The organism is Leptolyngbya sp. GB1-A1, assembly GCF_039962475.1.
Lineage (GTDB): Bacteria > Cyanobacteriota > Cyanobacteriia > Elainellales > Elainellaceae > Leptolyngbya_A.
The window spans coordinates 57,672-115,342 of the sequence record NZ_JAMPLI010000001.1 but is presented as its reverse complement, the minus strand read 5'-3'; the positions used below and the strand labels follow the sequence as shown (position 1 = coordinate 115,342).

Genomic DNA, 57,671 nt, shown 5'->3' with positions numbered 1-57,671 from the left:
CCCTATAAGTTGATGGGGCAGGTCGTGCAGGGACAGCAGCTTGGACGGACGATCGGCTTTCCGACTGCAAACTTGCAGGTTCCAGATGACAAATTTATTCCCTGTCGGGGCGTTTACAGCGTCTGGGTTTCTGGAGTGACTGTTCAGCCAATTCGCGGCGTGATGAATATTGGTCATCGTCCTACCGTGTCGGGGCAGCAGCAGACGATCGAGGTGCATTTACTCAGCTGGTCAGGGGATTTATACGGCAAGACGTTGACCGTTGCCCTCGATCGATTCCTCCGTCCTGAGCAAAAATTCGCCTCGCTTGAAGACTTGAAGGCGCAAATTCAGCAGGACTGTTTGGCGGCGCAGGTTGCAGTGGCCTAGTGAGCCGATGAGTGGTGAAAGTTTGATTGAATTCCTATTGAAGCGGGAAGAAGTTGCCTAGAACGCCGACCGTTTTAACCGTTCGTCCCGGAAACTTTGTGGTGTAGGTGCTAAATAGAAGGAAATTTTGGTGTTCGGTAATGCCGTTAATAAAGTTCTGGAGCGGTTCCTTGCCGAAATTAGTCCCCGTTTCTACTGTCCCTCGACAAACTTCTTGCATGGAGCTTGTGATTGATCGTGCCCAGCCAGGAAGTTGAGGCGATCGACAGATGGCTTCGGTGGCTGTCTCAGCAAATCGGACAGAGGCATAGTCTACATAGGTGGGCTTCTCAGGATTGGTGACGAAGAATCCCCCTGCAATCACAAGCAGCGCAATTAAACCGTTTTTCACACGATAACCTCCGTCGATTCGATCCAGGTCCATCATGAACGATCGAGAATTTGCCGGACAAGAGGGTTGAACCGGGCGGAGAACTTACTTCACATCAGGCAATCGCTCAATTCATCTCACCTTAACAAAGCAGCAACGCCTGAAGCGAAGTTATCCAGGTTTGGAAACTCGATCGCTTCAAGACGCCCCTACTTTCCTACTCCCCTAAGTCGTGTACTCCGCATTAATCTTCACATAGTCATAGCTCAAGTCACAGCCCCAAGCAACGCCCGACCCCTGACCCTCTCCGACACTGACCGAGACTAACACGGTATCGCCTTTCAAATATTCTCCCTGAGCCGCCTGCTTCATATAAGCACTGGCAGCAGGACGATCGAACGGCAAAGGCTGACCCTGATCCATCAGCAAAAAGTTGCCTAACTGCACCCGCAAATCACCCTGCTCAAAAGGAACACCTGCCCGTCCTGCTGCCGCCGCAATTCTCCCCCAGTTCGGATCGCGCCCAAAGACTGCTGACTTGAACAGGGAAGACCCGGCGATCGTTCGTGCAATCAGGCGAGCAGACTCATCATCAGTCGCTCCGGAGACGCGCACTTCAAGCAGGCAGGTCGCGCCCTCACCATCGCGAGCGATCGACTTTGCCAGGCGAATGCAAACTTCAGTCAAAGCAGCTTCTAGTTTGTCTGCATCGGCTCCCGGCTCGGTAATGGCAGGTGTGCGGGATGCACCATTTGCCAGGGCAATGAGGCAATCATTCGTACTGGTGTCGCCGTCTACCGTGATCTGGTTAAAGCTTTTGTCACCAGCACGGCTGACCATCTGCTGCCAGAGATGGGGGGAGATTGCTGCATCGCAGGTGACAAACGCCAGCAGTGTTGCCATATTGGGGTGAATCATGCCCGACCCTTTGCAGATGCCGCCAATTCTGACCGGACGGTGATCCAAAGTGGTTTCCAAGGCGATCGATTTTGTCACCAGATCCGTTGTGACGATCGCCCGTGCTGCGGCATCAGACCCCGTTTCGCTAGCCGCCTCGACTAGTTTGGGAATGCCTGCCCGCAGTGCATCCATCTTAATTCGCTGACCGATCACGCCCGTTGAAGCCACCAGCACCAGATCGGACGCAATATTCAGCGACTGAGCTAGCAGCATTGCACTTTCCTGAGCATCAAGCCAGCCCTGAGTTCCCGTTGCCGCGTTTGCCTGACCGGCATTACACAGAATCGCCCGCGCCACAGGTTTCGTCTGAAGCTGTTGACGGCAGAAATCAACCGGAGCAGCACGGACTTGACTGGTGGTGAACACACCCGCGGCGATCGCGTCCACCTCAGACAAAATCAATGCCAAATCCGGCGCGCCCGAAGGCTTTAGCCCAGCGACAATTCCTGCTGCCCGGAAGCCCTTTGGTGCAGTCACGCCACCCTCGATCTCATGCCAATCTGCCATGCTCAACTTCCCTTTGCTCTGCCTTTGCTCGACCTTGCCTCAGGAAAAAAGCGCAATCCGACGCGTAGCCCTAAAACGCACTTCGATTTCGCTCTGTTCCCAAAGCTACCTGTCCCTGATGGTTGACCTGCTAGCCAGGATGCATCAATCCCATAGATGCAGTGGGGCGATCGTCTTCTATCGGCCTTGATTGATCGAGGCTTGTTTTCCTGATAGAAGGCGATCGTCCCCGTTTAGTCCCAGCTTTATTCAACGCTTCGATCGTTACGGCTCGATCTTGACCGAACGAATCTTGTCGCCCTGCCGAATGGCATTGACCACATCCATATTCTCCGTTTTGCCAAAAACCGTATGCACTCCGTCCAGGTGCGGCTGCGGCGAATGGCAGATAAAGAACTGGCTGCCCCCGGTGTCACGTCCGGCATGAGCCATCGATAGGCTGCCTGCAAGATGCTTATTGGGGTTGATTTCACACTTGATTTGATAGCCAGGACCACCACGACCATCCCCTTTCGGACAGCCCCCCTGAATCATAAAGTCGGAGATGACTCGGTGAAAGGTCAGCCCGTCATAAAAGCCCTTTTCAGATAAATCGACAAAATTCTTGACGGTATTGGGAGCATCCTGGTCAAACAGTTCCAGATTGATAGTTCCCTTGTCCGTTTCCATGATGGCGCGAGTCATGATTATTCCTCGGTAATGGGGCGAAGGCTACATCGCGACACTTGCGGTACGCTCCTGATTTCCTTCGTCCACGATAGTCATTCACGATAAAGCCGTGAGGTTCCTAGTTTACGCCAATCTTTAGCACGTCGAGCAGAGAAGAAATGTAAAGAAAAGGACGTTCTCTGCTAGAAAACGCCCTCAGGTCAGTTGTGATATTCGAGTGTGAAATTTCAGTACCAATCGACTTGCAATGTTCAATCGGACAAAAACCCGTAGAACGGAAAAAAGCTAAATTATTCGTTTCTCAGCGAACCGAGGGGCTTTCCCTGGATGTGGCTATGATTTTGGATTGCTTCAGCATCCATCCCAATTTCTTCGGCAGAGCGGCTCAGCATCGATTGCTGTCGATTCTTCACTTGATGATGATGGCGCATCATTAGGGCACGAGCTTGATCACGAGTAGACATTGCAGGGCACTCCGTTTCTACTAGGTTTACGCTTAGGTTCTTTAGGAATTATTTTTTCAGGATTCATTTCCTGGAGACAGAGCAGTGATGCCCTGCCTCTTAACTTAATATAGCAGACATTCTGTATTTAAAGTTACAGAATTGCATTCAGATACAAAACTTAATAATCTCCAAATCCTCTGACTTGTTACCAGGATCGCCTCCACAAACCCAAAGCCCCCCAAAGCCTCAAAGTACTACCACTGCATCTCCTTGCCCATCCACTCCTCACTTGTCCTCAGCCCCATTCCGCGATACGCTCAGGCAACAATAAGACACACTTAAAAACCGCTTTAACCATATGGTCATGGCAAAGAACGCTCAGGAAAATCAGATCGAAGTCGGCAAGCTGAAATGGTTTTATCGATCGTCTGACCCTCTCAATCCCAGAGACAAACCGCCTGTCGTTTTACTGCATGGCATTCCCGCTCAAAGCTATAGCTGGCGCAATGTTATGCCTGCCCTGGCAGAACAAGGGTTTCGCTCGATTGCCCCCGATTGGATTGGCTCTGGTTTTTCCGCTCAGCCCGATCGCCGCGACTTTGCCTACACGCCGGATGCCTATGTCACTGCCCTGGGAGATTTTTTGGATGCACTAGCGATCGACCGCTGTTCGCTGGTGGTGCAAGGTTTTGTGGGGTCGGTGGGGTTACAGTACGCGCTGCGTCATCCCAATCGGATCGAACGGCTAGCAATTTTGAATACGCCAATCGGTACGGCGGCAAAACTTCCCTGGAAAATACGCCAGCTTGGAATTCCCCTGGTGGGCGAAATGATGACCCAAGACCCGCTTCTGGTCGATCGCACTTTGGAGGGCGGTGGCGGTTATCGGGTTGAGGATAAAGATCTGGATGTGTATCGTCGTCCGTTTCTAAAAAGTTCAGCGGCGGGTCGATCGCTATTTGTCACGGTGCAAAATCTACACTTGGCGGAGGCCATGGCAGAAATCGAAAAGGGCTTTGCAGACTGGAAACAGCCCACCCTAATCGCCTGGGGAATGCGCGACCCGTGGTTGCCGTTTAGTTTGGCTGAAACGCTGAGGCAGCAAGTAGCGGATGCTGAGCTTGTCAAGCTGGAAGAAGTCGGGCATTACCCGCAGGAGGACTGGCACGAGAGAGTAAACGAGGTGCTGCTGCCGTTTTTGCGCCGCCAAATTCTGTAGGTTGCTTCGATCGCTCCGGTCCGATCGTTCCCTGAAGCGTTGAGCCGCCGTGAAACCTATGCCTGAGTCCCAAAATTGCCCGTGATGATTCCGAAGCTGTTCGATATAATCGCCTTGAGGAAAGCTAGACGATCCTGGCGGTAAACGCCTTGATTTCTTTGGATTCTCCCTCATTGGTTCTTGCTTCGTATCTTTCGCTGCTGTCCTTTACTTTGCACGTGTGGCTTGTGATCGCAATTTATCCCGGCAGTTTTGATCCGATTACACGCGGTCATCTGAATATCATCGAGCGGGGCTGTCGGCTCTTTGAACAGGTGATTGTGGTCGTGTTTCGCAACCCGAATAAAGCCCCTTTATTTCCGGTAGAGCAGCGCACTGACCAAATTCGGCGATCGACCCAGCACTTACCCAACCTGGAGATTGATCACTTCGAGGGTTTAGCCGTCACCTATGCCAGAATGCGCCAGGCACAAGTCCTCCTGCGAGGGCTGCGGGCCGTGTCCGACTTTGAGATGGAACTGCAAATGGCACACACCAACAAAACCCTCTCCGCCGAGATTGAAACCGTTTTCCTCACCACTGACCCGGAATATAGCTTTCTCAGCAGCAGTGTTGTCAAAGAAATCGCCCGCTTCGGCGGACCCATAGACCATCTTGTTCCCCCTCCTGTCGCCCTGGATCTGTACCAATGCTTCGCCAAAACTCCGATCGCCCCAGCCCCGACCGCAGAGCCTCGAACGGTAGCCACTCTGGGAACCAGCAGCCCAGCCACCGGGAAGGGGTACGACTCAATGGAGTAGACATTCAGCGCGAGCTAAACAGGCTAGAAGAAATCATTCTCGACAGTCCCCGAATTCCGCTCAGCCGGCGGACGCTGGTGGACGAAGAGCAGTTGCTCGATCAGCTTGATCTGGTGCGGCTCAGTTTGCCCGGAGCTTTTCAGGAAGCCACCGAGCTATTGCTGCACAAAGAGGAAGTGCTGCTGGATGCAGAGCAGTATGCCGAGGAAATTATTGAAGCCGCTCAGCAGCGAGCCGCCCAGATTCTGGATGAAATGGGCATTATCCGGCAGGCAGAGCTTGAGGCACAGCGAATCCGACAGCAGGTGCAGCAGGAATGTGACTCCATGCAGCAGCAGACGATCGCCGATATAGAACAGATCCGACGACGTGCCCAGCAAGAGCTAGAAGACCTTCAGCGCATGGCTCTGGCAGAGTGCGAAGAAATTCAGCGCGGGGCAGACGACTATGCCGACCGCGTCTTGCGCGATATGGAACAGCAGCTCAACGAAATGATGCGGGTGGTGCGGAACGGACGGCAGCAGATTTCGGGCGGAACCTCAAATCCAGCGAGTGACAGCTATTCTGCCAACCGCTTTCCCCCAGCTTCACGTTACTAGGTCACTCTTTCTGCTTTAATCCATCAAAACTTCATTCGCGATTGCGGGTTTTCCTCAATTCTGCTGGATTAATGCAGAGGCTAGACTGTAAATACAGAGTTCCCTGAGATTGTCAAGCTTAGAACCCAAATATGACATCAGAAGAGTTTGTTACTCAAGCAAGGGCAGTGCTAGAACAGGCACTGACAAACCTGCAAACCACAACGCTGCTGAATTCACAGCTTGAGCAGCAAATTTTAGAAACTGGGCGTTCCCTGCAAACCCTGAGCTATTTGCTAGATGCCTTGTCCTCATCCGAGCGTTCTGCTGAGAGTGGGCAAGATAATCCACCCAACCACGGTCAGCCTAATTAGTTCAAATTCGTTCAAAACCGATTTTCCTCATCGAATGCAGGTCGGTGAGAAAGCGTTGCTCCTGGGTTTGTGCCTACTAAGAATGCGGCATCGTACAGACGAAGGTTCTGAAAGCTGCAAGATGTGGGCTGCTTTAAGACCGATTCGATCGCCAGACATAGCTCTCTTAAACAGGTCGGCTTCACAAAATAGCGATCGGCTCCGAGACTCATTGCTCGCTCTCTATCTTCTGGACGCGCACAGGCTGTAACCACAAAAACTGGAATCTGAAGCGATCGATTTGCCATTTCTTGCAGCACCGCGAACCCATCGATATCGGGCAGCTTCAGGTCAAGCAAAATGAGGTCAGGGTGATACACAGAGAGGGTTGCTAGTGCCTGTCTCCCTTCTGTAACGGCTGCAACTCCCACTCCAAAGCAAGTTTGCAGATAGTCCTGCATCAATTCGCGATTGTAAAGATTATCCTCAACTAACAAAATACGATCGCGCTTTTCCTGACTAGCTTGGGGTACAGTCATTGATGGAAGCAAGAGGAGAGCAAGAGGGGCAGCATTTTTTAGCAATTTAGACTTGCAACAAACAAGGGGTGACTTTGCGATTCATGAATTACGAGTGGATCAGCCCTGAAAGATAAGAATAGTTTTAATTAGTTCGTTTTTTAATTTAATTTTAGTTATTGTACAGTCGATTCGCATCTTTGCAGAGACTACTATTTTTCACTTGCATTGTAGCCTTTAAAGTAAATTGGCTCAGTGATCGCAAGCAGATAGCTACAGCGATAGGGAACATCATCTGTGGTAGGGTGATGAGACGATTAAATTCGTTGGTTCTGGCGGAGAGCAGCCGTCAGAGGTAGATAGACCCTGCAATGGATAAGGAGTCTAGAAAACCGGGGAAAGTTTGGTGTAAGTCCAACGCTGTCCCGCAACTGTAATGAGCAGGCTCGATCGTTCGGCGAAAAAGCTCGATCGTTCGCAGTTCCATCTCTAAGTCAGGATGCCCACCAACGCTCAAAAGTTCACTCAATCTGCGAGGTACAGATGACAACTGCAATGCAAAGCTCCCGGCAGCGCACGATTCAATTTGCGCTTTCGATTCCCGTCCAGTCTGCTCTGTTTTTGTCACTCACTTCAATCACGCTCTGGACGATCTACTTCAGCCCCCATTTGCCCGCACACAATACCCTGCACGAAACCCGCCACTCGATGCTGGGGGTAGGCTGTCATTAGGCAATTCGTAGGATGTTTGAAACGTCAGGATGAGTTTCCAAACCGCTTCCTAGCCTCCTTATTCCAGGGGGAACCTCGCCCACTTCAGGGTTCAACGCCCTAGAGTTGGGGACAGAAAGGGGAATCGTGGGGGCAAGGTGGAGGATTGGATACTGCTTAAACATCTTTAGTGAAGCAGGGGTAGCTTCCTGCAAAATCTAAGGCAACAAAAGAGGCAGCACATGACAACTTCATCGCGCCGTTGGCTCCTGGGCTGGCTTTGCCTAGTGAGCGTTTTGGTGCTAAGTCTTTCAGCTCAGGCACATCCGGAACAGGTTCATCAAGGCATAGCGATCGATGCTCCGGCGGAAGCAGTGCAGTCTAAAACTCCTGTTCTTGCTGGCAAAGTTCAAATTCAGCTTGTCGCGCAGCCGCCCCTGAGCGAAATTGTTCCGGCACACCAGCCCGTCCGGCTCAGGCTTGAGGCAGCGAACCGCCAACACCAACCCGTGCAGAATGCTCAGTGGCAGATCACGCTCAATACGCCTGCAAAAACTCCCTGGCTTTCTAGCGATTTTCCAATGGTTGAAGGAACCACATTGCTTAATGCAAATCTGACTTCCGCAACAAGTCTGCTGGAGCTAGAAACCATCCTGCCGATTCGGGGAAGCTATACGCTGCAAGCCACGATCGCGGCTCCCGGAATCAACGCGCCCGTTGCCCAAACCTTTGTGCTGAATGTGCCAGAAAACCCGGTGAAATATCGCAATGCAGCAACGCTGGCGGTGATTTTGCTGCTGGTGGGGTTGCTTGGCGGTTGGCTCATCGCAAAACAGCCTCGCGGAGCCTCTGAGGAACTGTCTCAATCAGTACGACTGCTGTTGTCGGGGGCGGCAATGGCAGCCATTGTAGCTTTGCTGGTTGTGAACATCAGCGCGGAAAATGCTGAACATTCCCAGCTAGAACCGTTATCTTTAAGCCGGACGACGGCTGAGGTCGGGTCGCTCAAGCTGGAATACCTGGGCGATACGATCGCCACTGTGGGCAAACTGGCAGATCTATCGGCTCGATTGATTGATACCCGCACAAATCAGCCTGTTCAGGATACGACTTTTCGGCTGCAAGCAAAGGATCTAGAGCATGGCATGACGGTGCTGTCGGTCGCGGGCAAGCCCGATGCAAATGGCGTGTTCACTTGGCAGCAGCAGTTTTTTGACGGTGCGCCTCACCAGATTCAAATTGAGGCAGTTTCTCCAGCGAATTCTGCTCCGCTGACGCTGGCTCAGGCGATCGACATCGAAAGCATTGCGCCTCCGTTATCAGTGCGGCTGATGACGCTGGGCTATATGACCGCGATTGTGGGAATTGGGATGGTGATCGGGTTTGGAGCAGGGAGAATGCGATCGGGTTCACGTTATCGTAAAAGTTCTGTCAAGCCAGACACAGGCAGGATTTAAGAGGATGTTTAATTGGGTGTCTAGGCTTTTACACTGCCCCCTAAATTCCCCTCTTGTGGGAACTTTGAAACCTTTCTTAGCGGTTCAGTTCTCTCTAGGTTTAGAGGGTCAGGGGAGCGGTTCGCAGCACAGGTAGCCCGTTTCAAGCATCCTCTAAGAATTTGATCTTCAGGATTTTAAGCCAATATCAAAACTTCAGGAGATTTCACGATGCACAAAATTCCTGTCACGATCGTTACCGGATTTCTGGGCGCAGGCAAAACAACGCTCATTCGGCATTTGCTGCAAAACAACGAAGGGCGACGCATTGCAGTTTTGGTGAACGAATTCGGCGAAGTGGGCATTGACGGTGATTTGCTGCGTTCCTGTCAGGTTTGCCCGGAAGATTCCTCCGAAGCCGCGCTGGACGCTTCTCAGGTTGCAAACACGAATCTTGCAGACAATATTGTGGAATTGACGAACGGCTGTCTCTGCTGCACGGTGCAGGAGGAATTTTTGCCGACGATGCAGGAATTGCTGAAACGGCGCGATCAGCTCGACTGCATTTTGATCGAGACTTCAGGTTTAGCTCTGCCCAAACCGCTTGTGCAGGCGTTTCGCTGGCCTGAGATCCGCACTGGGGCAACGGTAGACGGGGTTATTACAGTGGTGGACTGTGAAGCTCTAGCTCAGGGGCAAATAGTCGGCGATCGGGACGCACTCACGGCACAGCGAGAAGCAGACCCCACGCTAGAACACGAAACGCCGATCGAAGAACTGTTTGAAGATCAGCTTGCCTGTGCCGATCTGGTGCTGTTGACCAAAGCCGATCGCGTAGACCCAGCAAATCAGGCGAAAGTGCAGCAGTGGCTTCAACAAGAGCTTTCTTCGGGAGTGAAGATTGTGCCCTGCCATCAGGGACAGATCAGTCCGAATGTTTTGTTGGGGTTTAATGCGGCAGTCGAATCTGATTTGGAGAATCGCCCCAGCCATCACGATCACGAGGAAGACCACGACCACGACGACGATATTAATTCTGTCCAGGTGATACTCGATCGCGCCTTTGACCCCGCTCAACTGATCGATCGCCTTAGAACCCTGGTGCAGCAGCAGGAAATCTACCGGATTAAAGGATTTGTTGCCGTGCCAAATAAATCGATGCGGCTCGTGCTTCAAGGGGTGGGCGATCGGTTTAACTCTTTCTACGATCGTCCCTGGCAGGGCGAGGAACTGCGCCAAACTCGGCTAGTATTCATTGGGCGGGCGATCGATCGACAGCAGATCGAACAGGCAATGATTCCGGTGACAGCGTAGCCTTGAGACCGGATTACAGTCGGGGCAAAATTTCGGGCAGTAGTGAGGCGGGAATTTTAGAAAGTGCCTGGTTTTGTCCTTCCAGTCCAAGCTGGCTGTAGCAGGCGCGCAGGGTTTGCAGGATGCAGGTGACAGCCGTTTGGCGCAGATCGGACTGCTGCTTCCAGCGTTGCAATGCTTGCAGGTGATGGTGCAGGGCTTGCTCCAGGTGGGAAAGCTGGTCTGCGGTGGCTAAACCAAGCTGAAGATCGGTAGCAAGCTGATAGTGGGCAAGTCCCTGGTTATTGTGGGTGGCAGCTACGTCAAACGAAATGACTCCCGGCTGCTGACCGAATTTCTGCGAGAGCTGCTCGATCGCTTCCAGAGCAGTCTGGTATGCCCCAATTGCTGCCTGCAAATATTCCATCCGATCGGCAGGCGGATCAGTATGGTTTGCCAGATGCCAGAATGCCGTGCCCAGATTGTTTTGCGTCGCAGCAAATGCAGCCGGAGCCGTGGAGGGAGTGCGATACTTTAGGGCAATTCGATACGCCGAAACTGCCAGCAAGAGCCAGTCACGCGGATGCTCATACTGTGCTAGATTCCAGAACGCCGTACCCAAATTATTTTGAATCATGGCAAAGTTGAGCGGGTCTTGCGCTGGATCGTAGTAGTGCAGGGCTTCGGTGTAGGCGGCGATCGATCGCTTCAGGTTGTCGAGCGGCTGCTGATGCTGTGCCAGATTCCAGTAGGTGGTTCCCAGATTGTTTTGTGTTGAGGCATAGCGCAGCGGGTCAGATTCCGCCGGACGGTAGCGCAGGGCTTCTTCGTAGGCTTTGATCGACTGTTGCAGCAGGGAAGCCGTGTTGCCATAGCGGGCAAGATCGCCATAAGCCGTGCCCAAATTGCTCTGCACCATTGCATAATTCGCTTCCTGCTCAGGCAGCCGAACCCGATCGAGGGCAAGGTGATAGGTTTGCACGCTCTGTTCTAGATACTGCTGCACCGTTGCCGGCCCTTGCCGCTGCATCAGGCGTCCCAGCATCCAGTACAAATTGCCCAGATCATTCAGCACGTCTACCCAGAGCAGCGACGCTTCTGGCAACCAGATCAAACACTGTTGATAGGCATCGATCGCCTGCTGATACAGTTCGACTGATTCTAAGCCCTGATCAATCTGATCGCAGTACAAATTACCCAAAAGCCGATAGGCAGTTGCCATCACCGCAGGCGAAACAGACTGACGCTGATAGGTTTCGATCTGCTGAAGCAGTTCCTCTGACTGCCAGGGGCGCTCGAGCAGATTAGCGATCAGGGTTTGCTCAACAGAGGCAGGGGCAGTAGTGTCTGAGACGGTGATAACGGGGGCGGCTGTCTCTTCGGAAAACTGCGAAGCGATCGAATTAGAGGGCGTTGACTCAGAAGCGATCGAATCGGCAGTTACGTCCTCGGTGGGTAAGACAACGGCAGGCAAGACAGCAGTTTTTGCTCCTGGCTCCCCAGATGACAAAGCAGGGGTTTCTTCAGCTTCATAAAGCTGGCTTAAATCTTGCGCTAGGCTCAACCAGGGATTAATGAACTCTGCAAGTTCGGGAACTGCCGTTTTGCTGTCCTGCTCCTTGCTGTTTCCGGTTTGATTTTTGGAAGACTCACGCTCTGCTTCAGATCGGGCTTCGTCCTGTAGGGGTTTGGTTAAAGGCAGCCCGGAGGATTGGGCGATCGAAATTCGCTCCGGTAAAATTGCGGCGAGCGGAGTGGGATCACCCGTAAACTCAAACACCCCTGTCCGACATTCCCAGAACTCTGGCATAGACTCTGGCAGCGTTTGAAACCATGGCTGCGTTAGCCACAAAATTACCCCTGACTCAACCCAGCGCAGATTTCGCTCTACGCCCTGAAGATGGGTCAGAAAAATCCGCTGGACGCTAGCAGGCTGTCGCGTGAGTTTCTCCGTTCCCAAAATCTGGAAGACGGGCAATGGGGCACGCCAACTTCCCTGCCGGGGCGGGGGAAACTGCTGAAGCCACTGGGCAATTTGACCGATCGGACTAGGATCGTTGAGATCCAGATGCAGGCTGACAATGCGTGGATAAGTGCGCTCTGGACTGGCAGGTTGAGCGAGATTTTGAGCGGCACTAATCGTTTTGCTGCTTGTTTTACTTAAGTCTGCCTGAAGCTGAGCCGCTAATCGATCGCGCAGCGGTAAATCATCGCACACAGCGATAAACACCTGACGACGTAGTTTGAGGCTCAAGGCGACTTTCAGGCGTTGGTAAGTTTGCTGATTCAGTCCAAGAATCGTTCGGTAGGGAATTTCTGTCATGGTAGGGAATTCCAATTGCACCCGCCGTCGGCGTATATTCCCTATACCTGGTTTTGCAGTGCCGCTCAGGATAGGCGTAAAAAATTACTGTAACTCGATCGACTTCAGTTCAACAGCAAAAAACCAGGCATTCCCCCAAAGAGCACCTGGCTTTTATTTAGAAAAGATTCTTTTGCTTTTAACTAATGTTCTTGATAAACGCCTTTAACAAAACACTTTGAAAAAAACGCTTTACAGAAACTTCCCAGACGCAAGGGCAGTGTTCTTGCAACAGGTCAGCCCCTTAGGAAACCGCAACCGCAATCGCCAGCAGCCCGCCAAGCAGCGCAACCGCGACGACAGCCAAGACGACGTATTGAACCTTTTGCTTCTGCGTCGGAGCCTCTGCCTGATAAACCTTCGGCTCAACCGCAAAGTTATTCAGACGACCGCCTTCTTCGGTGGTGTATGGCATATTTATTGTTCCTTCGGAAATTTAACTAATTGTAACAAACAATGACAATCTTGTCGTCATTTTGCCAGTCAACGGTTACCCTTCCCTCTGCCGAAAGAAGTACTGCTGCCAGTGGAGAGGGGCGGTTTGCGATCGAGACGAAAAGGCTGCATTACAGTAGAAAATAGCCCACATCAGGGCTAGCTGTGATTGTGATAAATCAAAAATCAAGCAAATATTCTATGAGTCCTGATTCTTCTATTTCTGCATCCGCCCCGAAAACTGACGTTGCTCAACTTCATGAGCCGCAAGAGTGGGATCTGCGGGATTTGTATCAAGGTTTTGACGATCCCAAGCTTACGCAGGACTTAGAATCGCTGCGCCAAACCGCTCAGACCTTTCGATCGCGCTATCGGGAACAGGTGGCTCAGCTTTCCCCCGCTGAAGTTGCCGATGCCCTCAAACAGCTCGAATCGATCGCTGCCCAATCGGGCTATCTGTACTCCTTTCCGTCGCTAGTTTTCTCTGCCGACACGCGCAACACAGAGGCAAAACAGTTTCTCGATAAGGCGATGGAAGCTCTGACGGAGATTGAGAATCAGCTTTTGTTCTTCGATCTAGAGCTTCAAGGCATTGACGAGGCAAAGTTTAGCGAGCTTCGCGCTGCCCCCGAACTGCAAAACTACCAGCACTATCTCGATCGCATCGCCCAATTCCGACCGCATACCCTTCCAGAAGCCGTCGAACAAACCCGCAACCAGGACAGCCTCACCGGACGGCAGGCATTTATTCAGCTTCGATCGGTTCACTTGGGCGAACAGGAATACGAGCCTGTCACTACCCCAGACGGTAAAACCGCCAGCACCGAAGCTGAACTGGGATCGCTGCTGTTTCATCCCGATTGCAATGTGCGCGATGAGGCATATCGATCGGTGCGAAAGGTGATGCAGCAGCACAACTCGCTATACGGCTATATCCTCAATACCGTGGCGCAGGATCACCGGATGGAAAGCCAGATGCGCGGCTACTCCTCCACATTGCACAAACAGCTTTTAGCCGATGAAGTGTCTGAACCTGTCTTCCGCGCCATTATGGAGGGAACGCACGATCGCTTTGAGCTGTTCCAGCGATATTACAAACTAAAAGCACAGTCTCTCGGACAGCCGATTCGCATCTGCGATATTTACGCTCCCTGGACAAGTGATCCGGGTTCAGTTGCCCCGATTCCCTACCAGAACGGCGTTGAAACTCTGCTTGCAGCACTAGAGCAGTTTGATGTGAACTATGCCCGTCGCGCCGAAGAGTTCTTTGTGAAAAACTGGGTCGATGCCAAAGTGCGTCCTGGTAAGCGGGGCGGAGCTTTTTGCGCCTACAGCTACGGCAAACACAGCTATCTGCTGCTGTCCTACACCGAAGACTATAGCTCGCTGTTTACCCTGGCGCACGAAATGGGTCACGGGCTGCACTTCGCCTGGATTGACGATCGCCAATCCTATTTCAACAGCAATCCACCGATGGTGCTGGCAGAAATCGCCTCCACGTTTAATGAGCTATTGCTGCTGGACTATTTGCTGAAGCAAGCGGCAGACGACAAAACGCTAACCAAAACCCTGATTACTCGTCAGCTCGAAGATCAGCTCAATCTGCTGTTCCGCCAAAGCACGATCAGTCGATTGGAACTAGCGATTCACGATCGTGCCGCGCAGGGCAGTTTTGATCACAAGTTTGTGAACGAGCAGTGGATGAATCTGTATCAAGAGCTTTGCGGCGATGCGGTAGAACTCCTGCCGGAGCATCAGTATGACTGGGCACGAATCGGGCATATCTACTTCAAGCCGTTCTACTGCTACCAGTACACCGCCTCCAACATCGTCAGCCTTGCCTGCTACCAGAAATACCGCGAAGTTGGCAAAGACTTCATCCCCGGCTATCTGGAACTCCTGGCATCGGGCAGCAGCCTCGATCAGGTAACGGCTCTGCGTCAGTATGTGGATGTGGATATTGAAGACCCAACCACGATTAAGAACGCGCTGAACTACGTGGAAGGTTTGCTCGATCAGCTTCAGGCTGCGCTGTAGTTATTGATTTGTAATTGTTGATTTGATTATTGAGGGGGTGGGTTTAGGGCGATCGTCTTTCAAGGCTTTCGGAGAACCTGCCCCTTCGTTGAATCCAGCTTTCCTGTAATGTGGGATATTCGACAAGCCCTTCTGGAGTATTGAGCAGAAGGCAAACTTTCTCTATTGAACGCTCTGATGGTCTTTATCCACACCTGAATCTACAACTGATAGAAATTAGCTGATAGAAATTGAGTTTAGAGTCAAACAGTCTTTGTTTGACCTAATCCTGGCTGACAACTTAGCTTGTCTAATGAGGGCCTTCATGACCAACACTATGCGAGGAATAGTTTATACGCCGGATTCTGATTTTCATCCCAGTAGCGATAGCCGAGCGTTTCTAGAAAAGCTTGCCACTCGTTCATTTCCTGAGGGGGAACCTGCATGCCGACGACGATTCTGCCGCAGTCGGAGCCGTGGTTGCGGTAGTGGAACAGGCTGATATTCCAGTTTGGACTCATTGAGGTGACAAATTTCATCAGTGCCCCCGGACGTTCGGGAAACTCGAAGCGGTAGAGCAGTTCGTTTTCTGCCAGCGGCGATCGTCCGCCGACCATGTGCCGCAGGTGCAATTTTGCTAGTTCGTTATCTGTGAGGTCGAGGGTTTTGAAGCCGCATCCTTCAAAGGTTTGCACCATTCGAGCGGCATCGGCACGGTTCTCGATCTGCACCCCCACAAAGATATGCGCTTCGCGATCGTCTGCAATTCGGTAGTTGAACTCGGTTAAGTTGCGTCTGCCGATACATTCGCAGAACTTTCGCAAGCTGCCCCGCTCCTCTGGAATCGTGACGGCAAAGATGGCTTCGCGCCGTTCGCCCAGTTCTGCCCGTTCTGCCACAAACCGTAGGCGATCGAAGTTCATGTTGGCTCCGCAGGCAACCGCAATCAGCGTTTGGGACTCGATGCCTTCACGCTCCACATACGTTTTAGCGGCTGCGATCGCTAGTGCCCCGGCAGGCTCGAGGATCGATCGCGTGTCTTCAAACACATCTTTGATTGCGGCGCAGGTATCGTCGGTATCAACCAGGATAATTTCGTCTACATACTGCTGACAGAGCCGAAAGGTTTCTTCGCCCACCTGCCGCACTGCAACTCCATCGGCAAATAAACCCACCTGCGGCAGTTTGATGCGCTCCCCTGCCTTAAGCGACTGATACATTGCATCGGCATCAACAGGTTCAACGCCAATAATTTTGATTTCAGGATGAAGTCGTTTGACATAGGCAGCAATACCCGAAATGAGTCCACCGCCACCGATCGCCACAAAGATCGCATGAATCGGCTGCTGACACTGGCGCAAAATTTCCATGCCGATCGTCCCTTGTCCGGCAATGACATCCGGGTCGTCAAAGGGATGGATAAACGTCATTCCCTTCTCGGCTTCAAGCTGACGGGCGTGGGCATAGGCATCATCATAAGTATCGCCGTGCAGCACCACTTCTCCGCCCCGCGACTTCACCGCCTCAATCTTTACCTGGGGCGTGGTGATTGGCATGACGATAATCGCACGAGTTCCGAGCTGCTTCGCCCCCAGTGCCACACCCTGAGCATGGTTGCCTGCCGACGCCGCAATTACCCCCTGTGCCAGCAGATCGAGCGGCAACTTTACCATTTTGTTGTATGCGCCGCGCAGCTTAAATGAAAAAACCGACTGCATATCTTCTCGCTTCAGCAGCAGACGATTATTCAGACGGCGAGATAGGTTTGGCGCATAATCCAGGGGCGTTTCCTGGGCAACATCGTAGACGCGAGCCGTTAAAATCCGTTCCAGGTAGTCAGAGCGCATGAAGGTTAAAGAATTGCAGATCCCGCTGGATGACAATTTTACGCTACTTGCGCTGCCACCTGTGATCTGCCGTCTTGTTTCTTTATTCCTTCATCGCATTAAGATGCCATTACCTGGCTTTAGCGATCGGCACCACGTTCGCCGTTTCTCCATTCCCATTTCTTTGGCCAATGCTGCTTAATTCAGACGAATGCTGCAAGTGCTGCTGCAACCTGACGATCGCCCGATAGTTTCCTTCCACCAGTTTAGGGATCAGGCGAAACTGAGCTAGAAGTTTTTCTAAGTGATCGATCCGGCTCTCCAGGGTTTCGGTGTCTTGTTGGGCTTGAGCAAGACTATTGATAATCGCCTTGCCGTGTTCCGCAAAATTTTCGATTGGAACCAGACGATTTTCTAGCACAGCCAAGGCTGGCTTGAGTGCTTGCACCTCTTGACTGAGAACCTGATTCGCCTGCTGCAACTGATGATTCATCTGTTGATTGATCTGAAGCGACGCGTCGATCGCCTGTGGATCGATTGGATTAATTCGCGCTTCAAGCTGGTTAATTCGGTTCTCCAGGCGGGAAAATGCTTGAACTAACGCTTGAATAGGCGGTTGGGATTGATTCTGAAGCTGGTTTTGCTTTAAGGAAGCCTCGATCGCATTCAAGCGTTCCTCCAAAGAGTCTGCTAGGGCAGCAGTTGCCTGATTGCGATCGTAAGCTTGCTCCAGTAAGGTTCCAAGTCTGGCAACCAGAATTTCAACGGTATCAGGAGGAGATTCAACAGGAACCTGATCTGCTTTTTCGCCAGAGGGCGATTCTGGCGGCGCGACGGGTGCAGTAGCTTTGGCTTCCAGACTGCGGTTGACAAAATGAACCAGCCAGTTTGCGGCTGTCATAATTGTTTGTTCAACCACAAGCTGCGTCATCGTCGTGGGCGTTGGGCTCGGGCTGAAATCTGCCGACGGTTGAACCTGCTGAGCGGTATTCTTGCTGAAGAATTTTGGTAGCCAACCCATAATGAACACTTACTGGATAACGGTTGATATGGTTAATAGACGAGACAGGCAATTAGCGATCGGATGAACCGGAATCGACCGGAACAAGCCGATACAGCGTTTCAGACTTGGGTGAACTGACATCGCTTCCAGCAGACGAACTCGTTTCCGCATCCGTGTCGCTGGTCACCTGGCTCACTGTGTCGATCGTGTTTTCCACAGCATTCTTCACCGTGTCTCCGACATTTTCACCCACGGTCTGATTCATGGTTGCAGCGGTGTCCTTAACCACGTTCACCGTGTTTTGGACTGTGCCGTTTACATCAGAAGCAGTGGTCTTCACCGCATTAACGGTTTCTTGCACTGTCCCGCTGACTCCATCCGCTGCATTCTTGATGCTGTCTCCGACGTCCTTAACCGTGCCATTGACTCCGGTTGCCACGCTAGAAATAGCATCTCCGACCCCGCGGAGGGTTTCATCAACGCTTGTTGCCGCCTTCTTGACGGCATTTCCGGCTCCTTGCACGGTCTGATTAATGCGATCGACCACGTTCCGGTTTGATAACGCTCCGGCAATTCCGCCCAGCGTTGCCCCAACCAAAACACCGAGTGCAACTTTGCCCAATCCAGACCTTGCTGCTTCAGAAGCCTGATTCAGTTCAGTCTGATTGATGCTTTGGCTTGTTTCCTGATCTATCGCCTGATCCATTGCCTGATCAATCATCTGATCAATGGCCGGATCGATCGCCGGACTAATTCCGTAATCAGTACTGCGCTCTGTGTTTTCCACAGAGTTTTCCACAGCTTCATTAATGCTGACCATTGTATTGTCCTCTGCGTCGCTGATTAACTCACCCGACTATTCGCTGAAATATTCACTGGATTTTGCTGATTCAACATCAGAAAACGGGTTGTCCTGCATCAGAATCTGCGGATTCTCTTCTTGCAAGATAATCAAGTCGGGCAACGAGGATTCTCCCTGAGCAAGAGCCTCTTCCTCGATCGCCTCTAAAATGACTGCCGCAATCATGTCTGCTTCGCCCTGGTCTGCCGACAGCAAATCCGACTGTTGCTCCATGCTGCTGCCTGCAAACTGGGAAGCATTTTCCATCGAGGACTGAGCGGGCTGACCGACCGATGCAACCTGATCGGACACTTTTTGGCCTATTGCTCCGGCCGACTGGCTGACCGATGCAACCTGATCGGATACTTTTTGTCCTGCTGCCCCGATCGCTTCAGTAGTCGATTGCACTGCGCTAGAGGCTACGTTCCCAATCTGCTGTGCTCCTTCTACGAGGCCTTGAGTCGTATCCTGGGCATTGCCAACGACCGCATAGCTAATTCCGCCACCGATGCTCTTGGCTGCGTCTCCAACGCCTTTTGCTGCCTGACTCAATCCCGTACCGATCGTTCCAAACGCGCTCTTGGTTCCTTCAGCAGCACGATTGAACCCTTCAGAAGTTTTCCGGCTAGCTAAAGCGGCTGCAAGCGACCCCAGCGTACCGCCAATCAAGCCGCCCAGCAGAACTCTGCCTAGTGCAGGGTTCATTCCTTTCAAGGGGGACTGAGTTTTAGACGGCTGCTCAGTACTGGTCGGCTGGACGGGAGTCTGAACAGGAGTTTGAATGGGAGTCTGAATGGGAGCAGAAGCAGAAGGCAGATGAATATCGGTGGGCTGTTGAATTGGTTGAGTTGATTGAACCGTGCTTGTTGCTTGAGGAGTTTGCTCAAACTGGCTAGAAGACTGTGGGTTACTCATCGGATTTCTCTCCTTAACTTTGCATTAAACTTCGACAATTCGATCGCTAGATAATCTGTTACTGTCGTTACTATCAAACAAATGTCGTTGCTATTAAACGAATGGATGGCACGCGGTAAGTCATTCTCAAAGACATCCTCAAGCTAGAAGCTTGTTTCTCATTACGAGTTTCTGATTGCAATGAGAGTGCAGGCGATGAAAATGCACTTGAGAAAATTCCTCTTGAGTTAATTAGGCTAACTAATAGATTAATTAGGCTAACTAATCGTGAGACTTTGTACGCTTGCCAGGTGCGATTACTTATAACCTAACCATTCAATCCGAAAACTATCCTGTCCAAACGGTATAGATCGTAGAAATTTGAGTTATTCAAAGGTAAGAGTTTTATTTCTCACCGCTTTTTATTGCTGAATTTCTTCGCCTTCTACCGGGTTTGGTGCAGCATGAGGCAGAGCAGGACGATCTTCATCAGGAATTCGGGTCGGGACATCTAATTGTTTTCGCGCCGTTTCTTCCGCCATTTGCCGATCTTTTTCGTCTGTAAACTGACTTTCATCAAGCAAACTATCACTGGTTGCTGCCTGATCTCGCGTTGGCGGCGCACCATTCTTCCATCGGTATTTAAAGTCCATCTTGTAGTCCCTAAATCAGATAAATGAAATGATGAGCTCACGCTAAGTCACGATCGTTTGACCAGCCTCTATCAAAGGGTGACTCTGGTTAAATTGCTTTGTTCAAAACATGTCTTAACACTTCAAACAAAACTTTAAGCAATGGGCTTCAGAGTCCTGCATCGCTCCCTGAATCTTCCAGAACTGCGGAGCTTGAGTGGATTGGCAGTCTTGCACCATCAGCGATTGAGAGGCTTTGAGGCTTTGAAAGCACACCCTGGAGGGATGAGTTCAATTCGTTTTTGGATCAGGAGCGTTCTTGGTAGCTACTAACAAATGTGTTAACAAACACTGACAAATAACAAATACTGACCAATAAGGAATAATAAGGAATTCGCTAACCCACTTTCGCTAACTCACTAAAGGAGAACATTAAGAAGAAAAAGCAGATTCTTTTATTAATCTTTTATTAACCTTTAATGGTAGTGAAAATCAGTCGATAAAGGAGCGTTTCAAGCTGATTCCCTAGGAGGACGATCGATGTATCTGCTGGTAGAGCCATTGCTTAAATAAAAACATTAAATTAGAAACATAAAACAAATCATAAAAAATAGGATAAGTTCAATGGGTATGCAAATCGGTACAGAGACAAAAAACAGTTTTCATCTTGATAACTATCAGTGGCACTATCGCGCTCTACTGATCTTTTCTCCGACCGAGCAGGATTCTGATTTTCAAGAGCAAATTATGTTGCTTAGAAGAGAACAAGGCGGATTGCAGGAGCGGGAGTTAAAACTGGTTTATCTTTTTCAGGATGGAGAGAGCCACGCCGACCAAACAGCAATCTCTGAGCCGATCGCCGAGCAGATTCGAATGCAATTTGCCGTGGAGCCAGATGAGTTTGCGGTGATTTTAGTAGGCAAAGATGGAACTCAAAAGCATCGCTATGCAAAGCCAATTTCAGCTAGAGAGCTGTTTGCAGCGGTCGATGCGATGGCAATGCGCCAATACGAGATGCAGCATAAACGGTAATTAATCTGACGTTAAAAAGTCAAAACGTGAACGGCTAGAAGGATCTAGGGCTGAATTGGGCATCCTCAGCGGAGTTCGGTTGGGCAATTCCCTGCATTAATCTGCAATAGAAGAATCTATCGACCTCTTAAGCTAGAGCAGTACGTTTTGATGCTTCAGGTTTTATTTTGTCTGCAACTTATTCAGCTCATCCCAATCTCAATCGGGCGGTTCTTCAGCTTGCGCTGCCAACGATCGCCCAATCTTTTTTTCATACCCTGTTCTATTTAGTCGATCGCGCCATGCTAGGGCACTACAGCACCGATGCGCTGGCGGCTTTTCGATTAACGAGTCCACTGCTCTGGTGCATTAGCGGTTTGCTGTCTGCGTTTTCGATCGGCTCGGTGGCACTAGTTGGGCGAGCGGTGGGGGCAGGCGATCGGACTCTGGCAACGGCAACGGTACGGGCGAGTTTGGTGTTTGCCCTGGGAGTGGGAATTGCAGCAAGTGGGGTGAGCTGGCTGGGACTAGACAGGATGCTTACCCTGTTTCCGGGTGTCACGCCAGAGGTTTATGACGCTGCCAATCACTTTCTGAAGATCATTCTCTTTGCTCTGCCATTTGATCTGCTGGCAACTACGGCTGCCGCAATGCTGCAAGCTGCCGGAAATAGCCGTACGCCGTTTGTTGTGGCGGGCATTGCCAATTTGGTGAATTTGGGCATTGATTATTTGCTGATTTACGGTCGCGGCGGATTTCCTGAGCTGGGCGTGGCTGGAGCGGCGATCGGCAGTGCAATTGCGATGATTTTTAACGCCGGATGGCTACTGTGGGTGCTGAGTCGGCCGCAGGGGGTACTGAGCTTTATCGATCAGGGTAAAGCGTTGGTCTGGAATGCGGCGGAGCGATCGGCTTTGAGTCGGGTGATGCGGGTGGCGTTTCCAACATTGGGGGAGCGATTGTGCCGCAGCATCGGGTATCTGGGATTCACGGCGATTATCAGCAGCCTGGGCAGTACCGCAATGGCAACCCACGAGGCACTGCTAGGACTGGAGGCAATTTGCTTTTTGTCGGCGGACGGGTTTGGCATTGCAGTAGCAGCGATCGTGGCTCAGCGATTGGGAGCCGGAAAACCAGAGGAAGCGATGCGCGGCGTTTTTGCCGGAATGACGATGGCGATCGCGCTATTGGGCTGCTTTGCGCTGCTGTTTCTCGCAGTTCCCGGTGGTTTGCTAAGGATTTTCACCCAGGATGATCAAATTCTTGCGATCGGAATTCCTTGCCTGGCTATTGCTGCGCTAGCACAGCCGTTTATGGCAACTAGTTTAGTGCTAGAGCAAGCCTTGAGAGGCGCAGGAGCCACCCGCAGCGCATTTGTAATTGCAACGCTGGGCTGGTTTGTGATTCGGCTGATTGCCACTTCCAGCTTTGTCTGGGTGCTGGGCTGGGGTCTGGCGGGAGTCTGGCTGGGCTCAACTTGTGATTGGCTAATTCGGGCGTTTTTACTGCTGGTGGTGCTGCGGCGCGGAACGTGGCAAAAGGCGATCGTCTAGCATCGTCTAGCTCTGCAAGAATTTGATAAATCCACGTCAGAATTAAACATCTTTGCCCTGGCTGAATTTTCTATACTAAATGCATCATGAATTGCATCGAAATTCATTCCGAGACAATTCAGCATGATTCGTTCTTCTCGATGGGATCAGCACACAGCCGATGCTTTCTTCTGGCGCGTATATTCTCTCAAACCCATTCCCGACCGCTTAGCGTAATTATCGTTCGATCATTGAGGGTTTGGCTCTAAGCCTGAACTCGAAAAAGTTTGTCTGCTGAGTCTGCTGATCGAGTGAGTCAATGCAGTAGGTCAATCCGGTGCTCAATGTACATTAAGGAGAAAACGAAGGAGAGGACGGGAATATGGCGCTGAATCAGTATTACACCATGGGACGATCAGGGTTGCGGGTGAGCCGCCTGGCACTGGGAACAATGACCTTTGGAACGGAATGGGGCTGGGGAGCAGATCAGGCAACCGCGCAGCAGCTATTTAATACGTTTGTGGATGTAGGCGGAAACTTAATTGACACGGCGGATTTATACACGGGCGGAACGAGTGAGACGTGGCTGGGTCAATTTGTTGCAGAACGAAACTTACGCGATCGAGTAATCATCGCCACCAAGTTTTCCTATAATGCGGAACCCGGAAATCCGAATGCGGGGGGAAATGGACGCAAGAATATTTTGAGAGCGGTTGAAGGATCGCTGAAGCGATTAGGCACAGACTATATTGATCTCTACATTCTGCACACCTGGGATTGTGTGACTCCTGCCGAAGAAGTCATGCGAACCCTGGATGATCTGGTGCGATCGGGCAAGGTGCGTCATGTGGGTTTAAGCGACGTTCCTGCCTGGTATGCAGCACGGGCACAAACCCTGGCAGAGTGGCGCGGCTATGAGCCAATTTCGACGCTTCAGCTTGAGTATTCGCTGGTCGAGCGCAACATCGAGCGGGAGTTTATTTCCCTGGGGGCGGAACTGGGCATGGGCGTGATGGTGTGGAGTCCTCTGGCAAGCGGTTTGCTCAGCGGCAAATATAAGCCGAGTGACGGCGGATCGCTTGGCGAAGGGCGTTTAGAAACGGTGAAAGGCGTTCAGAATCCGGCGTTTCAAAAGTTGAACGATCGCAACTGGAAAATTGTGGCAGAACTGGAGCAGGTTGCAAAAGAATTGGGGCGCAGCATGGCGCAGGTGGCGGTCAATTGGGCTGCTTCTCGTCCAGGGGTTAGCTCGGTGATTGTTGGCGCAACGAAGCTATCTCAGCTTGAAGACAATCTGCGATCGTTAGAGTTTGAAATTCCGACGGAGCAATTGCAGCGATTAGAAGCCGTCAGCCGTCCTGAGCTTCAGTTCCCCTACAGTTTCTTTGGCTCCGAGATCCAGGGCATGATTCACGGCGGCGCAACGGTAGGACAAAAACCGACAGGCTATTATCCGAATGTTTTATTTGAATCGGGCGGTGCAGGGGTGTCCTGAGGACGAGTCGTTGACTGAAACCAATGATCGATCGCCTCACGTCATCCTTTCGCAATTTTGAAATTCTGCGCGATTTTGACATTTTGATAGGGGCAGTTGGTTCACAATTTCGATCCGTTTCAATTGACTCCTGCTTCAGGAAGAGAAATACGATCGCCTGGGTAGAGCTTCAACAAAATATCTAACTGCAACATCTAACTGGAGTTGGGTGAACAAAACCAAAATTATCTAGAAAATCAGATTGTTTGCAGAATTAAAAACTCAAATCTCTTGTCACTGAAAGACAGGACAAAGTGCCGTGTCTTTTGAAGTGGCTTGAATGGTAAATCAAATTATTTCTTCGTGGAGAAATCAGCATGGTATCCAAACTGGATGATACAAAGCGGCAGTTAATTGGTGAACGCTTAGCCGATTTGCTTACTTTTCAAAAACTTATTCTTTCAAATGACCAAAAGTTAATCGACGTTTGCCCCTACGAAGATATCCGCGATCGTTTGCAAAATATGCTCGAAGACGATCAAAAGAATCTGGGCATTATCGAAACGGTAATTGTTCAGTACGGCATTCAAGCAGAGCCGAGTCCTGCCACCCACATCTTTGTCAAGAATTTTGAGCAAATGATGGAGGGCGATGATTTCACCTTCTACCAAAAGCTGATTCACCACGAGTTGATGAAGCATGGTCAAGCTATGAGCGGCATTAATATTCACAAAGCGGCTCAGAAAGTAGGAGCAGACATTGAGGTGGCGATCGGTCCCCTGAATACCGTTAACTTTGAAGGTCGGGCACACCAGGAGCAGCTCAAAGGAATGCTCGAACAGGCAGGCGTGCGCGAAATGACCGGCATGGATGCCGATCAGGGAATTTGGGCACGAGTTCAGGATGCGGTTGCGGCATTGTCGGGCGTTGCGGGTAGCGTCATCACCCAAAACACCGATAAACAGGACATGAATATCCAAACCCTGATTCGGCTAGACCACAACAAAGTGAATACTATCTTCACTGAAATTGGCGCAACCAAAGATCCTCAGAAGCTGCAAGAATACTTCGGTCAGCTTTATAAAGACATCCTGGTACATGCGCAAGCCGAAGAGGAAGTGGTCTATCCTGCCATTCGATCGTTTTATGGCGATGAGAATACTCAGGAACTCTACGACGAACAGGCTGAATGGCGACCGATGCTGGAGGAAATCAGGGCGATGGATCCTGCTGCAAATGCCGACCTGTTCCGCTCGAAGATCAAAGACCTGATGACTCATCTGGGCGACCACATTCGTCAGGAAGAAAGCACCATGTTTGCGGCGATCGACAAAAATTGCAGCGACGCGCAAAAAGAACAAATGGCAAGCCAATTCAAAGAAGTGAAGCGCAAAATTCAGCAGGACATGATGGCTTCGGTGTAATCTTGCTGTTTAGTTTGATTGCTTAATCGACAGGCTTCACTGCTAATTACTTCTGCTTTGCATGTAGGTGCGTTATTCGCGTTATTGCGGTAGCGCACCTTAATTATTGAACAGCGGCAAACTCACCAGCAGCAGAATGAACTGACCCGCCAAAGCGAAAATCAGGGCTAAGGTTACCGATTTCTCAAGGACGGTTTGTCGAGCTGCCCTTAAAATTGAACCGCTAGCCCAAATCTTTGTCGTCGCCCTTAATCTTGATCTAGCAGGAAATTCTGGATAAACAAAATCGTCGAATAAAACTGAAAATCGATGTTTTGTTTTTTCGAGAAACCGTGTCCTTCGTCTTTTGCCACTAGATACCAGACTGGAACGTGACGCTGTTTTAGCGTGGTGACAATCTGTTCGGCTTCATTGAGCGGCACACGCGGGTCGTTTGCTCCATGAATCACAAACATAGGTTTCTGAATTTTGTCTGCGTTGTTCACTGGGGAAATTTGCAGCAGAAACTTGCGCATTTCTGGATCGCGTTCATCGCCATATTCTACGCGGCGTAAATCGCGACGATAGCCTTCTGTTTTTTCGAGGAAGGTAACAAAGTTAGAAATGCCGACAATATCGATCGACGCTCGAATTCGATCGCCATAGTGCGTTGCGACTGCGAGGGACATATAGCCGCCGTAGCTGCCCCCGGTGACGAGAATGCGATTGGCATCTAGATCGGGTTGGGTTTTAATCCAGTCAAGCAGTGCGCCAATATCTTGGACAGAATCCTCGCGCAGATAGCCGTTATCCAGTTTCAGAAAAGTTTTGCCATAGCCAGAGGAGCCGCGTACGTTGGGATAAAGCAACGCCACGCCCAATTCATTCAGATAGTAATTGCTCCGTCCCAGGAAAATGGGGCGAAACTGTCCTTCGGGTCCACCATGGATGTTGATCATTACCGGGCGTTTGCCGGAAAAATGAGCGGGAGGACGATAGAGAAATCCAGAGATGGGGCGATCGTCAAAGCTTTGCCACTGCACTAACTCAGGCTCAGAAAAGCTGCTGGTGTTCAGCCCGCCCGTTTCGCTTTCGGTCCAGCGAGCGATCTGTCCGGTCGTAATATCCAGCGAATACACATCGGCGTTCGATTGAGCAGAGATAAGCGTAAAGCCCAGATCGCGGTTGTTTTTGTGCCACTGTAAGCCAAATACTTGACCGATCGGCAGAGCAGGTAATGGGATTTCCCGTTGGGTTGTTGTATCGAATACATGGAGGACGCTAATTCCATTTTCGTTCGCCGTGAATGCGAGCAAGCGTCCATCATGGGATAAGCGAATTTGTTCAATATCCCATTCAATTGAGTTTGTTAAAAACGTATAGTCCTGCGTCTCCAGATCGAGATACGCTAATCGCAGAAACTCTGAATCCCGATCGCATACCACATATAAACCGTTGCGCTGTTTATCAAATACAACCGCCTGATAAGCCACGGGTTCGCCGCCTTTAGGCGTGAGCAGCTTTTTTTCTCCGGTCTGGGCATTCACCAGCCACAGATAGGTTTCGGTGATCGAAATATATTCAATGACGGCAATGTGGCGATCGTCTTCTGACCAGGCAGCCGGAAACCAGCCTCCCCCTTCTACCGTCATCAGCAATCGATCCTGTTCTGGCTGAAGCGGATCGATCACATATAGATCGGTATCTTGCTGGGTGCGACGAGTCGAGGTGTACACCATTTGCATTCCCGACTTTGACCAGATACCGCGACTGTTTTTTGAGGTTCCGTCGGTTAATAGCGTCACCTGGCCGGTTGCCAAATCGTAGCGATAGTTTTGGCTGAATTCGTTCCCGCCAATGTCTTTGCTAAAAACAAAATATTCGCCCTGCGTTGGCTGATAAGTTGCTCCGTTGACCGGTTCCGGGAAAAAGGTCAACTGCTTACGGCTGCCCAAAGGAAACTGAACCTGATGCACCTGTGCCGTTTGCCCAAACCGAGTGGAAATTAGCATCGAGCGCTCAACCGGATGCCAGCTTGAAAGACTTGCCGATCGAAACTCGGTGTAGCGATTAACGCTTTCGACGATCGATTGAGGAATAGCAGGAATGCCATCGAGAATCAGATTATCGTTAGGTTTAAGTTCAGTTTGGGAAAGAACAGGCATAGAAAACGGTGAATTGTTTGATGTAGATTATTTTAACGTCAGAAAAAATGTCTGGAGAAATGTTTAAGGAAATGAAAACGAAATTGGGTTTTTATTGAGTCTAAACCGCTTAAATTTGGTAAGTTTTCAGATATGCGGTAATCAGAATCTTGGTTTCAGCCACCACAGCCGAGCGCTGCTGAGAATCGCAGGTCATTGCCAGCCAGAGCAGTTCATTCGCTGCTTTGAAGACGATCGTGGCAATCATTTCGCACTGAGCACTCTCTAATTGAGGATTGCGTTGAGACAAAAAATTAGTTAGTCCCATCAACACAAGTTGGTCATATTCATTCATTGCGCTGGCAGCGGTTACGGTCATTTGATTGAGTAACGCTCTCAGTACAGCGCGATAGCCAGGACGCTCATCCGCAAACTGCTCAAACGCATCAATGATGCGATCGACATAGGTACTAATTTCCACTTCTGCCAGTTCGGTATGAAGCTGCAAAAACATTCGATATTCCTGCTCAAAATACCGATCAGCCAGTGCCCGCACGATCGCCGCTTTATCTGGAAAGAACTGGTACAGTGATCCGATCGGCACTTCGGCACGGCTGGCGATCGCCCGTGTGGTGGTTTGTTCATACCCTAATTCGATAAACACTTCCTCTGCGGCATCTAGAATCTGATGCACCCGTTCCTGGCTGCGGCTTTGCTTAGGCTGTCGTCGCATTGTGGAGGCTTTTAGGCGATCGTTTGCCATTTCATGGACTCCTTTCCTTGACAAAACATGAACAACGTTCGTATTTTAAAAATATGAACGTTGTTCGTATTTTATCCTGTTTTTCCTGGAGATTGCGCAATGCACCCGATTCATCGACTTGCCCATCATTTGCCTGCCCTCCCTTCTGGAACTAGCTTTCAGCCTGTCGTTCAAACAATGCGAGGAATCAAAGCATTCGTCACCCTTTTATTTGATGAAAGCGGCAGCCTGGAACCTGTGTGGGAACTAAGCAACAGTCTGCTAAATAGCCCAGCGTTTCAACTGTCGATCGCCGCCCTAAAAACAACGCCCGAAGCTGCTGCGATTCTGTCAGAACGATATGTGGCTCCACCGTATGATCTGGACGAACTCTTGCAGTACCCCCAAAACTCCCTCGGCTACGTTTATGCCTGCCACATGAAACAGTTAGGATTTCAACCCTTTGAGCCTGTGATGCCGATCGATTCGGACACTCACTACGTCGAATATCGCTGGCAAAAAACGCACGACATCTGGCACATTATTACCGGGTTTGATACGAGCGAAATGGGCGAAATTGGTTTGCAGGCTTTTTACCTGGCGCAGTTTCAGCTTCCACTCTCTAGTCTGCTCATTGCGAATGCGCTAATTGCCACAACGATACTTCAGCCAGAGTGCCTGAATCCGCTGCTGGAGGCGATTGCTCAGGGATATCAAATGGGAAAAGTGGCGAAACCTTTGATTGCCCAAAAATGGGAAACCGCCTGGGATAAGCCTGTGGATCAATGGCGCGAAGAACTGAATGTGCAGCCCGTTCGCCCTTAACCATGTCCTGTAAGCTTTTCTGGCAGATTGTTCGCCGCACCTATCCCTGGTTGCCACTCGTGATCACCCTCTGCCGTGCAGCTTGCTCAAGGGGGAACGATCGCCTGCGTGCCCAGATTCGATTCTGGAAACTCTACAGCCAGATTAATTTTGCAAACCTTTTAGCAATCGCGATCGACCTGACTCAACCCGAATTTTGGGTGTAAATTCAAAATTAAAGGGATGGAGGATTTGTCACACCCAATTTATCCAAGGTTTCTTCGAGTTTGATAATAAACTGCACATCTGCAGCCGGAAGCGCGTGACTTTCGCTGCCAAACTGGACGGGTTGAGCAGAGGGCTTGAGAATTGAAAACGCCTGCCGAAACTGCTGCGGGGTTGCCGGAAAGGGCGCGTCAAAATGACAAGAGATAATGCGTTCAAACTGCCAGCGAGACACCCGCTCTGCCCAATCGAGCACGGTTTGCGGCGACTGATCCAGAATCAGCGTTTGCAGAATGGGTGCAACAAAAGGACGACCGTTTCCCCGGAGCGCATCAAACGATCGCTTCCAGTCTTCTTTCCAATCAAACGGAAACAGTCCTAGGTAGCCTTTGAGAGATCGATCGGAGGCTTTAAAGGCATCGCGGATCGCCTGACCCAGACCCAGCGTTTTTAGCGTATCGGGCTGAAAGTAGACGGCAAACAGAGCAATTCTCTGCCAGCCTTTGCGGCGGTTTGCTTCAGTGTCGATAAACGGGTCGGTGGCTCGATTGCGGGCATGAAACAGGAGCGGATAAGGGTCATCTTGAACGATCGCCGGAGGTTCTTCGGGCACAGACAGCACGGTATCGGTAACGAGCAGTGTCCTAGATGCTTTGTGAAAGCAAGCCACTTCTTCAAAGCAGCCGCGCCCTAGGTCAATATGCAGCAACTCATAGTCAAACTCATCGCCAAAGGGAGCCAGATGACTTTCGGCAGGCAAAACGTGAGTTCGAGCCCGTGGAAACCCTAGCCAGCTTAAGGGCAAATTAAACGGAAAGCTCCACTGATGCGGCGGCACAAACACCTGCGCCTGGGGAAAGTGACGGGCAAAGGGCGGCACAAACACCTTATGCTCTAGCCCTGACGAAGTGGTGAGGAGAATATAGCGCACGGCTCCGTGTTCTGCTTCTAGTTCGCGCACCAGGCGAATGCACTCGCGGGTGGGGGCGATCGGTGAATACACGAGCAGTCCACCGGATTCCAAGCGCACGATTGTCATGCGAACCGGAACGATTGTATAAAGAATGCCCTGCAACTGGTCAAAAGTCCAGATCGTATTTGTGACGACCTCTCGCCGCAAGGTACGCCGCTTGTGATAGGGGTAAACTGGAACTAGAAACCAGTACAGCCAGGAATGCTCCCGGTTCTCGCCAGATTGCAGGGTAAGAGAAGAATTGTCTGAAGGATATGCCATGAGATTGCTCCTTCGCTACCGTCTTAGCCGTCTTAATTGCCGTCTTAATTTAGTATATCGAGCTGCGAAAAAGCAGATGCCTTCTTGCTCATCAGCATCTCTCTTTTGTAGAACTTACAGCCTCAAAACTTACGACCTTTGAGGGGGAACTTCTCTTTCCCAATGTTGAGGAACGTTGCAGAAACAGTCTATAAACTATTACAAATCCAGTAGGTGAATCGATCGGCCTGAAAAAGCAAATGATTAAACCCGATTAATCAGATATAGGATTAATCAGATACAAATAGAGATATAGATCGAAGTATTCTGCGAATGCAGACAAAAGCATTCTGCATAACGATTTACTCGTTAGTTTGATCCTCATTCTTTGACATTTTCACAAATATTTACCAGTCATTCAGCCATGACCGAGCAGCCTGACTCAATACTGACCGAGGAACAAGCGACTCTTCGGGAAACAGTAAAGCAACCGCCCTCATTGACTAAATCTCCCAATTCTGAAGCGTTGCACAAATCTGGACGCTTTGACTGGGTGCGGGGCATTGCCGGAGGAGTAGTCGATCGTGGTAAAGGCGTAGCTCGCTCGGCGGTGGCTGTGGGTGGAGCGGCAACTCAGCGGGCAGTTGGCTGGATGGGAGGGGTCACCGAGGGAGCTGGACAGGTTCTCAACCTTTTGGGTCGTTTGCCTTTGCTGCGAAATCCGTTTGTGCGGCGATTGGCAGGGGTGCTCAAGCTGGACTGGCTCATGGGCATGAGCGATCGGGTTGACACCAGCAAAGCGACTGCAACGGTGAAAGAGATGCAGCAGAAGCATCCCAACGAATCGCCCGGTCAGATTGCTCATCGATTAATGGTGAGAAAAGCAATGCAGGCAGGGAGTTCTGGCTTTGTCACCAGCCTTTTGCCTGGATTTGCCACCGCACTGCTCGCACTCGATCTGGCGGCAACCACTGCCCTTCAGACGGAACTAGTGTACGAAATTGCAGCTGCTTACGGTTTAGACTTAAACGACCCGGAGCGCAAAGGCGAAGTGCTGGGCATTTTTGGGCTGGCATTGGGCGGCGGTAACGCCCTGAAGGCAGGACTAGGCTTTTTGCGAAATGTGCCGTTTGCGGGTGCAATGATTGGAGCAAGTACAAACGCGACGGTTCTATATTCGGTAGGATATGCAGCAAGCCGATTTTATGGAGCAAAACTGCAAGCCACAGCCGATGAACCTAGCACTGAAACGCTACAGCAAATTCAGCAGCAGAGCGAGGAGTATCTCAATCGGGCGATCGTCCAGCAAGCGATCATGGATCAAATTACCGTTCACATGATTCTGGCAAGCTATCCCGACAAAACTTGGGAAGATATCTTCCCGGAACTCCAGCGATTGCAGATTGAATCGAATTCGCTGAAAACGATCGCCGCCAATATTCAATCTCCACAGCCGCTCGATCAGCTTCTAGAGCAGCTTGATTGCGATTTTGCCGTTTCTGTTCTGGCACAGTGTCGGCGACTAGCGGAAAACAATGGTACGGTTTCTCAGCAAGAGGCAGCAATTTTGCAGCAAATTGAGCAGAAGTGCTCTTCTAATATCAGTCTCTAGCAGCATTGCTAGCAATCAGCTCCCCAGGCTGGACGGCAAACTCGGTTGATTCGGCTCCGCGACGACCAATCACTTTGGCAGGGACACCTACAGCGATCGAATAAGGGGGAATGCTCTTCGTGACAACTGCCCCGGCACCGATCACGCTGCCTTTGCCAATGGTGACGCCATCCAGCACCCGCACCCCTGTACCAAGCCAGCAATCATCCTCGATCACAATGCCTTTGCATGTTGCACCTTGAGAACAAATTAAAGCATTGGGATCTGAAAAAATGTGGTTATTTGCATAAGCACTAGCGTGCGAAGCAATCATGCAATACTTCCCAATCTTGATGTCCCCAGGACCTGCCGCACAAAAGTAGGGACCGATGTACGTCATCTCCCCAATTTCAATACACCCGCCCAACGCTTGAAGATGGGCACCTTGATCAAGTCTCGATCGCGAGCGTAAAATAATGCGGCTCTTGGAATTTCCCCAACAGTTTAAATGGCTGTTGCTCTCGACTGCTGATTTCTTCTCGAAAAAAATTCCTTTTGCACCTGCTAGTTGCACCCCAGTTCCAATATTTACTCCCTCTTCAATTTGTCCTAAAAGGGAACGATAAACTAATCGACGAATCTTGTTTCCCAAGGTTAGCGGAACAGCACCAAAAATAGCAGTTAACAGCGCAGTTTTCCGCTGATTCCACACCACATCCCTGGGAAACTGAGCATCAAAAATCATATGATTTATCCTGAATCATTGCAGCAGCGTAGTAAATTAGACAGTGAATTAGATAGTTAAGAGCAAATGCAAAGGGACTTGAAACGGTAGTCGTTCAATTCAATACGCGACTGCTCTTGTTGCTGTAGGGGTCGAATAAAAAACTTGAAGTCTGGAGCGAATTTGCCGTAATACTCTGCTGCTGCTTCAGCCTTTGATAAATCTTGGTAAATTAATGCTCCTGCGGGAGAACTGCAAGTCGTTAGCCATCCTCGCCAAATTCCCTGAACCCAAGCCTGTCGATCGGTTTGAATCACGTACATCTTTTCCTCCACAATTCTCTTTATACGGTTGGAATAGGCTCTAATCTTAGAGTGACAAAAGACAATGAAATCGAAATGAAATCGAGCAATAAAATAGGATTTCAATCAACGAAATATTTCTTTACTGAAACCACTACGACTTCCTTCGTTAACACGATGTTGATACGATCGCAACTGAAATCTATCGGATGATTCCCGCTCACGCTCACCTGGTGACTAAGCCACTAATGGAATGAAGTAAAAGCTCGATCGAACAAAGTAAAAGTTCAGCAATAAACCTGCTTCTATTCAATCAAGTTGCCCTCTCTAAAGCTGCTGCTTAGGGACATCTCAACTCTACTTGCTGCCCTTTTTGGAATCATCAAACTTAGGTTGAATAAAAGCTGAACGAGTTAAACGCTCCCTGCTCGATTCTTCACCACGCAATTAGACTCTAGAGGGGAAAGCGCACCCGCCCATCTCCACCGAGAATTGCTTCTATCCTACGGTAGAAATTTTTGAACTCGATCGCACGAATTATCATCGCTACAGCAAATACCTGAATCAGGCAAAAAAGCAACCGCGAATTTTCTCTCGAATTTTCCTGAAGCAGCCAAATTTCTTTGTGAAAGAAGAACTATGAGAATCGGTTTTCCCTGTTTGTGACTGCACCGTGAAGGAGTTTAAGGAGTTTGGCGAGATGAGTCAGTTGTGTCTACTTGCAGCCAGTTTGGTTGCTCAAGGTCAATCTCCCGGCTGGCAGTTAGCCCTGCCTCCCACTTCTTTAGATTCTCCCCAATCGGATGCTTCCAGTTATGCTGACTTCTGCCGAACCCAGGGGAAGATTACGCTTCAAACTACAATGACGCAGGTCGAGCGCGCACCTTCTGGGGTCAGGCTGGTTTCGCAGCGACCTGAGTTTAGCCCGGCTTCACCTGTCGTTGGCATCGCGTCAAGTGTTAGCACCAGCATCCGCCCCAGTTCTGGAAGCCAGCTTTTCCACCAGCGAATTGCGGCTCTGCAGGTGGGTCGTCTGTATCCTCGCTTTCCGGTGAACAGCTTTCAGAGGGCTTGGCAAAACGCGGTGCGACAGCCAACCTATGAAGAATGGATCAGGCTGCTGCGGCAAGAGGCTCAGGTAATGGCACGCAGTCAGGGTTCCAATCGGCTGACGATTTTGTTTGGCGATTCCCTGTTTCTTTGGTTTCCAACCGATCGTCTGCCTAGCGATCGCTTCTGGCTCAACCAGGGCATTTCGGGAGACACCACAGCGGGAATGCTGCGCCGGATCTCCAGCTTTAATCAAACCCGTCCTGACCGAATTTATGTAATGGCAGGTATTAACGATCTGCGACGCGGGGCAAGCGATCAAACTGTGTTGAGTAATTTAAGACTTATGATCGAACGCCTACGGCAAGCTCATCCTAATGCGGGAATCGTAGTTTATTCGATTCTGCCGACCCGTCTGCCTGCCCTGCCCAGCGATCGAATTCGGCGGATTAATGCCAGCCTTGCCGCAATCAGCCGTCAGGAAGGCGCGAGCTTCTATGATCTGCAAACCCACTTTGCCGGAACAGATGGTATCCTGCGCCGCGAACTCACCACCGATGGGCTACATCTTAGCCGCCGAGGATATGAGGTCTGGCAGTTGGCAATGAGTATGCTGCGCTGAACATTTTGTTCATTTTGTTCTCAAAGCCGCCCCTAGTTCTCCAGTCCCTCAGTTTTCCAGTTCTCCAATTCCAAGATAAATTTGCCGTCTGGGTTTAAGCGTCTTTACGCGAATCGGTAATCTTAACGTATCCTATCAAAACTAGGAAAATTGAACGGCTCAGCGTGTAACGCATTAATCAAGGCAGCTTGATAGCGTAAAGTTGAAGTTTTAGAAAAGGATACCTGTTAGAGCATAAGCTTCAATGAAGAGTGCCATTGATGGCGGAGAATTGGGCTATCTTGGTTGGAAATAAAGTCAGCTACATTGCGATGTCCGATCGATTATTGTTTATGCTGTTTGAAATTAATAGAGCTGTTTCTGATGTCTATAGTGGTTGGATTGTCTGGAATTCATTCCTGGCGTTTATTCCGCTTGTTCTGAGCTTTGTTTTATTCAAGCGGCAAAGCCGGGTGCGTCCGGTGTGGTGGTGGGTGCTGCTTGCGGTGTTTATTGCGTTCCTGCCAAACGCCCCTTATATGCTGACTGATATCATTCACCTGATTCGGGGCACTCGTGCAGGGCTTTCCGGCTGGGTAATTGCGCTAGTACTCATTCCGCTTCATGTTGGCGCAATGCTGGCAGGGTTCGAGGCATACGTGATTTCGCTGCTCAATGCGGGACGCTATCTTAAACGCCAGGGAGCGAGGCAGTGGGTACTAAGGACAGAACTGCTGGTACATCTCCTCTCAGCGGTCGGCGTTTATCTGGGTCGATTTCGTCGGTTTAATAGCTGGGATCTGGCAGTCGCCCCAACCGATGTGGTGAGATCTACGCTGAACGACTTGACCTCCAAACAACCGATCGCCGTCATCGTAGTCACGTTTGTTGTATTGACCATCTTCTACTGGGTCATGAAGCAGATCACCCTGGGACTCTATTTACGGATTCGCTATGCCCGTGATGGCAAAGATGTCCTGATCTAAAGTTGTTTTGTAGTAACTGCGCTCAAGCAGGGTCTAGCCGTTGCCGATCGCAACCAGTTCGGTTTCCGACTCGAGTTCCACCTCCCAACTGGACAAGCTGGCTAGCCGATCGATCGCCTGATCGATAAGCGTCAATCCCTGCTCCAGCGTTTCCATCACTGCTAGCTTGCCGCGCAAATCTGCCGCATCGGGAAAGCCCTTGGCGTACCAGGTCATGTGTTTCCGTGCCTGACGAATACCGCGATCGCCCTTGTATTCCCACAGCATTTGCAGATGATCTCTGGCGCACTGAAGCCGCTCGATCGGAGTCGGAGGCTGACGCAGTTCCCCAGTTTTAAGGAAATAATCCACTTCGCCCACTAGAAAAGGATAGCCCAGCGTTCCACGCGAACACATTACTCCATCTGCACCCGTCATTTCCAGACAGCGAATTGCCGCTTCCACGGAAAAAATGTCTCCGTTGGCAATCACCGGAATAGACAGCGCCCCTTTCACTTTCGCGATCCATTCCCAGCGCGCCGAACCGTTGTAGCCCTGAGCGCGAGTCCGACCATGCAGCGTCAGCATTTGTGCGCCTGCGTCCTGCATTCGCTGAGCAAACTCCACGGCATTAATTTCGCTTTCGCTCCAGCCGATCCGCGTTTTGACGGTTACAGGGACGTTGACTGCTTTGACGACCGATCGCACAATCTCCCCTGCCAACTCTGGCTGCCGCAGTAGCGAAGAACCGCCCCCGTTTTTGGTGATTTTGTTCACCGGACAGCCCATGTTGATATCGACAGTATCCGCTCCCTCATCGACCGCTTTTTGCGCTGCTTCTGCCAGAAAATCCGGGCGACAGTCAAAAAGCTGAATGCTGATCGGTCGCTCCTCTGGATCAATTTCCATAATCTTTGGCAACTGCTTGACGTAGTGCAGTCCCGTCGCGTTTACCATTTCGGTGTACATCATCGAATCCGGCGCATAGCGACGCACCAGCCGCCGAAATACTAGATCGGTCACACCCGAAAGGGGCGATTGCAGTACCCGACTCTTCACCTCGAAGCTGCCAATCTTGAGCGGAGTGGAGAGCCTTGCTTGAAGACTGGGAGAGAGCGTGAGCATGGTTCTAGGAGAATTGGGTCTTTCTGATTGTATCGCTGGGAGGGTGGATGGGTGGGCTACTTGGGTTCCCAGCAATCGTTAGGGTCTCGATTTCAGAAAGTGCAATTGGCTTGTGCCGCCCGATCTAGGCCTGATCTAGGACTGTGAGCGGCATCACTTCCCACACCCCTAATTCAAATCAAAGGAATTAATCTCCATGGCATCCCCCGATTCTTCGGGTAAAATCCGCAAGCGAATCGTTCGTGAAAAGGTACTCTCCGGGTCACCCAGGCTGATTTCTAGGACTTCACTCGTGAGGGAACTCAGGTGATTGAGGAGCGATCGAAGCTGGGGCGTGCTGGAGCCGCTATCGAGGTAGACTCGTTCAGCCAGGGTGTTCAGTCGTTTCCAGGTGGTATAGAGTTTGGCGATCGTTTGTTCGAGCTGGGCGGCGTGGTTGACTAAATCGGCAGTGCTGTTGAGGCATCCGATTCGCAGGGCTTCTTCCAGCGCGGTTTCCAGATCAAGGGAGTTCTGGTTGAGTGCCTGCACCTGAACAGCTGCACTGAGATATTTTGCCAGATAGCGGGCTTCGGAGGTGACTTGCTTCACCGTGTCCACGTCTGGATTTTCGGCAATTTCGCTTTTAAGAACGGTTTGATGCGCTTCGGGCAGCTTTTCCATTTCCTTCACAAGTGGAGCCAGATAGCGGGTAGGCAGGGAATGATCTGCCGCTTTTTCCTTCACCGTTTCGGGCAGCAGATCGGAGGTGATTGCCGTCCATTCGTCAGAGAGCTGGCGCACTTCTCGGCGGGTAATTCGATCGCCTTTACGAGCGGCATCGCTGACCATTTGCTGCACTTCGGGAGCTGCCTGAGCAGTTTCTAAAAACGCCCGTTTGCTGAACTGGTTCACGTCTTCTGGTTCCAGCATTCCTTCTTCTAGCAGCGTGTCAGCACTGTTTGCTAGCTCGATCAGGGAATACGCCTGAGTCTTGCTAATATCGCGCTCCTTCAGCCAGTAAAGGAAACCTGCGCCCCGACCATCGCCGCTGCGTTTTTCCCGATTGCGTACCGCTCGCAAAATTCGCCCCCGCCAGATCTCCGTTTGCAGGTCAAACCGATCGCACACTAACCAGGCGGCATCAATCTGCTTCTGAAACTCAGCTTCCGAAACGCGATCGTCCTCTGGATCGGGAAGCTGAAAGTTGAGATCGAGTCCATCAATTGCTTCGGGCAAACGCGAATGGACTGGAGAAAAGGTCGGCTCGTCGGTCGAGTCAAACGAAGGAAGTACTTGAACCATAAATTAAGTCGATCGCAGCCGAAGTATTATGACACACCTCGGCGGACGGTCAAGTAGTTAGATCTCTATATCTAGCGTTAGAAAATTTAATTTTGCTCGATGGACGGTAAGGATAGTTAACCTCCTTTTAGCCAATCCCCAGCCAGATGAAAACCTGACGCAGCACCAGCACCGAAACGGTCAGGCAGGCGATAAAAATCAGCAGGAGCCCCAGCAACAGCAGCAGGGCAAACCCCCGATTTTGTGATCGACGACCGGGCGGCACGATCTGAAGGTGGTCTTCGAGCAGGCGGATATTGCGAACGTTCGATTTCCAGGTCGCGTCAAAGAAATCGCCCACCAGGGGAACCGTGCCTACTAACGTTTCCAACACAATATTTGAAACCATCTGGGTCAGAACTGCCTTAGAAGCCCCCAGACGTGCCGCTTCCATCACAATATAGGCAGACAGCAGCAGCCCCGCCGTATCGCCTCCACCCGGAACTAGCCCAATAATCGGATCAAGCCCAATGCGATATTTCGTGCCGGGAATGCCGATCGCACTATCGAGCAGATGGCTCAATTGTCGGAGACGCTGTAAACGATTGGCAAAGGAGGCAGACGCAAGAGGAGGCATGGCAGGCAGTTAGCAGAATATCAGGAAAAGAATACTAAATTCTTTAGAATTTGCGCGACTGCTATAGGGCAGATTTTAGCGTAGGAAGATGGTATTGCTAATAATTTTGAGAAATGGTTTGAGCAGGGTTTAACCCCATCATTCGCTTGAGCAATCTTTTTCGTCTCTAGTTTAATGAAGCGTGTGAGCAGTGGTGCAATATCACCTGCTAAGTCCAATTCCGGTGCTTAATCGGCAATGTCAAACAAACTAAATTCATCTTGATTGCATCTTGATTGCATAAATTCTCCACCAGGGTTTCTGGGACTCCCTTTAGGTCAATTTGTTTTGACTCAAACTGAACTTAATAGTGTTCACAGCCTAATTGCTTCACACGAACGCAGCGCAGTAGCGACCTAGCAAACTAAGTCATAAATAGATTTAGAAAAATGTTATGCAAAGGCTAAACCTCGTACAAGATATTAAGATTTACGACAAACTTTGGAGATTCCCTGACTCCCAGCCGCTCTACCATGCCAATTAACCCTTAAGCCCTGAGAATAGGAGATACAGGGTTTGGATGCCCCCGTTCTGGCTCTGCTGAATCCTGTGTACTGTGAAGGGGGTTCATATTGTGGTTTTACAAGCTTCTCAGGGAACCGATAATCGCTACGAGTCTCTGACTCAGACGATCGCTCGGCAACTACTTTCGGCAACCCGTGAAAATCGATCGATCTTTGCCCAGCTCCGCGATCAAATGCGCTGGGACGACAAGCTGCTGGGCTGGGCGATGGAGAATCCTGGCTTGCGGGTACAGCTCTTTCGCTTTATTGACTGCTTGCCTGCATTGCGGAGTAAGGCAGAAATTGCGCGTCACATGCAGGAATATCTCGGCCAGGAAAACGTCGAACTGCCTGCTGCGCTGAAGGGAATGCTGGGCTTTGCTGCCCCCGATTCGCTTCCCGGACAAATGGCGGCAACGACGGTATCCACTGCGGTAGAAACGCTGGCGCACAAATATATTGCTGGCGAAACGATCAAGCAGGTGATTAAGACGATCGAACAGTTGCGGAAAGAAAAGATGACCTTTACGGTCGATCTTCTAGGCGAAGCGGTAATCACCGAAGCCGAGGCACAGTCTTATCTCGATCGCTATCTGGACTTGATGGAGCAGCTCACCGAAGCCTCAAAACGCTGGTCTACTGTGGAGCAGATCGATCGCGCTGATGGGGAAGAATTGCCCAAAGTGCAGGTGTCTGTGAAGCTGACCGCATTTTATTCTCAGTTTGATCCGCTGGACGAAAAAGGCAGTCAGGCAAAAGTGACGGAACGGGTGAGAACCCTGCTGCGCCGCGCCGGAGAACTGGGGGCGTCGGTTCACTTCGATATGGAGCAGTATCAGTATAAAGACATCACGATCGCCATTTTGAAGCAGCTTTTGATGGAGCCAGAATTCCGCGATCGCTCTAATATCGGCGTGACGCTTCAGGCCTATTTGCGCGATACCGAGGCAGATTTGCGCGGTTGGGTCGAATGGGCAAAACAGCGCGGTAACCCGATCTCGATTCGTCTGGTGAAAGGCGCGTACTGGGATCAGGAAACGATCAAGGCAAACCAGCACGAATGGGACGTTCCTGTGTTCTCGCACAAGATTTCGACCGACGCTAATTTTGAAAAGCTAACGCGCATTCTGCTGGAGAGTCACGAATATCTGAATGCGGCGATCGGCTCTCATAACGTGCGGTCCCAGGCTTATGCAATGGCGATTGCCCGCGAGCTGAACATTCCTCGCAAGCGGGTCGAACTACAAGTGCTGTACGGCATGGCAGACAAGCTAGGGAAAGCTTTAGTAGATCAGGGTTTTCGGGTGCGGGTTTACTGTCCCTACGGCGAACTGATTCCCGGCATGGCGTATCTTATCCGTCGTCTGCTAGAAAATACTGCAAATACGTCATTTCTGCGGCAAAACCTGGAAGAACGTCCGGTTGAAGAACTGCTGGCGCCCCCAATATTGGTTGAGGAAAATGGAGCAGCGATTCAAAACGGCAAGTTTCACAATGCCCCCGATACGGACTATGCAATCGTCGCAAAACGTGATCAGGCACTCGATGCGGTTCAATCAGTACGGCAGCAGTTAGGCAAGAGTTATTTACCGTTGGTGAATGGCGATCGCGTCAACACCCTGGAAAGCTTTAACTCGCTCAATCCCTCGAACCCCGACGAAATCGTTGGACAGGTGGGACTCGCCAGCACTGAGCAGGCAGAGCAAGCAATCCAGGCAGCCAAAGCCGCATTCCCGGCATGGAAGAAAACCCCGGCAAGGCAACGCGCCAACATCCTGCGGAAAGCAGCCGATCTGATGGAGCAGCGACGGGCAGAACTCGCAGGCTGGATGGTGCTAGAAACCGGAAAGCCCCTAGGTCAGGCAGATCCAGAGATTTCGGAGGCGATCGACTTCTGCCGCTTCTACTCAGATGAAATGGAACGACTCGATCGGGGCGTCAATTATGACGTGGTGGGCGAAACGAACCGCTATCACTACCAGCCGCGTGGCATTTCGCTGATCATTTCCCCCTGGAACTTCCCCCTCGCGATTCCGACCGGAATGACTGTGGCTTCCCTGGTAGCGGGTAACTGCACGATCCTGAAGCCTGCGGAAGTGTCGTCGGTGATTGCGGCAAAACTAGCGGATATTCTCGTCGAGGCGGGAATGCCCAAAGGTGTGTTTCAATACCTGCCCTGCAAGGGTTCGACCGTGGGTTCCTACATGGTGAAGCATCCTGACGTTCACATGATCACCTTCACCGGATCGCAGGAAGTCGGCTGTCGCATTTACCGGGAAGCGGCAGAGCTTCAGCCGGGACAAAAACATCTGAAGCGCGTCATTGCCGAGATGGGCGGCAAAAATGCCGTCATCGTAGACGAAAGTGCCGATCTGGATCAGGCAGTGGCAGGCGTGGTTTATTCTGCCTTTGGCTACAGCGGTCAGAAATGCTCTGCCTGTTCGCGAGTAATTGTGCTAGAGCCAATCTACGAAACCTTTGTGAATCGTCTGATCGAAGCTACGCGATCGCTCAATGTGGGCGTAGCCGAATCTCCCAGCACGCAAGTCGGACCCGTGATTGATGCCTCGGCACAAAAACGCATCCGCGAATACATCGAGCAAGGCAAACAGGAAGCCACTCTCGCGCTTGAGCTGCCCTCCCCTGAATCGGGCTACTTTGTCGGACCCGTTATCTTTACAGACGTTTCGCCCACCGGGACGATCGCTCAGGAAGAAATCTTCGGTCCCGTTCTGGCCGTGATGAAGGCGCAAAATTTCGATCAGGCGATCGAGATTGCAAATGGCACAAACTTTGCGCTCACGGGCGGCTTATACTCCCGCACCCCGTCCCACATCGCTAAAGCCGAAGCCGATTTCGAGGTAGGCAACCTCTATATCAACCGCCACATTACAGGCGCGATCGTTGCCCGTCAACCCTTCGGTGGCTTCAAACTCTCCGGCGTTGGCTCCAAGGCAGGCGGACCTGATTACCTGCTGCAATTCCTCGAACCCCGCCACATCAGCGAAAACATCCAGCGTCAGGGATTTGCCCCGATTGAAGGTGCAGAACAATAGATTTGCTGATGGTTGAGTAGATGGTTAAGTGAATGGTTAAGTGAGGCGGTCGCTCTTTTTCTGTGAAGAAGGGGCGATCGTTTTTTGCGATGGATCAAAGATGTTTTTATCGCTTTCTCCCTCTTCTCCGGAACGGCTTGAAAAATCCTGACTTAATTGCTCCTAAACTTGAGAAATACGCTGTTCCGTAGGGAATCTAGAAATAGGTAGGGCGGATCGGTATTAGGTTTGCGTTGAATGACTCGACGAACGCTCCACAGGCTGTAGCCGATTGACCAGGCTAAGTCCGCGATCGCCCCATAGAGCCAGCCATGATTTTTCACAAAGTATCGTCGGCGCGAATTAAAGACGTATTGGGGTAATCGCTTGGGAATTGTATCCTGAACAGTCACTCCGGTGCTTTGACCTGCGATGTGCATGACCCTGCTTTGGGGAACGTACCAGCACGGCCAGCCTGCCCGTTTTGCCTGGAGACAGAAATCTGTTTCTTCGTAGTAGAGGAAATAGTCCTCATCCATCAAGCCGATCGACTCAAACACCTGCCGCCGAATCATCATGCTCGCACCGGGAAGCCAATCTACTTCTTCAGCCTCTTCGGTCATGGGTCGGGCGATGACCCACTTTGAGAGCAGCTTGGAGACAATGCCGAGGCGCAGTCCGCTATCCAGTTCACTCCAGATCGAGGGAAATCGAAACGTCGTCGCCCAGGGTTTTCCTTCCCGATCTTCAAAGCTGCTCCCCGTAATTCCCACGGTGGGATGCTGTTCCATAAAATCGACCAGTGCCCTCAAAGCACCCGGACGCACTTGAGTATCAGGGTTGAGCAGCAGGTAATAAAGGGGCGGATTGGGAGATTGCAGCGCGGGACGGATTGCCAGATTGTTGCCGTAGGAAAAGCCACCGTTGTGCTTAGAGGCAAGAACAGTTGCCCATGCTTGCCAGCCATGCTGATCAATCGCAGACTGAATCGCTTCGACCGAATAATCTCCGGAGTCATTGTCCACGACCACGACTTGAGTACCCGGCAGCGATCGCACTTCGCTTTCGAGCGACTGCAAACAGTCAACCGTTAATCGGGCGGTGCGATAATTCACGATGACGACGAGTAAGGAGCAGGAAGCAGTGGAATGAACAAGGGTTTCCATAGTAATTTGGGATTCAGGAGACACAATTAAAATCAATCGGTAGACACAATCTCGGCATTTACATCAGTTGTTGGTTGTCGATTGCTGTGGCTGAGATGAGGTTTGTACTTCGCTCGACTGCGGGCTGAGAAAACTCCAGATAAAAGCACTCTCATTCATCTCCTGACCCGGCTTAACCAGATTGTCTCCACCAGAGATCGGATCATCGCCCCATCCGTGGGTGCCTCCCTCGATCGTGGAAAGCACGACCCGGGTTTGATTGGCACACTGCTCATAGGTCTCAAGCTCTAGATGAGGATTTTGGGGCAGCGATTTCCGCACCGCTTCGGCAGAACAGCGATTATGTGCCTTCCAAAACTTCACCGTATCCGGCAAGGAGAGCAGTGCCTTTCCCGGCTCAACCGGGGGAATCAGATCGTCCTGAGTGCCGTTAATAAGCAGTACCGAAATGGGTTTTGTGGGGTTGCAGGTGGTTGATAGATTGGTTGGCATCGCGGATGCTACGGCGGCGATCGCCGTCACTCGATCGCTCAACTCACAGGCTAATCGCTGGGCAAACATTCCCCCATTAGAAAGACCCACGATATAAATCCGGCTGCGATCGACGGTATATCGCTGGCTCAGCTCATCAATCAGGGCTGCAATAAAACCCACATCATTCGAGGTATCGGGACCACTTCCGCGCCGGGCGTCCCAGTGTTTTCGAGGTGGCAGAGCATCAGGATACGCCACAATGAACCCTTCTTGATCGGCAATCTGATTTAGTCCTGTGACTTGTTCCATTGCCTGACCATCCCCTGCAGCCCCGTGAAAGGCAAGCACAAGTGGGGTTGGCTTTTCCCCTGTGTAGGCAGATGAAACGTGCAAGTCATAAAGCCGTTTCGAGTCGCCCACCTGGAGAGCAGCGTCAGCATCTTTTCGGGGCTGAGAGGCCTGATAGTGCCACAGTGCTTTACGAGCAGCTCTAGCCGAAAGCAATAAACAGGCTCCAAGCACGACGGCAACGCTTAAATGCACCAATTTTCTTTTTTCTTTCATGGGATCAAGAGACGAATGTTTGTAAGTCAGCTTGAAAGTCAATCTATAAACGGGAATTGAGCTGCATTAGAGGAGGTTTGAACAGTGCGAATGGGGCAAGTGCGAATGGGGCGAGTGTGAATGAGACGAGTGTGAATGGGGCGACCCGAACTGCCTGCTCGGATTTGCTGCTTTGCCCCAGATTCTCTAAGATGCAAGGGAATATTCTATTTCTCCTTCTCCGATCGCATTCTCTGAAGCGTCTTCAGATTGCTCTTTTACAAGTTGATGAGACGGATGGGCGATCGCTGCATTAATGGCTGCATCAATATATGCCTGCATTGTTTCTGCCATAACCTGCACATTAGGCTGTTGCAGCATGCTGGAATGCCCGCCGGGAATATCATACGCCTTTACTCCATTTGTCACGCGCTGTTCCCAACCCAAGAGCGGATCGCTAAACAACTCGGAATAGGGCGTGTCATCGATCAACGTGCCTGCAAACGCATCGCTTTTTTGGGTCGCCCGGAAGAGCAAGACTTCGCCCTGATATTGCTTCTGGGGAATGTAATCTTTTCCAGCAAATTGAAACACGGTTCGTGGCGAAAGCGGCTGCAAACATTCGGGTAATTTCATGCCGCGATCGAGACAATGCCTGAGCAGTTTGACCTTTAAGGTGTTGCTGGTTTGATTAATTCTAGATTCGACTTCGTAGGCAAGCACATTGCGGCTCTTCTTTGCCAGCGCAAGCATTCCCCGAAGCAGACGTTGCTTTCGATCCAGGTGTTGATGCTTGCCAAATGATTGAGACAAACTGTTGAGCCGCCGACTGGCAATAACCCCCGATCGCTTTGCTGCGGCGACATCGGCTGCATCGATTAGTCCCACCATGCCGATCGTTTGTCCCTGCTGCTGCAACTGCAACGCCATTTCAAACGCTAAAATTCCGCCAACGCATAAGCCATTGAGAAAATACGGACCCTCCGGCTGAATTGCTCGAATCTGCTTCACGTAGTAGGCTGCCATATCCGTAAAGCGGGTGTGCAGAACCGAATGCCCTTTGCTGCTGTAGGGCTGAATGCCATACACCGGATGCCCTGGTTTGAGGCAATGAGCCAGGTTGCGATAGAGCAGAATTTCTCCATCTCCATCATGAATAAAGAAGATGGGCGGCTCAGATCCACCTTCCCGCAGCAGCACCAGGGAGTTTTGAATTTCCAGCTCTTGGGTAGAACTCAACGAGGCTGCCAGTTGAGCGATCGTCGGAGCCGTCACAAAGGCACTCACGGGAAGCTTTTTACCCAGTTTGGCTTCAATTTGAGTCACCAGGGCAACCGCCAGCAGCGAATCTCCACCGAGTTCAAAGAAATTGTCTTGAACGCTGATGCGTTGAATTCCCAGCGTTGCCTGCCATAAATCTGCAAGCTGTTGTTCTACCGCATTGCGCGGGGCAAGAAAGGGACGAGAACCTGCTAGATTTTCTGGTGAGGGCAAAGGTAACGCGCGGCGATCGACTTTCTGATTCGCATTCAGGGGCATCGCCTCAAGCACAATGTAGGCGGCAGGCAGCATATAGCCGGGCAGTTGGGTCGCCAGGAATTCCCGGATTTCGCCAATCACGGCAGTCTGAGGCTGATCCCCGACTAAACCTGCATCTAGCACGATGTAGGCAACCAGGCTCTTTTCCCCACTGCCCAAATCATGAGCAGCAACCACGCCATCCTTGACACCGGGTAATCGACGCAGCATCGACTCAATATCGCCCAGTTCAATCCGAATTCCGCGCAGTTTGATTTGAAAATCTGCTCGACCCAGAAATTCCAGATTGCCATCGGCTCCAAAGCGTCCTAGATCGCCCGTTCGATAAAACTTGTGTCCATCGATCGCGACAAACTTCTCCTGAGTTAATTCTGCGCGATTTAAATAACCCTGCGTGACGCCTGCACCCCCGACATAAATTTCACCGGGAACGCCGATCGGCACTAAGTTCTGCTGAGCATCATAAAGACGAATCACAACATTGTTAAACGGTTTACCCACCCGACTTTTCGCGATCGTTTGATCACGGGGTACAGGAAATGTGGCGCAGAGAGAACTCACTTCACTACAGCCATACAAAACGCCGACGCTGGCATTGGCAAAAGCTTTTTTTAAGTCTTCTAGCAAATCAGCAGGAACAATATCGCCGCCTGTAAATACATGTTTTACTTTGTGAAATTTTTGGATGTCTAGTCCTTGTTCCTGGATGTAATTCACCAGTCTCCGCATTAGGCTCGGAACCGTATGCAGCATTGTTAATTGTTCCAACGTTTCAGCGAGCCGGGGAAAATCTAAAATATGTTCCCGTTCTAAAACAACCAGCGTTCCGCCTGCAACGAGCGGCGAGAGCAGTTCAAACAAAGAAATACTAAACGTAAAACGGGCGATCGCAGGGATAACATCCTGCTGATTAAATCCAAGTTTTTCTTGAGTTGCCAGAATGTAGTTGATTAAATTCCGGTGACTTGCCATGACACCTTTGGGTTTTCCAGTCGTGCCGGAGGTGTAAATAATATACGCGGTCTGATCCAGGTCAACCCCGTTCTGAAGAGGGTGTGCCGGAGAAGCGCGAATTGTTTCCTCACTTTGGTCAAAACAAATCACATGAGCTGTCGATTCTGGTAGATGAGGCAACAGGCTGGATTGAGTCAGAATTACTTTCGCCTGCGTATCTTCGAGAATGACTGCAAGCCGTTCTGCTGGATGGGTCGGGTCGAGGGGAACATAAACTCCGCCCGCTTTGAAAATTCCCAGTAAAGCAGTGCCAATCTCTAAACAGGGCTGAATGAAAACCGCAACGCGATCGCCCGCAGCCACGCCTAAATGATTGAGATAATGGGCAAGCTGATTTGCACGTTCGTTCAGAGCGGCATAAGTAAGCGATTGATCCTGAAAACGCAGCGCGATCGCCTCAGGTGTTTCCTGTGCAAAAGACTCGATCGTCCGATACACGGGAACCTGCGGATAATCAGCCGTTGCGCCACGCCATTCTACTAAGAGCTGATGCTGTTCGGCAGCGGTCAGCAAGGGAAGCTGTGAGATGGAGCAGGCGGGCGATTGTTGAATTCCAGTCAGGACGGTCTGAAAGTGACCGCACAGACGCTGCACGGTTTCCGGCGAAAACAAGTTCGCGTTATAGAGCCAAATGCCTGCTGCACCCTGCTCTGATGGCACGACGACCAAGTGCAGATCTGCATCATCATCGAATTCGTGACTGTGGTTCTGGAGCCAGGTTATGCCGTGGTCAGGCGTCTCAAACGGACAATCGCCGCTTAAAAAGGTAAGGGCAACCGGGCACTGCGATCGTGCTAAACCTGTCTGCCCTGCCGCAGCATCTTGTTCAAGGATTGCAGAACTCTGCTGCATCAGCGTCTGAGCCGATTGCTCGATCACGATTTGACTGCAAGTTTGAGAGCTGGCTTTGATGTGAATCGCATCTGCATGGATATCAACCAAATTGACGCCCACCGCGATCGTTTCTTGCTGGGTGTAGCGAGCAAGCAGTACTTTGAACGCAGTCAGAATAAGCGATTTCTCATCGATCGGCTCTGTTTGATTCTCGCTAATTGGCGATCGATTCCAATCCTCAGAGAAGACAAAGGAATGGTATCCCGGTTGATAACAAGTAGCCGGAGTTTTTGCAAAATCGCTGGGCAGTTGCAAAATTGATACTTCCTCGTTGCTCAGTCCGTGGTCATGCGGGTGAGTGGATGAAGAGGCGATCGATGTGCCTTGAGCAGTTGCCGTCGGAGAGCAATTTTGTGCTTCCAAGCCCATTACAGTTTCTGAATCCGGTGCAGGCGTTGCCAATGTCTCGTCGAGGCGATTACTGCTCATAAATCCTTATTTGTAGCTTAAATCACAGGGAATAAATGAAACTGACGTAGATGTAATCTCAATACGGGAATTTCCGTATCTTTTGTAAGATTATTAGCACGCTGTACTGATGAGCGTCTAGCTACCAACCGCAAGTTTACGGAAAGGATACATAGGGTTTTTGGGGGCTATGCCTGAAGCAATTAGCAGAACTCCTTGAAATGAGGCACTTGGTGGAGCCTTCCAGGTTCTACAAATGGCTGTCATTTATTTAGATAAGTATGAATTACCGATGATGCAGTACTACTTAACACGCTCTTTAAGCTCTAGAGGACTGTGGCTCAGTGAGTTCGCGACCCTATCACGGCTTTTGCAAAATTTCTCCTCACCCTGAACATTTCTCTCCCATTCGATCAGTAAATGTATCAGTTTTTACATTCTGAAATCTCTGTTTTTTAAAGCGAGTTTGAAGAGTCTTGGGAGGATGCACAAAAGAATGTGGATTCCGCTGATATCTTTGACAAAGTAAAATCCGGATGGAGACTCCGTTTCAAGGAAGATTAAAAAGGAAATGGGCAACTGAACCCAATCGCGCTAATCCCCTCAGAGCTTCCGAACCCTGTGTCAGAAAGTAATAGAAGTTAAATCACATTAGTGAGTGACTAAAGTTCCAGCCAACCTGTTTTGAGCAGCCCTCTCCGGGAAAACCACACCTCGCAGTTTAACCTCAACTTCACAGGTTGAGCCTCGGCTATAAAGTTTCCGTGTAACCACTGGTGCTTTAGAGAACCTCTTTCTAAGATTTACACATAGCAAATCAGCCTACGGATAGACGCGAATACGCATTCCCGAATTTTTTTGAGATTTCCTGAGATTGAATTGCTTATGGTCTACAAGGAATTCATAAGGACAGAGGGAATCCCTTGAAGTAAAGCTAATTTGGTTTGTCTTTGTCATTGGTTGTCTTTCCCAAACTCTTTACTTCGATTCGTCAATCCCTGTATTTGCAATTGATATCACTGAATTAGGTTCTTGGCTTTAGGGCAGTAGGGGTCACTGTAGCCAATCCGCTGAGAACAGAGTATAGGGGTAGAAGCCCTGTGTAAGGCAAAGTCTCATTGCTGCCCCGAATGCACCCACGCAGGCAGCAATCGCCCTACTTAGAACCGGAAATTGCCAAATTTTTCAAGGTGTATCTTTACAGAGTTCATTGCCTGAATAAGGCTCGATCGAATCAAGCAGGTTTAGATTGTGCAGATTCAAACCATTGCTGAATAGCCCAAACTCTCTGACAGCCCAAACGAATCATGTAAGTTCACCATTAATCAACAAAATAGAGCAGAAAAAATGAGCCATTTAGTGAAAGTTGATCATGTAACCTATGCCTGCGCGAACGGAATGATTGAAAAGTGGGCATGGTTTCACATTGAAGTTGAAGGTGGAAAACTGATTACTCGAATTGACGATGTTGATCCCAGTAATCCTAGAAGCAGCATGAAGCTGTGGTGTATTGATTACGGGACGTTTGGGATCGCACTGGTGGAAGGCATTGATCGCGAAGAAAAGTCTCAAGTGACATTATTTGCTGAAAAGCATGGGGATCACAGTATTCAGCACGTTGCCTACGACACCAATAACCTGGACAGCTTCGCCGAGCGGTTACAGCAGTATGGCTGCGAGATCTTAGGCGAACCGATTTCTAAGCGTGATTCCTACGGGTTACTCAAGCAGCTTTTTTGTAAGGGATATTCCCAACTCAGCCCGGTCGAAAATTCTTTTGCAGAATATGTCCAGCGTCCCAAAAGTATGAAAGAAGAGCTTGAAGTCACCTTCTCGCAAAAGGCAGGGAAGGGATTTTATCGCCAAATCGAGGAAGCGATGGCACAGGGACAGCCTGCCATTTTCACAGCCTTCTCGAAAATGCCTGCGGATTGGCAGCCCCCTGCGATCGAGCTACCGAGCGCTGCTCAGAACGTTGAAGCAAATCAAGTAGCAATCCCGGCAACTCGATAAGGTCGATCGCATTTGATCCTGGGAGCGAGGCGAATCAGCGCTCCTTGTCCCAGGATTCCGTTGACGGCAGCGTTATTCTCAAACGGTATTTCTATGAATACACCTCAAAAACGTCGGCGGCTTGAACTAGTGCGAACGATCACCGTTGTAGGGGGACGGGGCACGATGGGACGTTTCTTTGTGGAGCGGCTCACGGCTGCGGGGCACCGGGTTCAGATTTTGGAACAAAATGACTGGCATCGCGCAGAGGCTCTGTTAGACGGAGCAGATTTGGTGTTGCTTTGCGTTCCCTTACAAGCGACGATCGCGGTGATTCAAAAAGTCGTTCCTTATCTGGCTCCAACCACCGTGTTGGCAGATATTACCAGTGTCAAGGCTCCGTTTCTGCAGGCGATGCTAGAGCATCATGCGGGACCAGTAGTGGGGCTGCATCCGATGTTTGGGTTTGGCACTGCCTCGTTTCAGTCTCAAACAATGGTGGTGTGTCCCGGACGGCAACCAGAAGCCCTTCAGTGGTTTTTTGACCTGGTTGAAGCAGAAGCGGGTCGCATTGTAACTTGTACGCCCGAAGAACACGATCGCATGATGATAGTGGTGCAGGCAATTCGCCATTTTTCCACGTTCAGTCTGGGCGTGTTTCTGGCAGAGGAAGGCATCGACATTGAAGATAGTCTCGATTTTGCCACTCCCTTATATCGGTCAGTGATTGACAGCATTCGCCGCCTGTTTGCTCAAGACGATTTTTTATCGCTAGAGCTGATGCTGGCTTCTCAGGATTGTGGCGATGCGATTCAGCGATTGGTGAACACTTCCGATCGCCTGTCTAAGCTCGTGGCACAAAGCGATCGCAAGGCACTGAGAACTGAATTTGAAATTGCTCGCCAGTCGTTTCAGCAACCAGAGCTTTACAATTCAGAGGAAGTTCTCAGCCGTTAGCAGTTAAGCACTTGCGTTAAATGAATCCGGCTGACGAACATTTCTGCGGGATACTTCTGCGGGATGTTGTCTCTCAATAAAAAACGAGAATTAACGAATCCGGCAAACTCCGCTATGTTAGAAGATTGCTGAGTCCCGTTTCTGCATGAACACCATTCTGTTCGTTGGCGCGATCGTCATTTTGTTTCTGCTGATTGGCTTCCTGCTGAAGGTGGTGCGGGCTGCCATCACAACGGCGATCGGGATTGTTCTAATTGTGCTGGTGTTGCAGTTTGGTTTTGGAGTGGAGGTTCAAGATGTTTGGGGAGAGGTAAACAACATTTGGGAGAACATCCTGCGACTATTAAGACGCAATTGAGTCAAAGCCGTCGTCTGTCCTCCCAGTTAGGCTGCTTCTCCTGGCTCAGATACGCTAAGCTTCGGTGGCTTCGGCAGTCTCAGCGGCTTCTTCGGTCGTTTCCGCTGCTTCAGCCAATTCCTCGATCGCAGGTTCTTCTTCCTTCACAACAGGCTTCACGGGTTTGGGACCACGCACAAATGCCATGTTGACTGGAGCCGGAGCTTCCCGATCGCCCCGACCACCCTTACCGCGACCTTTGCCGCGCTGCTCACGACCACCGGAGCGATTGTCCCGCCCGCCATTTTCTTGGTCTCCATCTCGATTCGATCGCTCTCCTTTAGGTTTGGGCTGCGGGCGAACCGTTCGGGTCTCAACCGTTTGGGTCTCAACCATTTGGGTCTCAGTTGATTCTCCGCCTTCGGCTGCGGCTGCCTGCCGTTCCGATTTTTTGATTGGACGCTCCACCATCTCTGCCTGCCTCGCCTGTTACAAATTCTTAATCTTTATCATACCCCGTACGGAGAACGGATTGCTCCACAGTTCTTCAAAGGAGGAATCGCACCCGCTCTGACCCGATTTTGAGCCTGGATAGTTTTGAGCCTGATAGCAATTTTTAAGGAGCCAAGATTGCCGAGGAGCTAGGAATGATTAGAGCGCAAAAGAACGGCTGAGGCGGCTCAGTGTTAGTGAAGAAAAACCCAGACACTAGACTTCCTATTTGCCAGGACTCAGCACACCGCGAACAGACGATACGGTGTAAGGAGAGTTAAGAGCTGGACAAAGCTGAGAGTATTTCGTGTCGTAGTGTTCAACCTCAAGGTAGTACATATTTTGAGGATGGGGTTTGTAAATAATAAAGTATTCCAGCAAAGAGAAGGTGGCTGCACACTCCAGGGGACCAACCATAAAGTCTTTATGTTGCCAATCTCGGCTCGATTGTGCCCACTGATTTAACTGTTCCGCACTGAGGCAGTAAAGGGCAGCATGAGGATTTTCGCACTCAGCGTATTTAAGGCCATCAATTTCAAAAGTGGATAGCCGATCCCATGCGATCGTCTCTCCAATGGTTAGGTCGATATACCGCTTGGTTCCTTCGTACATCTCATAGCGATTCGGATATAAAATTCCCCGTGGATCAGGGCAATGTTGATTGAAGCGAATGATTTTTTCCAGGAAAGAACTGTCGTGAATGACAATATCATCTTCGATGTATAAGAACCAATCAAAAGACTCAGATCTTCGAGCAATGAGCTTGTCCTGGACACTGTAGGGAACATAATAAGAGTCACAGGTTTGTTGGTCTTCGACGTGGATACGCTGCTGCTGGTATTGCGGCAGAAAATGAATAATGCTTCGTCCTGGTAAAGTTTGCACCAGGATCTCTAGATCGCAATGGGAGAAGCTGTCAAATAGCCCATCTAAAGCTTTTCTAAAACGTTCAATTTTTGCAGCTCCCCTTTGACGATCGCATGCTTCTTCAGGAGAAACAATATGAGCGATCCCCACCAGCACTTTAGGACGATAGGCGATAGGCTGCGTATTCTCTTTGAATAAATGTATTATCTTGCCGCGCTGATAAAAGAACATTAGTTTGAGTTTTTGACGCACAGCTCGCCATAGTCGTGCAATTACGGCAACCCCAAACATTAGCCCATGAAATAAGCGACTTTTCAGTGAAGAAGTTTGACGCATCTGCATAGTTAAGAAGGTAGATTTTACTTTGAGGACGTTTGAGAAGGGTATTAATTCGAGAAGGGTATTAAGCTACGCAAAAACTTAGCAAAAACGTAAATTCCAGTAGCTCAATTCATACCATTTCAAGGAGAGTTAAAAAAATGAAAACAGCGTAGATGCTCCTGTGTTTTTTTTGCTCTATTCTTTTTTGCTTTATTCCAATGAATGACAAGTGAACTGAATTATGAGTTAGTATGTGTTGCAGAACACCAAGTAGTGCAAGGCTTTAACTGACACGACAGCAGTGGCAAAGTCTACAGAACCAATGTATTGCAAATGCATTGCGAACAATGTTTTGCAGGCAACAGGTTATTCGAGAAGCGATAAGGCTATTGAAAAATGCCCAAATGAAATCCGGATGAAATTATGAACAACTCTACATTTTCTAGGAACTGATTTAGAGAGGAACTGATTTAGAGAGGAGTAGATGCCCTGGATTGATCCCTCAATTCCCCAATTCTGCAGGGTTTTGAAGCCAGGAAAAAGCTTTGTTCTCCCTGGGTATTGAGGTTTAGACTATCAACATAACTTCTCAAGCAGGTTCTAAGAGTCTTCCTTGAGACAGAAGCAGAAGCAAGATTGCTGGACAACGATTAGTATTAGTCTTGTCAGATAAAAACAGCGATCGAGCAAGATTGTTGACTGAATCAGCTGCGGCATGATTGAACCAGGCAACGCGAATTGATGAATGGGAGTTAGCAAGAAGCAATGCGATCGATTCGAGAATCAGTCATTGTCATTACCGGGGCATCGAGCGGCATTGGACGTGCGACGGCATTGATGTTTGCCCAGCAGCAAGCCAGGCTCGTTTTAGCCGCTAGACGGGAAGCCGCGCTGCAAGAAGTCGCAGAAACCTGTCAGGCAGCGGGAGCAACGGCGATCGTAGTGCCAACCGACGTGACGCAGGAAGACCAAGTACAAGCTTTAGCGCAAAGAGCGATCGACACCTTTGGGCAAATCGATGTCTGGGTGAACAATGCTGCCGTTTCCCTATTCGCCAAATTCGAAGATGCTCCCGAAGATGCGTTTCGGCGCGTAATCGAAACCAACTTGTTTGGCTATATTTACGGAGCACGGGCGGCAATGAAACAGTTTCGGCAGCAGGGCAGCGGCAATTTGATCAACGTTGCCTCGATCGTGGGATTAGGCGCACAGCCCTACACCAGTGCCTATGTAATCTCGAAGCACGGCATCCGGGCGATGGCAGAATGTCTGCGAATGGAGCTTCACCTTGACAACGCCTCCAATATCCATGTCTGTACGGTTCTGCCTGCGACAATCGACACGCCCATCTTTCAGCAGGCTGCGAACTACACCGGGCGCAAAGTCAAGGCAATGGATCCGGTTTATGCCGCAGATGATGTGGCGGACGCGATCATGGGTCTGGTGAAAAATCCGCAGCGAGAAGTAATCGTCGGCACAGTCGGCTATTTGATGGCACTGCAAAGCACCCTCACCCCTGACCTTTATGAGCGGATGATGGCAGAGCAAGTCGATAAAAACCACCTGACCGATCAGCCCATGATTCCCTCGGAAGGCAATTTGTTTGAGCCAATGCCCGAACACGCGAAGCTCAGCGGCGGCTGGAAACATACTGGAGAACTAAGCGAAATCCTCAGCAATCTGATCCCCAAAACCTGATGCTCAATTTCATGCAGTACGTTGATGTGATTGAGTAAATCAAGGGATATGAATTCTGTAAGGGTCGTTTGCAAACCACCCCTGGCGCAGAACTCCCTATCTGAGAATCCGATTTCCATTCAGCAATGCCGGATGATTAAGGATGATCGCCCCGAAATTTCCATTGGGAAAACATTCGGAAAAAAATCGTCCAACTTCCCCTTGCTCAAATCCTTGCTCAAAAAGTTCTACCCTTTCGCAGACGCAAACCTCTTACGAGATTTGTAGGCTAAGCATTAATTGCGTAACCCGTTAAAACTTGATTTCAGCAGGTTGAAATCAGTCAATACGCTGTCGTGCCGCAATCCACCAGCATTATCTTGAGAAACTAAAATGGCTCGCCACAACAGTCCCCTCTCCAACCTTGAGCAGCCTGCAAGACGGGCAGCATCCCATCCGTGGATTGAAAAACTGGCTCGATTGGGGTTTGCGGCAAAAGGCATTGTGTACTTTGTGGTGGGTTTGCTGGCAGCTCAGGCAGCTTTTGGCACCGGGGGCAAAACGACCGACTCCAGCGGCGCACTGTCTACGATCGTGACTCAACCATTTGGCAAATTTCTGCTGGCACTGGTGACGATCGGGTTAATCGGATATGCGCTCTGGCGACTCGTCCAAACCATTTTTGATCCTGAACACGCAGGCGAACCAACCAAAGCAAAACAAATCGCGCAGCGCATTGGCTACGGATTGAGCGCGATCGCCTACAGTGGTTTAGCCCTAACCGCGATCCGGCTGATCCTAGGGAATCCCAGCGGCGGCGGTAACTCGACTCAAGACTGGACTGCCCGCTTTATGGCGCAACCCTTTGGACGGTGGTTGGTTGGACTGGCAGGACTGGTCGTAATTGGCGTCGGGCTTGCTTACTTGTATGAGGCATTCAAAGCCAAATTTCAACGTCATTTCAACCTGAATCTGATGAGCGAAAGCGAGCGGCAGTGGACTAAGCGGCTTGGTCGGTGTGGTATCGCAGCGCGGGGGATTGTGTTCGGCATCATTGGCTTATTCCTGACGCTGGCGGCTCTGCGTCAAAATGCGAACGAAGCGAGAGGATTAGGCGGGGCATTGGCAGCTTTGGCAGCGCAACCCTTCGGCCCCTGGCTTTTAGGCATTGTGGCGCTGGGGTTGATCGCATACAGTATTTACTCGCTGATCGAGGCGCGGTATCGGCAGATTCGTCACCCATAACTTTGCCCGTGACTTTACCGTGAATGTGCGGAGGGCAATCGCACTCCTTAACATTCCTTCATATTTGCTAGATTAGAATCGATCGTCTGATTCGAGAAGAGTAATTCGAGAACAGTGATTCGAAAAGAGTAAGGGGAAACGTATGGAAACGTCGATCGCACTTCAGTCGCCTGATTCCCGCAATCAAATCGCTCAGTCAAGTCTACCTGCGGGTGGAACCGACCCCAATCGCTTTGACTGGTTTGAGGCATGGCATCCGGTTTCCTATATCGAAGATCTGGATAAAACCCAGCCCACGCCGTTTACCCTGCTCGACCTGGATCTGGTGATCTGGTGGGATAGTAAAACCGAATCCTGGTGCGTCTTAGAAGACAAATGCTCCCACCGTCTGGCGCCCCTTTCCGAAGGCAGAATTGCGGAGGATGGCCTGCTGGAGTGCCCTTATCACGGCTGGGCATTTACGGCAGACGGCGCGTGCGATCGCATTCCGCAGCAGCCTGCAGGTGGATCGGCAGAAACCTCGAAGCGTGCCTGTGTGCGATCGTTTCCAGCAACGGTGCAGCAGGGGTTGCTGTTTGTATATCCGGGCAAAGCGGAAAATGCTGATCGAGTAAAAGTCCCTCTAATTGACGCGATGGCAGAATCGCCCGATGAATGGGTTTGCCTCAACACCTTTCGCGATCTGCCCTATGATGCCCTGACGCTGCTGGAAAACGTACTGGATTCAAGCCATGTGCCGTTTACCCATCATCGATCGGTCGGCAACCGCAGCAATGCTAGTTCGGTTGAACTGGAAGTGGTCGAATCAGGCAAGCAAGGGTTTTCTGGAGTCTGGGAAGAAGGTCCGCGTCGGGGCACGCTGGGACGACAGACGAGCCGTTTTGTTGCTCCCAATTTTATGTGGCATGACCTGACCTCGAAACAGTTTGGGCGCACCATGACGGTGGTTTACGCGACGCCGATTCGCAAAGGGGAATGTCGCGTGTTTGCGCGTTTTCCGTTCAAGTTCTCGTCTAAAATTCCGGCTCTGGCAATTCGACTCACGCCGCGTTGGTATTCTCACATTGGGCAAAACAGCGTACTGGAAGACGACCAGATTTTTCTGCATCATCAGGAACGCTATC

General features: G+C 50.5%; 50 protein-coding genes and 1 riboswitch (2 of these 51 cut by a window edge). Of the genes, 25 read left to right on the top strand and 25 right to left on the bottom strand.

Going from position 1 to position 57,671, the window contains the following annotated elements; translation table 11 throughout:
• Positions 1-369, top strand: partial view of a bifunctional riboflavin kinase/FAD synthetase gene (locus NDI45_RS00495; RefSeq protein WP_348245757.1) — the final stretch only. 624 nt of this gene lie to the left of the window's left edge; the window shows 369 of its 993 coding nt (coding positions 625-993); its start codon lies off the left edge, out of view; it ends in the stop codon at positions 367-369.
• 34 nt (positions 370-403) lie between these two features.
• On the opposite strand, the gene NDI45_RS00490 is transcribed toward NDI45_RS00495, so the two are convergent.
• The 4 genes from NDI45_RS00490 to NDI45_RS00475 all read right to left on the bottom strand — a co-directional run bounded on the left by NDI45_RS00490 (position 404) and on the right by NDI45_RS00475 (position 3,339).
• On the bottom strand, positions 404-796 hold the full coding sequence (locus tag NDI45_RS00490) for a DUF4359 domain-containing protein (RefSeq protein ID WP_348245756.1): 393 nt from the start codon (positions 794-796) through the stop codon (positions 404-406).
• A 168-nt stretch (positions 797-964) separates the two neighbouring features.
• The gene (gene argJ / locus NDI45_RS00485; RefSeq protein ID WP_348245755.1) at positions 965-2,206 is read right to left on the bottom strand and encodes a bifunctional ornithine acetyltransferase/N-acetylglutamate synthase; all 1,242 of its coding nucleotides are present in this window, start codon (positions 2,204-2,206) and stop codon (positions 965-967) included.
• Positions 2,207-2,470: 264 nt separating this feature from the next.
• Entirely contained in the window at positions 2,471-2,890 is a 420-nt protein-coding gene (locus NDI45_RS00480; RefSeq protein WP_348245754.1) for a peptidylprolyl isomerase, read from the bottom strand.
• A gap of 275 nt (positions 2,891-3,165) precedes the next feature.
• Positions 3,166-3,339 (bottom strand): hypothetical protein, encoded by a 174-nt coding sequence (locus NDI45_RS00475; protein ID WP_190794354.1) that lies wholly within the window; start codon positions 3,337-3,339, stop codon positions 3,166-3,168.
• 346 nt (positions 3,340-3,685) lie between these two features.
• On the opposite strand from NDI45_RS00475, the gene NDI45_RS00470 reads away from it, so the two are divergent.
• The 4 genes from NDI45_RS00470 (at position 3,686) to NDI45_RS00455 (ending at position 6,292) form a co-directional block, all read left to right on the top strand.
• Complete coding sequence (locus NDI45_RS00470; protein WP_190794353.1) at positions 3,686-4,540, top strand: alpha/beta fold hydrolase; 855 nt, start codon at positions 3,686-3,688, stop codon at positions 4,538-4,540.
• Positions 4,541-4,767: 227 nt separating this feature from the next.
• Positions 4,768-5,340: a pantetheine-phosphate adenylyltransferase gene (gene coaD, locus NDI45_RS00465; RefSeq protein ID WP_190794356.1), complete on the top strand. Its 573-nt coding sequence runs from the start codon at positions 4,768-4,770 to the stop codon at positions 5,338-5,340.
• Complete coding sequence (locus NDI45_RS00460) at positions 5,229-5,939, top strand: ATP synthase F0 subunit B (RefSeq protein WP_199296832.1); 711 nt, start codon at positions 5,229-5,231, stop codon at positions 5,937-5,939. Before coaD ends, NDI45_RS00460 begins: the two co-directional genes overlap by 112 nt.
• Positions 5,940-6,070: 131 nt before the next feature.
• Positions 6,071-6,292 (top strand): hypothetical protein, encoded by a 222-nt coding sequence (locus tag NDI45_RS00455; RefSeq protein WP_190794352.1) that lies wholly within the window; start codon positions 6,071-6,073, stop codon positions 6,290-6,292.
• Positions 6,293-6,303: 11 nt separating this feature from the next.
• Here the strand turns inward: NDI45_RS00455 and NDI45_RS00450 are convergent, their stop codons facing one another.
• Positions 6,304-6,810, bottom strand: a complete 507-nt coding sequence (locus NDI45_RS00450; protein WP_190794351.1) for a response regulator — start codon at positions 6,808-6,810, stop codon at positions 6,304-6,306.
• 334 nt (positions 6,811-7,144) lie between these two features.
• Positions 7,145-7,315: riboswitch (cobalamin riboswitch) on the top strand.
• Between the two features lie 17 nt (positions 7,316-7,332).
• On the opposite strand from NDI45_RS00450, the gene NDI45_RS00445 reads away from it, so the two are divergent.
• From NDI45_RS00445 to cobW, 3 genes are all read left to right on the top strand, one after another.
• On the top strand, positions 7,333-7,521 hold the full coding sequence (locus NDI45_RS00445; RefSeq protein ID WP_190794350.1) for a CbtB-domain containing protein: 189 nt from the start codon (positions 7,333-7,335) through the stop codon (positions 7,519-7,521).
• Between the two features lie 221 nt (positions 7,522-7,742).
• Positions 7,743-8,957, top strand: coding sequence for a hypothetical protein (locus tag NDI45_RS00440; RefSeq protein WP_348245753.1), 1,215 nt, complete (start codon positions 7,743-7,745; stop codon positions 8,955-8,957).
• Between the two features lie 210 nt (positions 8,958-9,167).
• Positions 9,168-10,250 (top strand): cobalamin biosynthesis protein CobW, encoded by a 1,083-nt coding sequence (cobW, locus tag NDI45_RS00435; protein ID WP_348245752.1) that lies wholly within the window; start codon positions 9,168-9,170, stop codon positions 10,248-10,250.
• Between the two features lie 13 nt (positions 10,251-10,263).
• On the opposite strand, the gene NDI45_RS00430 is transcribed toward cobW, so the two are convergent.
• Positions 10,264-12,552 (bottom strand): tetratricopeptide repeat protein, encoded by a 2,289-nt coding sequence (locus NDI45_RS00430; protein ID WP_348245751.1) that lies wholly within the window; start codon positions 12,550-12,552, stop codon positions 10,264-10,266.
• 283 nt (positions 12,553-12,835) lie between these two features.
• Complete coding sequence (locus tag NDI45_RS00425; protein ID WP_190794346.1) at positions 12,836-13,006, bottom strand: ssl1498 family light-harvesting-like protein; 171 nt, start codon at positions 13,004-13,006, stop codon at positions 12,836-12,838.
• Between the two features lie 221 nt (positions 13,007-13,227).
• Between NDI45_RS00425 and NDI45_RS00420 the strand changes: the two genes are divergently transcribed.
• A complete protein-coding gene (locus NDI45_RS00420; protein WP_348245750.1) occupies positions 13,228-15,063 on the top strand; it encodes a M3 family metallopeptidase in 1,836 nt (611 codons plus the stop codon).
• A gap of 314 nt (positions 15,064-15,377) precedes the next feature.
• Here NDI45_RS00420 and ilvA read toward each other — a convergent pair whose 3' ends face one another.
• The 5 genes from ilvA to NDI45_RS00395 all read right to left on the bottom strand — a co-directional run bounded on the left by ilvA (position 15,378) and on the right by NDI45_RS00395 (position 20,259).
• Positions 15,378-16,889, bottom strand: coding sequence for a threonine ammonia-lyase, biosynthetic (gene ilvA, locus NDI45_RS00415; RefSeq protein ID WP_348245749.1), 1,512 nt, complete (start codon positions 16,887-16,889; stop codon positions 15,378-15,380).
• Between the two features lie 109 nt (positions 16,890-16,998).
• The gene (locus NDI45_RS00410) at positions 16,999-17,889 is read right to left on the bottom strand and encodes a hypothetical protein (protein WP_348245748.1); all 891 of its coding nucleotides are present in this window, start codon (positions 17,887-17,889) and stop codon (positions 16,999-17,001) included.
• Between the two features lie 52 nt (positions 17,890-17,941).
• The gene (locus NDI45_RS00405; protein ID WP_190792092.1) at positions 17,942-18,691 is read right to left on the bottom strand and encodes a hypothetical protein; all 750 of its coding nucleotides are present in this window, start codon (positions 18,689-18,691) and stop codon (positions 17,942-17,944) included.
• Positions 18,692-18,727: 36 nt separating this feature from the next.
• Positions 18,728-19,627, bottom strand: a complete 900-nt coding sequence (locus tag NDI45_RS00400) for a hypothetical protein (protein WP_348245747.1) — start codon at positions 19,625-19,627, stop codon at positions 18,728-18,730.
• A 401-nt stretch (positions 19,628-20,028) separates the two neighbouring features.
• Positions 20,029-20,259, bottom strand: a complete 231-nt coding sequence (locus tag NDI45_RS00395; RefSeq protein ID WP_190792090.1) for a bromodomain-containing protein — start codon at positions 20,257-20,259, stop codon at positions 20,029-20,031.
• A 603-nt stretch (positions 20,260-20,862) separates the two neighbouring features.
• Here NDI45_RS00395 and NDI45_RS00390 point away from each other — a divergent pair.
• From NDI45_RS00390 to NDI45_RS00375, 4 genes are all read left to right on the top strand, one after another.
• Positions 20,863-21,270, top strand: a complete 408-nt coding sequence (locus NDI45_RS00390; protein ID WP_348245746.1) for a DUF4174 domain-containing protein — start codon at positions 20,863-20,865, stop codon at positions 21,268-21,270.
• A 167-nt stretch (positions 21,271-21,437) separates the two neighbouring features.
• Entirely contained in the window at positions 21,438-22,802 is a 1,365-nt protein-coding gene (locus NDI45_RS00385) for an MATE family efflux transporter (RefSeq protein ID WP_348245745.1), read from the top strand.
• A 361-nt stretch (positions 22,803-23,163) separates the two neighbouring features.
• Positions 23,164-24,276: an aldo/keto reductase gene (locus NDI45_RS00380; RefSeq protein ID WP_348245744.1), complete on the top strand. Its 1,113-nt coding sequence runs from the start codon at positions 23,164-23,166 to the stop codon at positions 24,274-24,276.
• A gap of 356 nt (positions 24,277-24,632) precedes the next feature.
• Positions 24,633-25,679, top strand: coding sequence for a hemerythrin domain-containing protein (locus NDI45_RS00375; protein ID WP_348245743.1), 1,047 nt, complete (start codon positions 24,633-24,635; stop codon positions 25,677-25,679).
• Between the two features lie 248 nt (positions 25,680-25,927).
• Here NDI45_RS00375 and NDI45_RS00370 read toward each other — a convergent pair whose 3' ends face one another.
• Positions 25,928-27,823: a S9 family peptidase gene (locus tag NDI45_RS00370; protein ID WP_348245742.1), complete on the bottom strand. Its 1,896-nt coding sequence runs from the start codon at positions 27,821-27,823 to the stop codon at positions 25,928-25,930.
• 109 nt (positions 27,824-27,932) lie between these two features.
• Positions 27,933-28,565 carry a TetR/AcrR family transcriptional regulator gene (locus tag NDI45_RS00365; protein WP_348245741.1) on the bottom strand — a complete coding sequence of 211 codons (633 nt, stop codon included), beginning with the start codon at positions 28,563-28,565 and terminating at the stop codon, positions 27,933-27,935.
• Between the two features lie 99 nt (positions 28,566-28,664).
• Here NDI45_RS00365 and NDI45_RS00360 point away from each other — a divergent pair, with 99 nt between their 5' ends.
• Both NDI45_RS00360 and NDI45_RS00355 read left to right on the top strand, forming a co-directional pair.
• On the top strand, positions 28,665-29,369 hold the full coding sequence (locus tag NDI45_RS00360) for a Coq4 family protein (protein WP_348245740.1): 705 nt from the start codon (positions 28,665-28,667) through the stop codon (positions 29,367-29,369).
• 2 nt (positions 29,370-29,371) lie between these two features.
• Entirely contained in the window at positions 29,372-29,575 is a 204-nt protein-coding gene (locus tag NDI45_RS00355) for a hypothetical protein (protein WP_348245739.1), read from the top strand.
• 8 nt (positions 29,576-29,583) lie between these two features.
• Here the strand turns inward: NDI45_RS00355 and NDI45_RS00350 are convergent, their stop codons facing one another.
• The gene (locus NDI45_RS00350) at positions 29,584-30,807 is read right to left on the bottom strand and encodes a DUF4336 domain-containing protein (protein ID WP_190792081.1); all 1,224 of its coding nucleotides are present in this window, start codon (positions 30,805-30,807) and stop codon (positions 29,584-29,586) included.
• Positions 30,808-31,210: 403 nt separating this feature from the next.
• Here NDI45_RS00350 and NDI45_RS00345 point away from each other — a divergent pair, with 403 nt between their 5' ends.
• Entirely contained in the window at positions 31,211-32,398 is a 1,188-nt protein-coding gene (locus NDI45_RS00345) for an EcsC family protein (protein ID WP_190792080.1), read from the top strand.
• On the opposite strand, the gene NDI45_RS00340 is transcribed toward NDI45_RS00345, so the two are convergent.
• Positions 32,388-32,777 (bottom strand): acyltransferase, encoded by a 390-nt coding sequence (locus NDI45_RS00340; protein WP_277879143.1) that lies wholly within the window; start codon positions 32,775-32,777, stop codon positions 32,388-32,390. The two genes, NDI45_RS00345 and NDI45_RS00340, sit on opposite strands and share 11 nt — an antisense overlap.
• 401 nt (positions 32,778-33,178) lie before the next feature.
• Positions 33,179-33,424, bottom strand: a complete 246-nt coding sequence (locus NDI45_RS00335; protein WP_190792078.1) for a hypothetical protein — start codon at positions 33,422-33,424, stop codon at positions 33,179-33,181.
• A gap of 679 nt (positions 33,425-34,103) precedes the next feature.
• On the opposite strand from NDI45_RS00335, the gene NDI45_RS00330 reads away from it, so the two are divergent.
• Both NDI45_RS00330 and NDI45_RS00325 read left to right on the top strand, forming a co-directional pair.
• Positions 34,104-35,075, top strand: coding sequence for a GDSL-type esterase/lipase family protein (locus tag NDI45_RS00330; protein WP_348245738.1), 972 nt, complete (start codon positions 34,104-34,106; stop codon positions 35,073-35,075).
• A 332-nt stretch (positions 35,076-35,407) separates the two neighbouring features.
• Positions 35,408-36,040, top strand: coding sequence for a DUF1361 domain-containing protein (locus tag NDI45_RS00325; protein ID WP_348245969.1), 633 nt, complete (start codon positions 35,408-35,410; stop codon positions 36,038-36,040).
• 33 nt (positions 36,041-36,073) lie between these two features.
• Here the strand turns inward: NDI45_RS00325 and dusB are convergent, their stop codons facing one another.
• From dusB to NDI45_RS00310, 3 genes are all read right to left on the bottom strand, one after another.
• Positions 36,074-37,144 (bottom strand): tRNA dihydrouridine synthase DusB, encoded by a 1,071-nt coding sequence (gene dusB / locus NDI45_RS00320; protein ID WP_348245737.1) that lies wholly within the window; start codon positions 37,142-37,144, stop codon positions 36,074-36,076.
• 168 nt (positions 37,145-37,312) lie between these two features.
• On the bottom strand, positions 37,313-38,428 hold the full coding sequence (locus NDI45_RS00315) for a hypothetical protein (protein ID WP_242067341.1): 1,116 nt from the start codon (positions 38,426-38,428) through the stop codon (positions 37,313-37,315).
• A 127-nt stretch (positions 38,429-38,555) separates the two neighbouring features.
• Complete coding sequence (locus NDI45_RS00310; protein ID WP_190792075.1) at positions 38,556-39,044, bottom strand: DUF4112 domain-containing protein; 489 nt, start codon at positions 39,042-39,044, stop codon at positions 38,556-38,558.
• Between the two features lie 613 nt (positions 39,045-39,657).
• On the opposite strand from NDI45_RS00310, the gene pruA reads away from it, so the two are divergent.
• A complete protein-coding gene (pruA, locus tag NDI45_RS00305; RefSeq protein WP_190792074.1) occupies positions 39,658-42,642 on the top strand; it encodes an L-glutamate gamma-semialdehyde dehydrogenase in 2,985 nt (994 codons plus the stop codon).
• A gap of 152 nt (positions 42,643-42,794) precedes the next feature.
• On the opposite strand, the gene NDI45_RS00300 is transcribed toward pruA, so the two are convergent.
• From NDI45_RS00300 to NDI45_RS00290, 3 genes are all read right to left on the bottom strand, one after another.
• Positions 42,795-43,787: a glycosyltransferase family 2 protein gene (locus NDI45_RS00300; protein WP_348245736.1), complete on the bottom strand. Its 993-nt coding sequence runs from the start codon at positions 43,785-43,787 to the stop codon at positions 42,795-42,797.
• Positions 43,788-43,850: 63 nt separating this feature from the next.
• Positions 43,851-44,825, bottom strand: a complete 975-nt coding sequence (locus NDI45_RS00295; RefSeq protein WP_348245735.1) for a PHB depolymerase family esterase — start codon at positions 44,823-44,825, stop codon at positions 43,851-43,853.
• A gap of 186 nt (positions 44,826-45,011) precedes the next feature.
• Positions 45,012-48,680 (bottom strand): amino acid adenylation domain-containing protein, encoded by a 3,669-nt coding sequence (locus tag NDI45_RS00290; RefSeq protein ID WP_348245734.1) that lies wholly within the window; start codon positions 48,678-48,680, stop codon positions 45,012-45,014.
• Positions 48,681-50,006: 1,326 nt separating this feature from the next.
• Here NDI45_RS00290 and NDI45_RS00285 point away from each other — a divergent pair.
• The 3 genes from NDI45_RS00285 (at position 50,007) to NDI45_RS00275 (ending at position 51,966) form a co-directional block, all read left to right on the top strand.
• Positions 50,007-50,672, top strand: coding sequence for a hypothetical protein (locus NDI45_RS00285; protein WP_348245733.1), 666 nt, complete (start codon positions 50,007-50,009; stop codon positions 50,670-50,672).
• Positions 50,673-50,765: 93 nt separating this feature from the next.
• Positions 50,766-51,608, top strand: a complete 843-nt coding sequence (locus tag NDI45_RS00280) for a prephenate dehydrogenase/arogenate dehydrogenase family protein (RefSeq protein ID WP_348245732.1) — start codon at positions 50,766-50,768, stop codon at positions 51,606-51,608.
• A gap of 145 nt (positions 51,609-51,753) precedes the next feature.
• On the top strand, positions 51,754-51,966 hold the full coding sequence (locus NDI45_RS00275; RefSeq protein ID WP_190791471.1) for a hypothetical protein: 213 nt from the start codon (positions 51,754-51,756) through the stop codon (positions 51,964-51,966).
• Positions 51,967-52,020: 54 nt separating this feature from the next.
• Here NDI45_RS00275 and NDI45_RS00270 read toward each other — a convergent pair whose 3' ends face one another.
• Positions 52,021-52,416, bottom strand: a complete 396-nt coding sequence (locus tag NDI45_RS00270; RefSeq protein ID WP_190791470.1) for a hypothetical protein — start codon at positions 52,414-52,416, stop codon at positions 52,021-52,023.
• A gap of 246 nt (positions 52,417-52,662) precedes the next feature.
• Positions 52,663-53,640, bottom strand: coding sequence for a hypothetical protein (locus NDI45_RS00265; RefSeq protein ID WP_190791469.1), 978 nt, complete (start codon positions 53,638-53,640; stop codon positions 52,663-52,665).
• 750 nt (positions 53,641-54,390) lie between these two features.
• Between NDI45_RS00265 and NDI45_RS00260 the strand changes: the two genes are divergently transcribed.
• The 3 genes from NDI45_RS00260 to NDI45_RS00250 form a co-directional block, all read left to right on the top strand.
• On the top strand, positions 54,391-55,323 hold the full coding sequence (locus tag NDI45_RS00260; RefSeq protein WP_190791468.1) for an SDR family oxidoreductase: 933 nt from the start codon (positions 54,391-54,393) through the stop codon (positions 55,321-55,323).
• A 372-nt stretch (positions 55,324-55,695) separates the two neighbouring features.
• The gene (locus NDI45_RS00255; RefSeq protein ID WP_348245731.1) at positions 55,696-56,547 is read left to right on the top strand and encodes a DUF1206 domain-containing protein; all 852 of its coding nucleotides are present in this window, start codon (positions 55,696-55,698) and stop codon (positions 56,545-56,547) included.
• Between the two features lie 142 nt (positions 56,548-56,689).
• Positions 56,690-57,671 carry the 5' portion of a Rieske 2Fe-2S domain-containing protein gene (locus NDI45_RS00250; RefSeq protein ID WP_348245730.1) on the top strand. 458 nt of this gene lie beyond the right edge of the window, so 982 of the gene's 1,440 nt are visible here — the first part of the coding sequence; the start codon lies at positions 56,690-56,692; its stop codon lies beyond the right edge, outside the window.

Excerpts from the sequence above, each read along its gene's own strand:
- NDI45_RS00330 (WP_348245738.1), top strand. The coding sequence starts at position 34,104 with ATGAGTCAGTTGTGTCTACTTGCAGCCAGTTTGGTTGCTCAAGGTCAA.
- NDI45_RS00375 (WP_348245743.1), top strand. The coding sequence starts at position 24,633 with ATGGTATCCAAACTGGATGATACAAAGCGGCAGTTAATTGGTGAACGC.
- NDI45_RS00260 (WP_190791468.1), top strand. The coding sequence starts at position 54,391 with ATGCGATCGATTCGAGAATCAGTCATTGTCATTACCGGGGCATCGAGC.
- NDI45_RS00430 (WP_348245751.1), bottom strand. The coding sequence starts at position 12,552 with ATGACAGAAATTCCCTACCGAACGATTCTTGGACTGAATCAGCAAACT.
- NDI45_RS00335 (WP_190792078.1), bottom strand. The coding sequence starts at position 33,424 with ATGTACGTGATTCAAACCGATCGACAGGCTTGGGTTCAGGGAATTTGG.
- NDI45_RS00445 (WP_190794350.1), top strand. The coding sequence starts at position 7,333 with ATGACAACTGCAATGCAAAGCTCCCGGCAGCGCACGATTCAATTTGCG.
- NDI45_RS00355 (WP_348245739.1), top strand. The coding sequence starts at position 29,372 with ATGTCCTGTAAGCTTTTCTGGCAGATTGTTCGCCGCACCTATCCCTGG.
- NDI45_RS00410 (WP_348245748.1), bottom strand. The coding sequence starts at position 17,889 with ATGGGTTGGCTACCAAAATTCTTCAGCAAGAATACCGCTCAGCAGGTT.
- dusB (WP_348245737.1), bottom strand. The coding sequence starts at position 37,144 with ATGCTCACGCTCTCTCCCAGTCTTCAAGCAAGGCTCTCCACTCCGCTC.
- NDI45_RS00265 (WP_190791469.1), bottom strand. The coding sequence starts at position 53,640 with ATGCGTCAAACTTCTTCACTGAAAAGTCGCTTATTTCATGGGCTAATG.
- NDI45_RS00420 (WP_348245750.1), top strand. The coding sequence starts at position 13,228 with ATGAGTCCTGATTCTTCTATTTCTGCATCCGCCCCGAAAACTGACGTT.
- NDI45_RS00365 (WP_348245741.1), bottom strand. The coding sequence starts at position 28,565 with ATGGCAAACGATCGCCTAAAAGCCTCCACAATGCGACGACAGCCTAAG.
- NDI45_RS00340 (WP_277879143.1), bottom strand. The coding sequence starts at position 32,777 with ATGACGTACATCGGTCCCTACTTTTGTGCGGCAGGTCCTGGGGACATC.
- NDI45_RS00395 (WP_190792090.1), bottom strand. The coding sequence starts at position 20,259 with ATGGACTTTAAATACCGATGGAAGAATGGTGCGCCGCCAACGCGAGAT.
- NDI45_RS00315 (WP_242067341.1), bottom strand. The coding sequence starts at position 38,428 with ATGGTTCAAGTACTTCCTTCGTTTGACTCGACCGACGAGCCGACCTTT.
- NDI45_RS00290 (WP_348245734.1), bottom strand. The coding sequence starts at position 48,680 with ATGAGCAGTAATCGCCTCGACGAGACATTGGCAACGCCTGCACCGGAT.
- NDI45_RS00270 (WP_190791470.1), bottom strand. The coding sequence starts at position 52,416 with ATGGTGGAGCGTCCAATCAAAAAATCGGAACGGCAGGCAGCCGCAGCC.
- NDI45_RS00310 (WP_190792075.1), bottom strand. The coding sequence starts at position 39,044 with ATGCCTCCTCTTGCGTCTGCCTCCTTTGCCAATCGTTTACAGCGTCTC.
- NDI45_RS00390 (WP_348245746.1), top strand. The coding sequence starts at position 20,863 with ATGGGTATGCAAATCGGTACAGAGACAAAAAACAGTTTTCATCTTGAT.
- NDI45_RS00255 (WP_348245731.1), top strand. The coding sequence starts at position 55,696 with ATGGCTCGCCACAACAGTCCCCTCTCCAACCTTGAGCAGCCTGCAAGA.
- NDI45_RS00295 (WP_348245735.1), bottom strand. The coding sequence starts at position 44,825 with ATGAAAGAAAAAAGAAAATTGGTGCATTTAAGCGTTGCCGTCGTGCTT.
- NDI45_RS00285 (WP_348245733.1), top strand. The coding sequence starts at position 50,007 with ATGAGCCATTTAGTGAAAGTTGATCATGTAACCTATGCCTGCGCGAAC.
- argJ (WP_348245755.1), bottom strand. The coding sequence starts at position 2,206 with ATGGCAGATTGGCATGAGATCGAGGGTGGCGTGACTGCACCAAAGGGC.
- NDI45_RS00490 (WP_348245756.1), bottom strand. The coding sequence starts at position 796 with ATGATGGACCTGGATCGAATCGACGGAGGTTATCGTGTGAAAAACGGT.
- NDI45_RS00460 (WP_199296832.1), top strand. The coding sequence starts at position 5,229 with ATGCTTCGCCAAAACTCCGATCGCCCCAGCCCCGACCGCAGAGCCTCG.
- NDI45_RS00405 (WP_190792092.1), bottom strand. The coding sequence starts at position 18,691 with ATGGTCAGCATTAATGAAGCTGTGGAAAACTCTGTGGAAAACACAGAG.
- NDI45_RS00470 (WP_190794353.1), top strand. The coding sequence starts at position 3,686 with ATGGCAAAGAACGCTCAGGAAAATCAGATCGAAGTCGGCAAGCTGAAA.
- NDI45_RS00480 (WP_348245754.1), bottom strand. The coding sequence starts at position 2,890 with ATGACTCGCGCCATCATGGAAACGGACAAGGGAACTATCAATCTGGAA.
- NDI45_RS00350 (WP_190792081.1), bottom strand. The coding sequence starts at position 30,807 with ATGGCATATCCTTCAGACAATTCTTCTCTTACCCTGCAATCTGGCGAG.
- NDI45_RS00300 (WP_348245736.1), bottom strand. The coding sequence starts at position 43,787 with ATGGAAACCCTTGTTCATTCCACTGCTTCCTGCTCCTTACTCGTCGTC.
- NDI45_RS00325 (WP_348245969.1), top strand. The coding sequence starts at position 35,408 with ATGCTGTTTGAAATTAATAGAGCTGTTTCTGATGTCTATAGTGGTTGG.
- NDI45_RS00380 (WP_348245744.1), top strand. The coding sequence starts at position 23,164 with ATGGCGCTGAATCAGTATTACACCATGGGACGATCAGGGTTGCGGGTG.
- ilvA (WP_348245749.1), bottom strand. The coding sequence starts at position 16,889 with ATGCGCTCTGACTACCTGGAACGGATTTTAACGGCTCGCGTCTACGAT.
- NDI45_RS00370 (WP_348245742.1), bottom strand. The coding sequence starts at position 27,823 with ATGCCTGTTCTTTCCCAAACTGAACTTAAACCTAACGATAATCTGATT.
- NDI45_RS00275 (WP_190791471.1), top strand. The coding sequence starts at position 51,754 with ATGAACACCATTCTGTTCGTTGGCGCGATCGTCATTTTGTTTCTGCTG.
- NDI45_RS00475 (WP_190794354.1), bottom strand. The coding sequence starts at position 3,339 with ATGTCTACTCGTGATCAAGCTCGTGCCCTAATGATGCGCCATCATCAT.
- NDI45_RS00280 (WP_348245732.1), top strand. The coding sequence starts at position 50,766 with ATGAATACACCTCAAAAACGTCGGCGGCTTGAACTAGTGCGAACGATC.
- NDI45_RS00425 (WP_190794346.1), bottom strand. The coding sequence starts at position 13,006 with ATGCCATACACCACCGAAGAAGGCGGTCGTCTGAATAACTTTGCGGTT.
- NDI45_RS00455 (WP_190794352.1), top strand. The coding sequence starts at position 6,071 with ATGACATCAGAAGAGTTTGTTACTCAAGCAAGGGCAGTGCTAGAACAG.
- cobW (WP_348245752.1), top strand. The coding sequence starts at position 9,168 with ATGCACAAAATTCCTGTCACGATCGTTACCGGATTTCTGGGCGCAGGC.
- NDI45_RS00440 (WP_348245753.1), top strand. The coding sequence starts at position 7,743 with ATGACAACTTCATCGCGCCGTTGGCTCCTGGGCTGGCTTTGCCTAGTG.
- NDI45_RS00450 (WP_190794351.1), bottom strand. The coding sequence starts at position 6,810 with ATGACTGTACCCCAAGCTAGTCAGGAAAAGCGCGATCGTATTTTGTTA.
- NDI45_RS00360 (WP_348245740.1), top strand. The coding sequence starts at position 28,665 with ATGCACCCGATTCATCGACTTGCCCATCATTTGCCTGCCCTCCCTTCT.
- NDI45_RS00400 (WP_348245747.1), bottom strand. The coding sequence starts at position 19,627 with ATGAGTAACCCACAGTCTTCTAGCCAGTTTGAGCAAACTCCTCAAGCA.
- NDI45_RS00345 (WP_190792080.1), top strand. The coding sequence starts at position 31,211 with ATGACCGAGCAGCCTGACTCAATACTGACCGAGGAACAAGCGACTCTT.